Genomic DNA, 57,671 nt, shown 5'->3' on the forward strand with positions numbered 1-57,671 from the left:
ACTTACTTTACCATCGGTTATCCCTTCCTGATTACCCATGATTAGCAGTCAGTTACCACGAACTATACTGATCTTACGTACAGTTATCGAGGTGCGAGATCATGGCCAAAAGCAAAATCCAATTCCAGAAAGGCTACAGCCTGTTTGAGTTTCTCAAGGACTATGGCACTGAGGCTCAGTGCGAAAACGCGCTGTTCACTTGGCGTTTTCCTAACGGCTTTGTCTGCCCTGAATGTGCCAACAAGACCTGTTGTCGCCTGAGAAGGCGGCCACGTGTGTGGCAATGCAATCACTGCCGTCACCAGATGTCATTGACTGGAAACACGATTTTCGCAAACACCAAGCTCCCACTGACCAAGTGGTTTCTGGCAATGCACCTGTTGTCACAAACCAAAACAGGCTTGTCAGCGATGGAGCTAAAGCGCCAGTTGGGCGTCAAATATGACACCGCCTGGATGCTCAAGCACAAGCTGCTGCAAGCCATGAAAGAGTCCGATGACAAGCAGCCCATCAGCGGCATCATTCAGCTCGATGATGTCTACTGGGGTGGCGAGCGCCGTGGTGGCAAACGGGGTCGGGGCGCGGCAGGCAAGACGCCGTTTGTGGCAGCAGTGGCCCTGAACAAGGAAGGACATCCAATCAAGATGCGGATGACGGTGGTCGATGGTTTCAAAACCAAGTCCGTTGCTGATTGGGCAAAACGGCATATTGCCAGTGGTAGCGCGGTGATATCCGATGGATTGGCCTGTTTCAAAGCGGTCAAGGAGGCCAATTGTGAGCACCTGGGAGTTGTCACCGGGGGCAACCTGGACTGGCTGGATCATCCGGCATTCAACTGGGTAAACACGATGATAGGAAATGTGAAAAACTCGCTGCGGGGCAGTTGCCATACGCTCGGAGCGAAGCATTTACCAAGGCATCTTGCGGAATACTGCTTCCGGTTTAATCATCGTTTTGACCTCAATAGCATGTTGGTAGAATTGGGGCATGCAGTCGTGGCAAGCCCTCCGATGCCATATCGGCTCTTGAAGCTGGCTGAGGGTCATGGGTAATCAGGTAGCTAATTGATTAAATTCACGATCTTTTTCTGGGATCATGAAGGGGCAAAAATCGCTTTACGGGTCTGATGGCGCTTGCTGCTGAATTTACTGTCGGCGAAGATGATTTGATGACCCATTATGTCACGCTGCGATAGAGATCTAGATGGAGATCACGATCTCAAGGTATTATTCGCATCATCGATTAAACAGACGTTATGCTACAAAAAGTCAACGCAGTACCGATAAGGACAAGATATGAACGATGTAACACTATCAGTTCAACGGTTAGCTTCATACAGAGAAGCCATAAAAAAAATTAAACAAGGCAAATGTTCCTTATCTTTCCCGAAGGATACCAACATAGAATCCATTCTCGATTTTGAATCTGATCTTGTTCAGTTGGCTGCCTGGCTTGATGCCCGACTTGATGGGTTTAATAAAATTCAAGAAATATCCACTGAAATCAGTAAAGGCATTGTTCTTGATGAGGTTTTAAATCGCATATATGACACATTTCATGAAATAATACCTTACGATAGGATCGGCTGCGCATTAATATCTGATGATTATGAGCGGGTTTTCGCTCATTGGACAAAAAGCAATTACCCAGAAAAAGTAATGATCAAAAATGGATATACTGCTTTTTTAAGTGGTAGTAGTTTAGAGGGGATACTAACCTCGCAACAACCCCGCATTCTTAACGACCTGCAACTATATTTAGCTGAAAACCCTAACTCATTATCAACTAAATTAATAGTTGCTGAAGGCATTCAATCAAGTTTAACCTGCCCGCTCATTGCAGATGGTAAGCCTATCGGTTTCATTTTCTTCTCTAGCAAAGAAAAAAACACATACATTGATGCCCACCAAAAAATATTTATTAACCTTGCAAGGCAAATATCATTTTTAGTCGAAAAAAGCCGTCTTTATCAACGCATCTATGACATAAACAATCAGTTGGTAAATGCATTGGCGCAACTCAAAGAGCAGTCTTCTCGGGATGCACTTACTGGTGTTTTTCATCGGGGCGCTATAATGGAATTCCTAAAAAACACCATCGAAAAAGACACAAGAAAAAAACAGCCTACTACTGTAATACTTGCTGATATAGATCATTTCAAACATGTCAACGACACATATGGTCATGTTGCTGGTGATACAGCGCTGAAGGAGGTCAGTAAAAGTTTAACTAACCACTTAAGGAGTCATGATTGTGTTGGGCGTTATGGTGGTGAGGAGTTTTTAATTATACTGGGTGAAACCAATGCCACAGATGCTCTGTTAATTATAGAGCGTATCCGTCAAGCAATTTCTGATCTAAAGTTTGAAAGGAATGAAGGCAATTTTTCTGTCACCATGAGCTTTGGTATTGCCTGTTCAGATAATACCTCACATATAAAGACTGAAGAAACATTACTACTAGAAGCGGATAGTGCTTTATATCATGCAAAAAACGAAGGTAGAAATCGTGTATGTATCGCATAAAAAGATTTAATTTGGCTTGAATAGTGAGAATCGCGGTTGCCATACGCTCGGAGCGAAGCATTTACCAAGGCATCTTGCTGAATACTGCTTCCGGTTTAATCATCGTTTTGACCTCAATAGCATGTTGGTAGAATTGGGGCATGCAGTCGTGGCAAGCCCTCCGATGCCATATCGACTCTTGAAGCTGGCTGAGGGTCATGGGTAATCAGGAAACTTTTTGCGTCTCCGACGGAGGCGATCAAGGCACTCGCGGTGAGCGGGCCGATCCCCGGGATCTGCGCCAGCTTCTTGCTGGCGACGTTCTCACGATGCCAGCTCTGGAGTTGGACCTCTAGTTCCTGAACCTGCCGGTCGAGCGCCTTGAGATGCTCCCCCAGGCGCTCGAGCAATTGCCGAAACGTCCCTGGCAACCCGTTCTCGTACTCCTCTAGGATCTCGGGCAGATGCTTGCCAATGTGGGCAATGCCTTTAGGGATGATGATCCCGTGTTCTGCCAGCAGACCACGTAGCTGGTTGGCCTGTGCGGTCCTCGCCTTAACAAAGCCTTGTCGGGCGCGGTGCAGCGCTAGGACGGCTAACTGCTCACTACTCTTCATTGGCACAAACCGCATGTTCGGCCGGCTCACCGCTTCGCAGATCGCCTCAGCATCCGCCGCATCGTTCTTGTTGGTCTTCACGTAGGGTTTAACAAACTGCGGGGCCATCAGTTTAACGGTATGTCCTAGCCCTTGCAGTTTTCTGGCCCAATAGTGGGCGCTGCTACAGGCTTCCATGCCAACCAGACAGGGTGGCAGATTGGCAAAAAAGCTGATCATTTGTGCCCGCTTGAGCTGCTTGTTAAACAGGCACTTACCGTGTTCGTTCACACCGTGTATCTGGAAAATCGCTTTCGCCAAATCGATCCCGATAGTTTTAACGTTCATGTTGATCGCTCCGCTCACATTGATGAATGTATCGTCCCACACGTTGGCACAGGTGCTGCCAGTTTAGGAGGGGCGACCATCCCATTAGCTGTATCAGCAAGCGCGCCAAGACGGTCGAAATCAAGTACCGCCTATCGAGCCATGGCCCAGTGGCTCACCTGGTCATCGATGCCACCGGACTCAAGGTCTATGGCGAAGGCGAATGGAAAATTCGCAAGCACGGCAAGGAGAAACGCCGCGTCTGGCGCAAGCTTCACCTGGCCGTAGATGCGGCGACCCATGCCATCGTTGCAGCCGAAGTCAGCCTGGAAACGGTGGGCGATAACGAGGTGTTGCCCACGCTGCTCAACCCCTTGCGCCGCAAGATAGAACAAGTCAGCGCCGATGGTGCCTATGACACCAGAGCCTGCTATACCCTACTGCAAAAGAAGGGCATCAAGGCCACCATACCGCCGAGAAAGAATGCGGCATTCTGGAAGAAAGGCTATCCACGCAACGAGGCGGTTGCCGCGCTCAAGGCAGGAGAGCTGGAGCAATGGAAAAAGGACTCTGGCTATCATCAGCGCTCGATAGCTGAGACCGCCATGTATCGCTTCAAGCAGCTCATCGGTCCGAAACTGAGTCTGCGGAGCTACAACGCCCAGGTGGGTGAGATCCTGGCTGGGGTAAAAGTCATGAACAAGGTCATAGGGCTTGGTATGCCCATTCGGCAGGCCGTCAACTAAGCCCGCCCGGCGGGTTGGGGAGCGAGTATCCGACTTTGGATTTGATCAACAAGGCCCCATCAGACGAGGGACCTGGTTCGCAGGGGGAGCCATATGCACCAACTGCTCGCCTCGATAGATACCTACACCACCGCTACGCCAGTGACCCGCATCATCACAGAGTCCACGCATCAGGAGTATGTGAGCACCGAGTAGATCATCAGCGGAAGCCGGATCCCAATCAGGCATTGCTTCATAGGCCGCAAACGCATTACCGACTTCTTGGATTTCCCGTGGAAGCCCAAGCACCGTCTTTCCCTCAATCACTGCCGTCACCTGTTCAACACTCAGTGTGTTGTGCTCAATCGCCAAGGAGGCTTGGATAGTGCGGATCCGGTTCTCTCGACGCAGCATCGGCACCTGGGAGCTCTGAGCAAACCGCCACTGCCCCACCAACTCGGCGATCTCCGCCACCCGACTCAACATGGCGTGGGTCAGGGTGAAGGGAGGGGAATAGGCTGCCATGGGTTACTCCAACTGATGCGATAACAAATGAGGGATTAGCTTAACAGATCCGGGAGCAGAAACTCCCGAATTGAATTTGAATGGCCGAGCGTCCCCGCTAGGGCCAGTGAATTAAGTGTAACATTACCTTATCAGTTGACTACGCCCGTAATTACGTTCACCTCGTACTTTCGTGCGTAACTTAAATAAATACGCGGTCCTCTCCAAGAATTTATAAAATTTCTCATTATGCAGGTCAGCATCTCGGCGATCAAATCGATACTCTGCATCGTCAGGGAAATGCACCAAAGACGCATAATCAGGGTATGCGAGCCTCAATGCACTACACCAAGCTTTACGGATACGCGTAGCCATGTTATCTCCATCGAAATTAGAGTAATCCCCAAGATGACCGTAATCATCTCTGTTAAATAGTAGCACCACGTGATAATGAGGGTACTGGCTTGTTACTTGCTCCTTCACCCAGATAAATCCAAAGAAGAATGGTTTACCCGTCTTACCCTTACGGTGACGTGCCGCCTGTATTTGGCTTTTTAGTGAAGCTATAAAGCGCTTAATAACCTTTTCCTCCTCTACCTCCGGTGGGAAGCTTGTCGGCATATCCGGATCATCCATGATGGATATCAGGGGGAAGCGTAGGTCAACGCGCACTGCAAACACTCGTGGGTGTTTATTCAAGAAGTTAGCGATTACCTCCACGGATGTTTTCAACTGCTCAAAGGATATTGAACCATACTTGGCCTCAGCCACACCTCGTAAGTTTTCTAGCTCGTCGGCTATTAAATGATACCCGACTTTTGATTTCATATAAGTTCCTATAGCTCGCATGGAATACCTATACCCGTTGGTTAGATACTCAGGTGACTTCACTTATCATCATTAATGAGGATTGCTACGTAAAACTTTACGGACAACTGATACTGTTCTCTCTTATCAAACCACTAGGTTGATATACCAATCTGCATTTAGCACTCTGTGCATTACATATACTTTGCTATGCAGATCTATACAGCTAATGGCTTGTATCTGATGTACAAGCCTGATGTGCATCTGATTGGTATACACGAAGTGTATATATCACATGTTCTCGTTCACATACCCTGTGATACACTCTGATGGTGTATCACTCTCACCCTCGATATATCTCCTGCCCCCTCTGCCTTGTTATACACTTTGTGTGTATATGTAATACTATTACCGAACTAAGTAGCCGACTAAATCACCGAAAAGAATCGTAGGTATTTTCGATAAGGTCTCGATAATACCGAGCATTAGAATAAAAAACTTACTCTGAACTTAGCCTCAACGATCAAGCAATTATTCTATGCCATAAACTTAATCTGCACAGCAGATTGACAGCCTTCATTTACTGGCTCCAAATAGACCATAATGAAACCATTAAACTTAAAAAACAGCTCCCAAAAAAGGGAGCCAAGATATTATTAGTTATGATTTTTTCGCTCCATTACCAATTTGCGAATCCAGTCTTCTACTTCTGATTTTTCCCATGCTACCGTCTTTGGCGATGTTTGGAGTTGTGAAGGGAACTTCCCTGCCTTGATTAGCCGATAGATTGTTGGGCGAGATAGCTTAGTCATCGCGATCAATTCATTTATTTTAATGAGACCCATTTTACTCTCCTTAAGTTTTTTCATACCTAAGGTGCTCTGTGTTCATTTTTACATATCCCAGACTCCATCATCACAGCAGCTTCATTGCCCCACCATTTATACTCAATAATCCACAGCCAATACCAAATCACCAACGACTCATCGATGCTACTACAGGTCTTCACATACAAGCTCTCTGTAAAAAACAATGATGAACAGACTCACACCAATCACGAGCCCCCAGTGGCAGGGGAGTTGTCGCCTGATTTTTTCACTGGGGGACGAGAGGCTACACACAACACTCTCTAACTCATAAAAAATGCATACATATCAATGAAAATCGACAAAAAACTGGGCTGGGAGCCCATAAAAAACACTATTTACATACTAGAAAAACCCTATAATGACACTTGACTGACACTAGAAAAACACTAGTATCAAACCTAAACAATATTTAACGCGAGTGGATTTATATGAAATTACCAAGCCATGGGCTACCAATAAAAAATGACTCTAAATACCCATGGGGCGATCGCTTCAATAGACTGAAAGCTACGGAGGAAATGAGAAGATTTGCAGAATATATTCTGTATCAACTACATTTTGACACCATCAACACTGATTCTGACTCAATTTTATTAATTTTTAATGACTATTTCAAAACCAAACAAGATTATGTTATCGCAAACTACATTCGGAAAATAGATAACGCCATCCAGTTAGAGAACACTGACGCAATCGCAGAATTTCTATTCAAACAGTTCAGTAGAAACTGTCTAGAAATGGAGCACTTTTGCTGGATACAGGTAACGAACCCAAGAGTGTGTAATTTTGCATTCGCTATAACCAATAATTGGAGTTATTTTTTTGATAAAGATAGTGACCTTTACAAAAAAAACCTCCCAAATCTTAGTCAACCAGGGCCAGCTTATTTTAGAAGCAATTCTTTTGAAGATGTAATATCATTAAGTCACATGCGTTTTACCAATAGCCACCCAAGAGCCAAAACCTCTCGTCAAAAAAAAGAAAGGGTGATTGAGTATTTTGATCGCTTAGACGATGGCATCGCTATAAAGTCCAAACACCTTCAGTTTATTGAATTGCTTTGGAGTAAAATAATTAAAAAACAAAAACCTAAAAGCTGGTTGAACTTTAAAGGATTAGATAATGAAGATTTGTTATGGATAAAAGACCAGATAGATCAAGATGACATTTTTTTAAAAATAATTGACGGCAATAGCAATGATGATATTTCTGAAGCCATTACAACTTACTTTGATTTACTCTTCATATTTAAAGAAAGTGACTGTATAGTTAAATTTGATAGACTTAAAAAATCCCTAACCCAAAAAAAATACAGAAAGAACAATCCAGACAGCAAACAATATAATTTCATCATGAGTGTAGACATTGAAAGAAAATTAAAAGAAATTACAAAGGCAAAGGGAATAAAAAGAAATGCAGTCATAGAAAAACTAATTAACGATGCGTACTGCAGCATCAATCCTGATGGGTAGTTGCATCAATGTTTCAGCTAGCTATAAAAATTGCATGTTACATGGGGGCACTTACGCCCCCACGGAAAACTATATTTAATCGAGGAAAATCATCTATATCGCAGTTAATCTGTCTAAATGATCCGCCCACTTTTGCAACCACTCTTTGCACTCATCATTGTATCTGTGGAGGTTGTATGTTCCTTCTATGCCCTTTGGGGCATGACCTAATATTGCTTCTGCAATATCACTTGGACATTTCAGCTTTGCAAGCCCTGTTCTAACGGTACGCCGAAGGTCATGTGGTGTCCACGAAGGTATATCAATCATTACATTGTCTTTGCGCAGTCGCCACGCAGTTTCAGTTAACAATTTTTGAGGTATCGGCTTTTTAGTCAAAAGCGATGGAAATAAACAATCACCTGTAATTAATTTCAGTGAATGAAGAAAGTCGATAGCTTGTCTTGGAAGCTGAACATATCGCTCGGTATCAGTTTTCGTTTCTTTTAAATGGAATGTGCCATTACTTAGATCAATATCTCGCCAATAAGCACCACAGATTTCTCCGGTACGACATCCTGTCCATAACGTCATTCTGAGCACGTTTTTCTGTGGAATAGTAAAACCAGAACTTGGTAACCAGAGAAGAAATTTTTTTAGCTCTTCATCACTAAGAATTCGAGTTCCTTTTTGACATGTTAAACGCACTTTCGCTAATTTTAATCTTTTCTTTGCGTTCGTAACTGGGTTTACAAAGTGCTCATCCAGTTTGCCCGTTCCAATTGCATAATCGAAAGCAGCTGACAGCTCACGCAGAACACTACCAGCTTGCACATTCGCTCCCCGCGCAACAATCTCCATGACCAAAGCCACGATATCGTTAGCTGGCACCTCTGTGGCTAACCTCTCTCCGAATGCACGCACAGGATCGTTATAGAGAGTCCTTCGTGTTTCTGCTTGCCCTTTGGGTTTACGGGCTCCAAGTAAAATTCCTCCTTCCTTGGCATGCCGATCTTCGATGTGCTCAGTCAGGTAAAGCTCGATCATGTCAGTGATGGTAAACGGTGCAACGACTTCAGATTCTTGGTCGCGCTTGACTTTAACTGCGCTCAGCTCTGTAGCCGGACAGACACCTTGATGCCTCATGAGCTTCAATTCCTTGAACTTGGTCCTGGCCTCCTCCAAGGACATGGCAGGAAAGACACCTAAGGTGACTTGCTTTTGCTTACGCGGATTCAAAGGGTCGTTGTAGCGATAGTAAAAGCTTTTCTTTCCCGTTTTTCCACACGCGACTCGCAATCCTCGGTAATCACCGACGTCGACTTTATCTTTGTCTCCTGGCTTCATCGACTCAATTGCCTTGTAAGAAAGCGGTTTGCTATTCTGGGGCGCGGCCATCACTTACATCCTTTCATATCGTTTTTTATGAGAGCAAAAGCGTAGGTTTTCATTTCAACCACGTTCATCATCACATAAACCTACGCTTTAACCTACGCTTTAAAGCAAGATTTAGTGAGCTTTGATGAGACAAACTGAACCATGCTGAGCCTTAACAATGAAAAAGATAAGTGCAATAACAGCAACTTAATGGCGAACAGACATTGATAACAATAGAAAATTTACACCAGCACACACCTATGATGCAGCAGTATCTGACTCTCAAGGCCGAGAACCCGGAGATCCTGCTGTTCTACCGGATGGGCGACTTCTACGAGTTGTTCTATGACGATGCCCGCAAGGCCTCCCAGCTGCTCGATATCTCCCTGACCAAGCGCGGCCAGTCGGCCGGCAGCCCCATCCCGATGGCAGGCGTGCCCTATCACGCCATCGAGGGTTATCTGGCCAAGCTGGTGCAGCTCGGCGAATCTGCCGCCATCTGCGAACAGGTGGGGGATCCCGCCACCAGCAAGGGGCCGGTGGAGCGCAAGGTCATTCGCATCATCACCCCGGGCACCGTCTCCGACGAGGCGCTGCTCAGCGAGCGGCAGGACAACCTGATCGCCGCCGTCTATCACGATGGCCGCCGCTTCGGCTATGGCACCATGGACATCGGCTCCGGCCGCTTCTTCATCAACCAGTTCGAGAAAGAAGAGACCCTGCTGGCGGAGCTGCAGCGCACCAATCCGGCGGAGCTGCTCTACCCCGAATCCTTCGCCTTCCTGCACCACGTCGAGGGGCGCCGCGGCCTGCGCCGACGCCCGGAGTGGGAGTTCGAGCTCGGCACCGCCCGCAAGCTGCTCTGCCAACAATTCGGTACCCAGGATCTGGTGGGCTTTGGCGTCGAACAGAGCGAGACCGCCCTGTGCGCCGCCGGCTGCCTGATGCAGTACGTCAAGGACACCCAGCGCACCGCCCTGCCCCACATTCGCAGCGTGCGCCTCGAACAGCCCGATCACGCGGTCATCATGGATGCCGCCACCCGCCGCAATCTGGAGCTGACCCAGAATCTGGCCGGCGGTCAAGACAACACCCTCTCCGCCGTGCTGGACTGCACCGCCACGCCGATGGGCAGCCGGCTGCTCAAGCGCTGGATCCACCAGCCGATCCGCGATCGGGTGATCCTGAAAGGTCGCCAGAGCACCATCAAGGAGCTGATCGAGCAGAACCTCTATGACGAGTTGGGCGGATTGCTGCGTCAGGTCGGCGATGTGGAGCGGGTGCTGGCGCGTCTGGCACTGCGCTCGGCCCGTCCGCGCGATCTCACCCGGCTGCGGCAGGCTTTTGCCCAGCTGCCCGAACTGCAGCGCCTGCTGGCGGAGAGCGAGCACGAAGCGGTGCAGCAGTTGCGCGAGCGGGCCAGCACCTTCCCCGAGCTGCTGGACCTGCTGGAGCGCGCCGTGATGGAGGTGCCGCCGGTGCTGATCCGCGATGGTGGCGTGATCCGTGAAGGGTTCAACGCCGAGCTGGACGAGCTGCGGGATCTGGCCAACGGCGCCACCGCCAGCCTCGCCCGCATCGAGGAGCGGGAGAAGCTGCTGACCGGCATCAACACCCTCAAGGTGGGTTACAACAAGGTGCACGGCTTCTATATCGAGGTAAGCCGCGCCAACAGCCATCTGGTGCCGGCCCACTACATCCGCCGCCAGACCCTCAAGAACAACGAACGCTACATCATCGACGAGCTGAAAAAGTACGAGGATCGGGTGCTCACCGCCCAGGCGCAGGCGCTGGCGCTGGAGAAACGCCTCTACGAGGAGCTGCTCGATGCTCTGCTGCCGCACCTTGGCGATCTGCAGGAGTCTGCTGCCGCGCTGGCGGAGCTGGACGTGCTGGCCAACCTGGCCGAGCGGGCCGAGACCCTCGACTACCGCTGCCCCACCCTCATCGACGAAGATCAGATCATCATCGAGGCGGGCCGCCATCCGGTGGTGGAGCAGGTGATGACCGACCCCTTTATCGCCAACCCCATCCGGCTGGAGCGGGAGCGGCGGATGCTGATCATCACCGGCCCCAACATGGGCGGTAAATCGACCTACATGCGCCAGACCGCGCTGATCGTGTTGCTGGCCCATATCGGCGCCTTCGTGCCGGCCGACAGCGCCCGCATCGGCCCCATCGACCGCATCTTCACCCGCATCGGGGCATCGGATGATCTGGCATCGGGACGCTCCACCTTCATGGTGGAGATGACCGAGACCGCCAATATCCTCAACAACGCCACCGCCCGCAGTCTGGTGCTGATGGACGAGATTGGCCGCGGCACCAGCACCTACGACGGCCTCTCGCTGGCGTGGGCCTGCGCCGAGCAGCTGGCGAGCAAGATCGGCGCCTACACCCTGTTTGCCACCCACTACTTCGAGCTGACCCGCTTGCCGGAGCTGATGAGCGGGCTGGCCAACGTCCACCTGGATGCGGTGGAGCACGGCGACACCATCGCCTTTATGCACGCGGTGCAGGAGGGGGCGGCCAGCCGCTCCTACGGCCTGCAAGTTGCCGCACTGGCCGGAGTGCCGAAATCGGTGATCCAGCAGGCCCGTCACAAACTGTACGAGCTGGAGAGCGCCACCCCGGTGGCCGCCGGTGAAACCCGCCCTGCCCCGGTGGCCATGGCGCCCCAGAGCCATCCGGTAGTCGATGAGCTGGAAGCGGTGCGCCCGGACGAACTCACCCCGCGGCAGGCGCTGGATCTGCTCTATCGCCTCAAGCAGATGCTGTAACCAGCGCCTGCCGATCAGAAAGATAAAAGGGGAACCGCGAGGTTCCCCTTTTCATTCGCACCAGCGCCCCGCGCCCTAACGGGGCACACGGATCCCGCCGGTTACCCCTTTGGGGCTGAACAGCACCTGCCAGAGCTGAATATCCCGCGCCCGGAATGCCCCGGCACAAGCGTTCAGGTAATAGGTGAACATTCGATAGAATCGCTCGTTGTAATGCACCTTCAATTTCGGCCAGGCCGCATTGAAACGAGTCAGCCAAGCCATCAGGGTGCGATCATAATCAGCACCGAAATTGTGCCAATCTTCCATGACAAATTGTTTTTCACTATTCTGGGCTATTTGCAATATCGAGGGGAGGCAACCATTCGGAAAAATATATTTATCAATCCACTTGTCCACATTCAAATCAGTTTTATTTGAGCCAATGGAATGCAATAGAAAAAGTCCATCTTCTACCAGATTATTGGCGACCACCTCAAAATAGGTCGCATAGTTTTTCGGCCCGACGTGTTCAAACATCCCGACCGATACAATCCGGTCAAATTGCTCGTTGAGGTCGCGATAATCCTGCAGGCGGATCTCGACCGGCAATCCGGAACAGTTCTCCTGTGCCAGCGCCTGCTGCTCCGCCGAGATGGTCACACCGACCACCGACACCCCATAATGCTCGGCAGCAAAACGGGCCAGTCCACCCCAGCCACATCCGATATCCAGCAGCCGCATCCCCTTTTGCAGCCGCAGCTTCTCGCAAATCAGGTGCAGTTTATCGCTCTGCGCCTGCTCCAGATTATCGGCACTGGCCCAGTAACCACAGGAGTACTGCATATAGGGGTCCAGCATCAGCTCAAACAGATCGTTGCCAAGATCATAATGCTCCCGTCCGACCTGCCAGGCACGTCTGCGACTCTGCCTGTTCACCAGTCGGCTGGTGAGTACATAGGCAATGTCGGAGAGGTGACGCGGAACACGCTCTTCAACTCCGGCCACCAGCAGGCGATGGAACAGCATGTCAAGCCGCGGGCAATCCCACCAGCCATCCATGTAGCTCTCACCCAGTCCCAACGACCCCTCTTTGATAACCCGGGAGAAAAAGAGGTGATTATTTATTTTGATATCATATGGCTGGGGGCCATTAATCGTCACACCGGCATATTCAAGCAGCTCTGCGACAATATTGTAATAGTGGCTTTCAGCTACGCACAATTCCAACTCTTGGGTTGCCATAACAATATTCCTTTTCAATTTTCAGACAATCCTCCTCGGCATATAAATAGCGACCAAAAACAACATAGGTGAAAATAAGGGAAAAGGATGCCCCGTCATCAACCATCAAATAATGGGATGAATCTATATGTCACCTGGTTGCTGCCGGCTAGCAAGTCATGCCGATGGCGGATCAACAGCTACAACGCAAATAGAGGAATGAACCGACCTTTGATATAGCCAGACTCATCCAATCAATGTTTGGCCCTCAGGCGACTGCCATCACCTCGCCAGCCGCCCGCAGCAGACTCTGGCGCCCTTGCCAGTAACCCTGCAGATAGCCGGACTCCAGCTTGAGCTGATCGCGGGTAAATCGGGAGACCGGAAAACCGGCCGGTGGCGCGATCACCTCGATCTCGCAATCGGCGGGCGGCGTTTCGATAAAGTCGAGGGCGCGGTTGTAGGCCACATCCCGTGCCAGCATCGCCTGTGCCAGTGCAGGCTGGGTCTTGAGCAGCGCCTTCACCATCCAGCAGAAGCGGGCCGGCTTCTTGCGATAACCGCGCGGCTCGGAGAGCACCACCGTCATCCGCCGTGCCCCGCGTCGATAGGCCTCGATCACCGGGATGGAGTCGCTGATGCCGCCATCCGCCATGGGACGGCCATCGACAGAGGGAGTCTCGTGCTGCACCACCGGCAGGGCGCAGGTGGCGGTCAGCACCTCGTCCATGTTGTCGGGGCGCACCGGCAGGTAGACGGCTTCACCGGTCGCCACATCGGTGGTCACCGCATAGAAGGGAATGCGGCAGGCGGAGAAGGTGTCGAGATCGAGGGGAAAACGGTAACGACTGGTCCGCCAGAGCCAGCTGATATCCACCAGATCGCCCCCCTTGACGAAGCGCAGCGGGTCGAGAAAGTCGCTGCTGCAGGCCAGCTCGGTGATGATGTGATGGCTGCGGCGTGGCTGCTCGCTCAGGTAAGAGACCAGATTGGTCGCCCCGGCCGAGACGCCCATGACGAAATCGAACGGGTAGTGGTGGCTTTCCACGAAGGCATCGAGCACGCCACTGGCGAAGATGCCGCGCATGGCGCCCCCTTCGACAATGAGCGCGTTGGTAGCAGAAGAGAACATGTGAAGGCTCCGTCAGCGGTAACAAATCCGGGGCATGCCCCGATCGGTGATGGACGCCTTCATGTCGGACACCAAGACGCCTGAGCTAGACGGTTCGGACAGTGTCGCTGCGCCGATACCGTGAAGCAAAGCCAGTATATGCAGCAGAAAATCATTCTAAAAATGAATTTAAATAATAAACATCATGCCACTTTGGAATGATTTGCACCGCAAAAAGGCCAGCCGCAGGGCTGGCCGTGTTCTCACCTCAATCAGGGCAAGCCGGGGCCAAAACGCCCGGTCACCGGATCGTAGTGGTAGGCGTCGTAATCAAAGTCGCTCCCCTTGAGCAAGGGGTTGGGCAGCTCGAACAGCTGACGCTGGTGGAGCCTGGCCTGATCGAGGGAGGGTTTGAAGTGGTGCAGCCAGAGCCGCTGTAGCGAGCCATCCTGCCACGCCAGCTTGAGCCCGGCCTGAAGGCGCCGGATCCCCGCCTGATTCCCCTTGAAGGTGTAAAAGAGATGGAGGAAGGGGTAGTGCAGGGCGATATGCTGCTCCACGGTGAGGCCGGGCAGATCCCGGTGCTGCTCCAGCTCGGTGAAGAGCTCGTTGGCGCCACGGCAAAAGAGGTCGGCCCGCCCGCGGGCCACTAGCTTGAACAGCCGCTCGTAGCTGTCCACCTCCTGCACCTGCAGACCGGCCGCTCGCAGAATGGCGGCATCCTGCCAGCCGCGCCCCTGCACGTTCTGGTACTGCTTGAGCTGCTCGAAGCGGGTCACCCCGGCAATCGCCTTTGCCTGCTGCGGGCTGACGAAGCAGATGCGGTAGCCGAGGATGCCGAGTTCCACCGGGAAGCGGACATAGTCGAGGGCCTCGCCGCTATCGGGCTGCGGCGTATCGACGGCAAAGAAGTTGGGATAGAAGTTGGTCTGCAGCACCTGCCGCAGCCGGATCCGGTTCATCGGTGGTGCAGCCCGCAGCTCGTAGTCGCCGAAGCTGTCGCGGGTCTTCTCCAGCGCCAGCTGCAGCAGCTCGCGAAAATAGATGGTGCGCTGATCCCGGTCGCTCTCCGGGCTGATATGGGTAAAGACGTCGCTCGCCCGCAGGGGGGCGGCAAGAAGTGAGAGGCTGCACAGCAGCAAGAAGGAAGCGAGGCGATGAAAGGTCATACTGCTCATCCCGGAAATACACGCTCACTAGAGTGTAGCGCCGGGACGAGCAGCCTTGTAAAAGGAAGCTCAGCCTACCAGAACATCCGGCCCAGCAGGGGCGCCAGCAGCACGGTCACCATGCCGGCAATCATCATCACCATGCTGGAGACCACCCCCTCTTCGTTACCCATCTGATAGGCCTTTGCGGTGCCGGCGCCGTGGGCCGAGGCGCCAAACCCCGCCCCCTTGCCGAGACGACTGCGAATGGCCAGCACGGTGAGCACGCTCTCCCCCACCGCCATGCCGATGACGCCGGTCAGCACCACAAACAGAGCCGTGAGATCGCTCTGACCGCCGATGGCGCGGGTCGCCTCCACCGCAAAAGGCGTGGTGATGGAGCGCATCGCCAGACTGCGCTGCAGCATGTCGGAGAGATCGAGCCAGCGGGCCAGCAGCACGGTACTCCCTACCGCCATGATGACCGATGCGACCACCCCCACCGACAGCGACAGCCAGTGGCGACGAATGAGCTGGCGGTTCTCGTAGACCGGCACCGCGAAGGCGACGGTCGCCGGGCCCAGCAGCCAGAGCAGCCAGTGGGATTCCGCCATGTAGTCCTGATAGGGGATGTGGAACAGCAGCACCACGGCCACCAGCAGGGTCGGCGCCAGCAGCAGCGGCATCAGCGGCAGGATCCGCTTTTTGCCGTAGAGCCATTTGCTGGCGTAGTAGAAGAGCAGGGTGAGGGCGAAACAGATCAGCCCGAGCAGGGTATCAGACATGACGGCGACTCCGGCGGGCCAGTTTCAGTTCGAGGCGGTAAACCCGATCCACCACCAGTGCCGTGGTGCCGAGTACCAGGGTGGTGCTCACCAGCAGCACCACCATGATGCGCCACCCCTCTTGCAGCAGCAGCTCCTGATAGTTGACCACCGCCACCACGGCGGGGACGAAGAAGAGCAGCATCTCCGCCAGCAGCCAGCGCGCACCGGCACTGAACCACTCGGCCTTGACTACCCCAAGCAGGATGCAGGCCAGCAGCAACAGCATGCCGGTGAGGTTGGCGGGCAGCGGCAGATGGAGGGTTCGAACCGCGGTATCGGCCAGCAGCCAGATGGCTGCCAGCAACACAATCTGGAAGGGAGTCTGTAACCAGCGCAGGGCAAGGGATTTCATGATTAAGGGTCTTTCTGTGAACTGGTTCACAGTATAGAGAGAGGCAAAACCTTCCAGAAATGAATTTAAATTATCAATTTCATGCCTGAAAGGAATGCATCATCCCTCCCGCAGTACGCGGCCAAGGTCGCGGCAGAGCTGGCGCAGGGTGCCGTTATCGAGGCCGGCATAACCGAGCAGCCACCCCTCCCGATCCGCCTCTCCCAGATAGAAGGGGCGCAAGGGTCGCAATCCCAACCCCTGCCGGTTGGCCAGGTTTGTCCAGCGCGCCTCGCCACCGGGAGGCAACAGCGCGCTGCACTGCAATCCGGCACCGGTGTGGATGGGGGTCAACTGCGGGCACTGTTCGGCCAGCTGAGCCAGCAGCAGATCCCGCCGACTGCGGTAGAGCAGCCGCATCTGGCGCAGATGGCTGGCAAAGTAGCCCCCCTGCAGAAACTCGGCGGTCACCGCCTGCAACAGCTGGTTGCTGTGGCCGTCGAACGCGGCGCGCGCGCGGGCGAAAGGCTCCAGCAGCGCCGGTGGCAGCACCAGATAGGCAAGGCGCAGCGAACCGAACAGCACCTTGCTGAAGGTACCCACATAGATGACCCGGCCGCTGCGATCCAGCCCCTGCAACGAGGGGAGCGGCCGCTGGTCGTACTGAAACTCGCCGTCGTAGTCATCCTCCAGGATCCAGGCCTGCTCCCGCTCGGCGCGGGCCAGCAACGCCATGCGCCGGGGCAGGCTCATCGCCATGCCGAGGGGATATTGATGGGAAGGAGTGGTGTAGATGAGGCGCGGCGCCGGATGATCGCCCGCCGGGTTGAGCCCCTCCTCATCCACCGGCACCGGATGGAGGTGCGCCCCGGCGGCCTGCATCGCATTGCGCGCGCCGAGGTAACCCGGCTCCTCCAGCCAGACCGTATCACCGGGGTCGAGCAGCAGCTGGGCGGCGAGCTGGATCCCCTGCTGGGAGCTGGTGAGCAGCAGCACCTGCTCCGGGTGGCAGACCAGTCCGCGCGACTGCACCAGATAGGCGGCGATGGCCTGACGCAGAGCGGGCAGACCGGCGGGATCACCATACTGCATCAGGCGCGGCCCGTGCCGGCGCCACTGCTGCTGCAACAACCTCCCCCACAGCTCGCGGGGAAAGGCGAGCGTGTCGCCCTGACCGCTGGCAAAACTGTGCGGGGTGCCTGTCTCCTCCTGACAGGCGCCGCTGGCGAGGATCGCCGCCCCGCGCCTGGACAGGGGGGCGCCACCGCATTGGCTGCTGCGCGGTGCGGGCACCACCGCCAGCGCTACGAAGCTGCCCACGCCGACCCGGCGGATCAGGTAGCCCTCCGCCTCCAGCCGGCCATAAGCCTGTTCGACCGTGCCGCGCGACAGGGAGAGATCCCGCGCCAGCACCCGGCTCGGCGGCAGGCGGCTGCCCTGCGGCAGGTGACCGGCGAGGATGGCATCGCGCACCGTGCGCACCAGCCGCTCCTGCACCGGCAGGCTGGCATCGTTCTCGGCAAACAGGGTCGGCAGGGCGCTCATTGGTCTACTCCATCCAGCAGAATTGGTACATCCGTGTGAACCATTATGCCGCTAGAGTGGAGCTCTGCCATCAGACAAGGAGTTAATCATGAGTCACGTTCGTTCCACCGGCCTGCTCTCGCCCGAGCAGGCCGCCCTCTTCTTCGAAGCGCAGCTTGCCTGCCGCACCGATGCCGCCGATCTGGCCGCAGACCTGATGGCGGCAACGGCCGGCATCGTCGTCATCGACACCCGCTCGCCAGCGCACTACGCCGCCGGCCACATTCCCGGGGCCATCTCCCTGCCGCACCGGGAGATGGTGCCCGAGCAGGTGGCCGGGCTCGATCGCGATGCCATCTACGTCTGCTACTGCGACGGCATCGGCTGCAACGGCTCGACTCAGGGAGCTTACAAGCTGGCGCGCCTCGGTTTTCGGGTCAAGGAGCTGATCGGTGGCCTCCACTGGTGGCAGCGGGATGGCTTTGCGGTCGCGCTCGGCGACGAGCCGGGCCAGCTGGCCAACGAGGAGGTGCGCTGTGGCTGCTGAGCTCAACGAATTTGGCCAACCGCTCGGGCCGCTGGTCGCCGGCTGGGATGGCGCCCGTTTCCCCGACGCGCAACTGCTTGAGGGATGGGGCTGTCGCTGCGAGCCGCTCGAACCGGCGCGCCACGAAGCGAGCCTCTGGCAAGCCTTCGGCGAGGATGACGGAAGCCTTTGGACCTACCTCACCAGCGGCCCCTTCCCGAGCCGCACCGAGTGGCAGGGATGGCTGGCACGCATGGCGGCAGGGCGGGATCCCCAGTTCTACGCCATTGTCGATGCCGCCAGCGGGCGCACCCTCGGGCTCGCCAGCTTTCTGCGCATCGACCCTCTCGCTGGCAGCATCGAGGTGGGCTGGCTCCACTTCGCCCCGGCGATGCGCCGCACCCGGCTCGCCACCGCCGCCATGGCGCTGATGATGGCGCGCGCCTTCGCCCTCGGCTATCGCCGTTACGAGTGGAAGTGCAACGCCCTCAACCTCCCCTCCCGGCAGGCGGCGCTGCGGCTCGGTTTCACCTTCGAGGGGATCTTCCGGCAAGCCAGGGTCGACAAGGAGCGCTCGCGCGATACCGCTTGGTTCTCGGTGATCGACAGCGAGTGGCCCGCCCTGCAGGCGACCCTTGCCCGCTGGCTGGACGATGCCAACTTCGACCAGAGCGGGCGCCAGCGCCTCTCCCTCTCGGCCCTCACCGCCGCCCTGCGCGGCAACTGAATACATACGGGCGGCCACCCTGGCCGCCCCACGCTTTTCCAGCCATCCGATCGGCCAGCCTGTTTATCCCCTGCCCGCTGCACGCCTCACCCCGTTGAGAGGCTCAGATCCTTCATGAAATGAATTAGAATGAGTCATTTCATGCCATATTGGCATGATTAGAGCCCTTGTTATCCCGGGAGAGCCCATGGATATTCGCGCCCTGCGCTACTTTGTCGAACTGGTTCGGGAGCAGAGCTTCACCCGCGCCTCGGAGAAGCTGTTCGTCACCCAGCCCACCATCAGCAAGATGATCCGCAATATCGAGGAGGAGCTGGGCCTGCCCCTGCTCAACCGGGAGGGGCGTCGCTTTACCCTGACCGACAGCGGGCAGGTGCTGTTCCAGCGGGCCCAGACCATTCTGGCCGAAATGCAGCAGCTGGAGGCGGAGCTGGCGGATCTGCAGAGCCTGCAGCATGGCCGCCTCACCCTCGGCATTCCCCCCATGGTGGGTCACCTCTACGCTGATCTCATTCGCGCCTACCGCACCAGCTACCCCAAGGTGGAGCTAACGCTGGTGGAGTATGGCGGCCGCCTGATCGAACAGGCGGTGCTGGAGGGGGAGCTGGATATCGCTATCACCATGCTGCCGACCAAGGAGGGAGGCGCCCTCAACGCGCTAGATCTGGATCAATACCCGATCCGGGTAGTACTGCCGGACCAGCCACGCTGGCACGGCGATGCACCACTGCGACTGGAATCCCTACAGGATGAGCCCTTCCTGCTCTATACCCAGACTCTGGCATTCACCCTGAGCGAACGGCTGGAGCAGGCGTGTCAGGAAGCTGGCTTTGTGCCGCAGGTGGCGGCACGCAGCAGTCAGTGGGATTTTCTCACCGCCATGGTGCGCAGCGGCATGGGGATCGCCTTTCTGCCGGAGCCGGTCTGCAATCGGCTCATACCAGACGGCCTGGTGTTGCGACCACTGGAGCTCGAGCTGAGCTGGCGACTCGGGGTGATCTGGCCGCGCGAGCGCTATCTGTCGCACACCGCCGAGGCCTGGCTGGAGCTGTGCCGCAAGTGGCGGGAGCCTCACTGATCGCCGAAGCGATCGGTGAGCGGATTGTAGAAATAGGGGCGGTAATCGAAGCTGATCCCCTTGAGAAAGGGGTTCTCCAGCTTGATCAGCCGCCGCTGTTGGGGGTGGGCAAAGGCGATGGCCGGACCGAAGCTCTTGCGCCACAGCGCCTGCAGCGAGCCATCCTGCCAGGCGATTTGCAGCCCCTGCTCGACCCGTTTGAGCGCCTCGCGGTTGTTGGCGTTGGTATAGAAAACCCGGGGCAGCGGGTAGTAGATCATCAGGGCATCGTCGACCTTGAGCCCCTCTACCTCGTCGTGGGTGAGCTGTTCGCTGCGCAGTTCGCTCACCCCGCGGCAGAAGAGATCGAAACGGCCGCGCGCCACCATCTTGAACAGCTTCTCGTAGCCATCCACCTCCATCACCTCCAGCCCGGCGTGACGCAGGATATCAACATCGAGCCACCCCTTGCCCTGACCGAAGGTGAAGCGGCGCAGGCCAGCAAGATCGGTCACCTGCCTGACTGCCGCCTGCTGCTGCGGGCTGACAAAACAGATGCGGTAGCTGACGATCCCAAGATGCACTGGGAAGCGGGCATAGGCCAGCCCCAGCCCCTCGCGAGTGCTGCTGTAACTGTCCATGGCAAAGAGATTGGGGAAGCTGTCGAGCTGCATGCTGACCCGCTCGCGCGCCTTGGTCATGGGAGGCGCGGCCTCCATCACATAGTCGCCAAACTGGTCGCGCGTCTTGTCGAGGGCGAGACGCAGCAGCTCCCGATCGTAGGTGGTGCGCGGATCCCGCTCGCTCTCGGGACTGATATAGGTAAAGCGGGTCACCGCCTCGACCGCCAGCGGGAGCAGTGCCAGCAGACTGGCCACCAGCAGTACCAGCCTCCGTCCTGCAAACCGCTCTGCCGTTCCATGGCTTATCGCTCTCATCCCTGATCCCCTACCCGATGGGTCTGTCTGAAAGTGGCCACATAGTGCTGATAGGCGGGCGAATTGCGCACCGCCTCGATGGCATCCCACACCTGCTGGCTCTCATGCGGATGGCTCTGGCGGAAGGCGTGGGAGAAGACCAGATAGTAGGGCTTCTCCACCAACACCGGAGCGAGCCGCTCGATCTGCCCTTGCAGGTCGGGATGGGCCGCCAGCAGGCTGTCGGCCACTTCGGTCTGCAAGGCGGTGGCGGCGGCCCGATCCATCACCAGCTTTTTCAATATGATGAGCGGATCCCGGCTGGAGTCATCCACCTCGACTCCCGCCCCCTGCAGGAACTCGACGATGGAGAAACCGGACTGGGCCGCCACTATCCCCTTGACCCTGAGGGTGGTGCCATCCCACTGGCTCTTGCCCCCCTTGAGCTGATAGAGGCTGTAGCTTTCGATGAGCAAGCGCTTGTCGGGGTCCGGCTTGTCACCGCGCATCGGGTAACTGCCTATCTTGCTCGCCCGCTCCGCGCTGTAGCTCATCTTGAAGGCGGCATCCATCTGGCCGCTGCTCACCAGCGAGAGGCAGCGCTTCCAGGGGAGTGGAGTCATCAGGATTTCGATGCCAAGGCGCTCTGCCACCAGCTTGAGGTGATACTGGACAATCCCCTCCCCCGACTGCAGCAGCCAGGGGTAGGAATCGCTGTTTTCGAAACAGGAGTGCAGGGTAAAGGCAGGGGTAGCACTACCCGTGGCGGGGAGAAGCAGCACAGCGCACAGCAGGGATCTGACAGATGCTCGCATGGGGCCATATCCTTGGCAGCCAGTCTCCTTCCACTATACCAGCCAGCCCGCTAGCGTGCCGTGGCGGCAGCGTCAGGCCGTGCGGGGCATCACTCTTCGTCGCTGACTCTTCACCGATTACTCTTCGCCGATGGGAGCGGCAATCCACTTCAGCAAAGTCAGCATATCCTGCGGTGCCACACCGACCGAGAGGCCGCGCTTGCCACCGCTCACCAGAATCTCGTCAAATTGCATGGCCGACTCGTCGAGCACGGTGGGCAGCAGCTTCTTCTGGGCCAGCGGGCTGATGCCGCCCACCTTGTAACCGGTCAGCTTCTCCGCCTCCGCCGGTTTCATCATCTCCACCTTCTTGAGGCCGGTCGCCTTGGCCAGCTGCTTCAGGCTGCACATGCCGGATGAGGGCACTATGGCCACCACCGCCTGTTTGTCGTGGTGGGCGATCAGGGTCTTGAATACCTGTGCCTCCGGCAGCCCGAGCTGGGTCGCGGCATGCTTGCCGAAATCGTCGTGGGCTTCGCACTCGTAGGGGTAGAGCTTGTGGGGGATCTTGAGCTTCTTCAGCAGGTTGATGGCAGGAGTCATGATGGTTGCCTTGAATCGAATCGCATAAAAACAAGGCCAAACAGTCTGCGCCTCACGATAGGGTGATGCAAGTCGCAAGGGCAATTTGGGGCGAGCCGCTCTGCCGGACAGTGCCTTTCCAACAGCGCCCCATGCTATCCTCACCCCCGATTTCACCGATATTCGCCCCCATTTCCCATGCAGATCGAGCTTGTTCCCCTTACCCCCGAAGAGACCCTGAGCCCCGGCGGGCTGGCCCTGCAGCAGCGGGTCATCAACTCGCAACCCGCCTTCAATCTGGCGCTGGGCGGCCCTGCGGCGCTTTCCCTCAGCGCCATCCGGCAGGATACCGAAGCCGTGCTGGCCGCCGGCGGCCGCTATCTGGTCATTCGCAGGCAGCAAGAGGTTGTCGGTATCGCCCATCTGCTGGCCAACAACCCCTTCGATAAGCATCCCTGGATTGGTCTGCTGGTGATCAATAGTGAAATGGCGGGTAAAGGGGTGGGGCGCAGTGCTGCCAGTCAGCTTTGCCACCATCTGGCACAACTCAACCCGGCGCCGGTTCGTCTCTGCGTTCAGCTGAGCAACCCTGCCGCCCTCGCCTTCTGGCAGCGCTGCGGCTTCGAGCAGCTCGAGGAGAATCTCGACGAGGAAAATCGCCCCATCGCCATTTTGCAGGCCATCCCGCATAACGGCGCGAACCCGCGCTGAGCTGGGTTACAATGGCGCCCATCGTATCGGTTACGCCCGACACCCGGGCGCCACCCACCATAGGCAACGAGGTTATATGACCCGATCACGCTGGCTACCGACGGGAATGTCCCTGCTCGTCCTCCCTCTGCTCCTCACCGGCTGCGCTCACCAGCCCGATACAGAGGAGTACCAGAGCAAAGTGGATACCCTGATCAGACTCTGCACGGAAGAGACACTCCCCAACTCTCAGGCAAGGCCCGAGGGGTTCGACCTTGAGCAGTATCTGGCCGAGCTCAGGGCCGAGCGACTGCAGCTCACCCGCCAGCTGGCCACCCCGGCAGGGCACGCCGCGCTCACCGCTCGCCTGAAAACCAGCGAAGACGATCTCGATATCCTCTGTCTGAAACAGGCACTGCAGCAGACCCAGAGCCAGTAATCGAGCCGACCAAGAGAACACCAGAAACAGAAAGGGCGCCTGATGGGCGCCCTTTGTCTCTGTGATTTTAGTGGTCAGCGATCAACCGGTGTTACGCATGCCTGCCGCGATACCGGCGATGGTGACCATCAGCGCCTTGTCCAGCTCGGGGTGCAGAGTCTCCGGGTGGTTGCGGGAGCGATTGAGCAGCTCGGCCTGCAGCACGTTGAGCGGGTCAGTGTAGGGATTGCGCAGCTTGATGGACTCCTTGATCCATGGCTGATCCTCCAACAGATCCCCGCGCGGGCTCAGCTTCAGCACCACCTCGATGGATTCGGCGAGCTCCTGACGCAGCTGTTTGCCCAAGCCCCACAGCTCCTGCGGCACCAGACGGGTGTCGTAGTACTCGGCGAGCCAGACGTCCGCCTTGAGGAACACCATCTCCAGCATCTCGAGGCGGGTGCGGAAGAAGGGCCACTGGGCGCTCATCTCCTCCAGCACGGCCAGCTTGCCGTCATCGATCGCCTGTTGCAGCGCCTTGTGGGCACCGAGCCAGGCCGGCAGCATCAGGCGGTTCTGGGTCCAGGCGAAGATCCACGGAATGGCGCGCAGACTCTCGACGCCGCCGTTGGGCTTGCGCTTGGAGGGACGCGAGCCGAGCGGCAGTTTGCCAAGCTCCATCTCCGGGGTGGCGGCACGGAAGTAGGGGACGAAGTCCGGGTGGCCGCGCACGATGCTGCGGTAGTGATCGCAGGAGACGGTCGCCAACTGCTCCACCACTTCACGCCAGCACGCTTTCGGCTTGGGCGGCGGCAGCAGGTTCCCTTCCAGCACGGCGCTGGTGTAGAGCTCCAGACTCTTGATCGCCACTTTCGGTAGGCCGAACTTGAAGCGGATCATCTCGCCCTGTTCGGTGACGCGCAGGCCACCGCGCAGGGATCCCGGCGGTTGCGACAGAATGGCTTGCTGGGCCGGCGCACCGCCACGACCGACGGTACCGCCGCGACCATGGAACAGGGTGAGGCGCAGATTGTTGGCCTCGGCCAGCGCTACCAGCGACTCCATGGCGGCGTACTGAGCCCAGCCGGCGGCCATCATGCCCGCATCCTTGGCGGAGTCGGAGTAGCCGATCATCACGTACTGACGGCCCTGAATGTAGCCGCGATACCAGTCCACCGACAGCAGGCGTTCCATCACGGCGGTGCCCGCCATAAGGTCTTCCTGAGTCTCGAAAAGCGGGGCGACCGGCATGCGGAACTTGCAGCCCGCCTCTTTCAGCAGCAGTTGCACCGCCAACACGTCGGACGGGGCACCAGCCATGGAGATGATGTAGATACCGAACGCGTCGGGATCGTGCTGGGCAATCACCCGGCAGGTTTCGATGGTTTCGCGGGTCTCGTCGCTCGGCTCCCAGTCGTTGGGGATAAGCGGGCGGCGGGAGTTGAGTTCGTTGAGCAGGAAGGCCTGCTTGTCATCCTCACTCCACTCGGCGTAATCCCCCAGCCCCAGATAGCGGGTCAGCTCGGAGAAGACCTGGCCGTGGCGCTCACCATCCTGACGGATATCGAGCTTGACCAGATGGATGCCGAAGCAGGCGATCTTGCGCAGCACATCCAGCAGCATGCCATCGGCGATGTTGCCCATGCCGCAGGCGTGCAGGGAGTGGTAGCAGAGCTCCAGCGGTTCGCGCAGCTGGGCGGTGGTCTTGACCAGATCCCGGCTCTCGCTCGCCTGTCCCTGCACCTTGGCGGTCAGGTACTCTTGAGTTTCGCGCAGCTGTTCGCGCAGCTCGCGCACCAGCGCACGGTAGGGCTCCGGGTGATCGCCAACCCGCTCGCGCACGGCGTCGGTGCAGTCGGACATGGAGAGCTCGGAGGTGAGCTCGCGGATGTCCTTGTAGAAGAGGCTCACCGCCATCCAGCGGCCCAGCTCCAGCACCTCGGCAGTCACCTTGGCGGTGACGAAGGGGTTACCGTCACGGTCACCGCCCATCCAGGAGGTGAACTTGACCGGCGCGGCATCCAGCGGCAGCCGCACACCCAGATGGTGTTGCAGACGCTCGTCCAGATTGCGCATGAATTCGGGGATGGCCGGCCACAGGCTGTTCTCCACCACAGCGAAGCCCCACTTGGCCTCATCCACCGGAGTCGGGCGCTGTTCGCGGATCTCGTTGGTGTGCCATGCCTGATTGATGAGCTGCTCGATGCGATTGAGGATCTTGTCCCGCTCGCGGGGCAGCAGGTCGGAGAGCTCCAGCGCCTCGAGGCAATCGTTGAGCTGCACATGCTTGTGGATCAGGGTGCGACGGGTCACCTCGGTCGGATGAGCGGTCAGTACCAGATCGATATCCAGCTCGCGCACGGCCTGAATGATGGCCTCTTGCGACAGGTTGGAGGCTTTCAGTTTGTCGAACATCTGCTCCAGCGGGTCCGGGGTGCAGACCTGCTCTTCGCAGCGACGGGAGATGGTGTGGAACTGTTCGGCCACGTTGGCCAGATTGAGGAACTGGCTGAAGGCGCGGGCCACCGGCAGCAGCTCGTCGTCGCTCAGGGTGCGCAGGGTATCAAGCAGACGTTCCCGGTCTGCCTCATTGCCTTTGCGGGAAGATTTGGCCAGTTGGCGAATGGTTTCGATCTTGTCGAGGAAGGCCTGACCCTGATGGTCCTTGATGGACTTGCCCAGCAGCTGACCCAGCATACCTACGTTGGCGCGTAGTGCGGCGTACTTTTCGTTCATTCCACATCCTTATCTTGTTGGTGCCTGACACCCATCCGGGGTGCGAGACGACCTCACTTATTGTTGTGCGATTACAACATATGCTCCGTCATCTTAGGGTGACAATCTACCCAGATTGTCTGCGCAAGGTCAAATAACAGGCCGATTCAGAAGATGTATTTCCCTCACCACTCCCGCACCGGCTTGTTATGTAACTTACTTACAGCTTTGACCCCCTTTGCTGCCCTTTTCAGAGGCAGAAGCGACGAACCAGATGCTGCAATACCGCAGTGGTGGGCTTGACGAAGGAGAGATCCAGATACTCGTCAGGCTGGTGCGCCTGGGTGATATGGCCGGGCCCCATCACTATGGTCTCGCAGCCAAGCTGCTGGATAAAAGGGGCCTCGGTGCAGTAGTTGACCGACTCGGCCGTGCGGCCGCTCGCCTTCTCCGCTTCGCGCACCAGCACAGAGTTGTCGGCGCAGGCGTAGGCGGGAATGGGCTCATGCAGGTGTTGCAGATGCAGGCAACCAGGCTGGTGAATCTCGATGGGAGAGAGCGCCTCTTTGAGCATCCCCATCAACTCGTCTGGCCCCACCTGCGGAGTGGGTCGCAGATCGATATGCAGCTCGCAGCAGCCGCAGATGCGGTTCGGGCTGTCACCACCCTGAATGTAACCGAGGTTCAGGGTCGGCTGCGGCACGGCAAAGCGGTGGTCGGCGTAGCGATCTTTCAGATCCTGCTGCAAGCGCAGCACCTGCCCCATCGCCTTGTGCATGATCTCCATGGCGTTGACGCCGTTGGCGGGATCCGAGCTGTGACCGCTCTTGCCGGTGATGCGGATCGCCTCCGACATATGCCCCTTGTGGGCCACTACAGGCACCAGCCCGGTCGGCTCGCCAATCACCGCGTAGTCGGGTTTCAGTTCGGCTGCCGCAGCGATGGCGCGGGCCCCCGCCATGGTGGTCTCTTCATCGGCAGTGGCGAGAATGCGCAGCGGCTTGGTCAGCTTGGTGAGGTCGATCTCTTTGAGCGCTTCCACTATGAAAGCGAAGAAGCCCTTCATATCGATGGTGCCGAGACCATAGAGGCGGTTGCCCTCTTCGGTCACCTTGAAGGGATCCTTGCTCCAGCCTCCCTCATCGAACGGCACCGTATCTGTGTGACCCGCCAGCAGCAGACCGCCCTCCCCCTGACCGATCGTCGCCACCAGATTGAACTTGCCCGGCAGCTCGGGGAGTGCCGTCACCTCACACTGAAAACCGAGCTGACCGAACCAGTCGGCCAGCAACCGGATCACCGCCTCGTTGCTCTGATCCCACTTGGGATCCGTGCTGCTGATAGAGGGGATCGCAATAATATTCTTGTAGAGTGAAAAAAAATCCAGATTGGCCATCAGCTCCTCCTTGCTTCCCCAAAACGTTTCTGTTAGAAAATACAAATGCAATGCGAATGCATTAATATTCTGTCTTTTTGCCAGGATAAGCAGCTCGCCAACAAAGGCTTCTAGTTGTAAGGGAAAGTTAATGTTCTGTCACCTGATCTATAACCGACGACACACACCCGCCTGAATTGCCCCTCCGCACTTGTGCACAGGGGCGATCGAACACCCTTGTGCACCGCAGCACCACGCTGTGAATCTCGAACTCTGATTTAGAATATTCAAACATGCTCAACACCGTTATCGTCGGTGCCAGTGGCTACGCGGGAGCCGAACTGGCCGCACTGGTACAGAACCATCCACAACTCAAACTGTTCGGCCTCTATGTCTCCGCCGGCAGTCAGGATGCCCACAAGCGCTTCTCTTCCCTGCATCCCCAGTGGGTCGGCGCCCTCGATCAGCCACTGCTGCCGCTGGACGACGACGGCATGACCCGGATCCTGACCCAGGCTGATCTGGTGCTGCTGGCCACCGCCCACGAGGTGAGCGCCGAGCTTGCCCCCAAGTTTCTCGCCAAGGGGCTGCCGGTGTTCGATCTCTCCGGCGCCTTCCGGGTCAAGGATCAGGGGTTTTACGACAGCTTCTACGGCTTCACCCACCAGAGCGAACAGTGGCTGGATCAGGCTGCCTACGGTCTGGCCGAGTGGAATGCCGATGCCATCGCCAGCGCCCAGCTGATCGCCGTGCCGGGTTGCTACCCGACCGCATCGCTGTGCGCCCTCAAGCCGCTGCAGCAGGATGGCCTGATTGCCAAGGGTTGGCAGCCCATCATCAACGCAGTCTCCGGGGTCTCCGGCGCCGGCCGCAAGGCGGCCATCAACACCAGCTTCTGCGAAGTGAGCCTTAACCCTTACGGCACCTTCAATCACAGACACCAGCCGGAGATCAGCCATCACCTCGGCAAGGAGGTGCTGTTCCAGCCCCACCTTGGCAACTATGTGCGCGGCATCCTGGCCACCATCTATGTGCAGCTGGCGGACGGCGTCACCCCCACCCAGGTGGATCAGGCCTTCCTCAAGGCTTACGAAGGCAAGCCGCTGGTGCGCCTCACCGGCCAGATGCCCTCTATTCGCGGTGTGGCAAACACCCCTTACTGCGATATTGCCTGGCAACAGCAGGGCAACATGCTGGTGGTGGTCTCTGCCATCGACAACCTGCTCAAGGGCGCAGCCTCGCAAGCCATGCAGTGCATAAATATCAAATTCGGATTTGAACCGGCCACCGGCCTGATTTAAGGACTTAGGAAGGATCTCGAACATGGACAAACAGACGTTGGTAATCAAGCTGGGCGGCGCCCTTATCGAGAACGACGAGGCGCTGACCGCCCTGTTCGCCACCCTCAAAACCTTTCTCGACGATCAGCACCGTCCGCTGGTGCTGGTGCACGGCGGTGGCTGTCTGGTGGATGACCTGCTCAAGGGGCTGGGTCTCACCTCTACCAAGAAGAACGGCCTGCGGGTGACCCCGTTCGAGCAGATCCCCTTCATTGCCGGTGCGCTGGCAGGGACCGCCAACAAGCAGATGATGGCCAAGGCGATCGCCACCGGCATTCCGGCGGTGGGGCTCTGTCTGGCAGATGGCGGCCTGTGTCAGGTGACCCAGCTCGACCCGGATCTCGGCGCAGTCGGCGAGTGCAAGCCGGGCAACCCGGCACTGGTGGCGGGCATCCTCGGTCAGGGCTTCCTGCCGGTGGTGAGCTCCATCGGCATCACAGCCGACGGGCAACTGATGAACGTCAACGCGGATCAGGCGGCCACCGCCATTGCCGAGGCGCTCGGTGCCGATCTGGTGATGCTCTCCGACGTGAGCGGCATCCTCGATGGCAAGGGCAAGCTGGTGCCACAGCTCGACAAGCTGACCGCGCTGGATCTGATGGAGAAAGGGGTGATCCGCGATGGCATGGCGGTCAAGGTAGAAGCGGCCCTGCACGCCGCCCAGACCCTCGGCAAGCCGGTCTGTGTCGCCAGCTGGCGTTACCCGGACCAGCTGCTCAAGCTGCTGGCTGGCGGCGCCGTCGGCACTCAAGTGGCCATTTGATCTCCACCGGAACAAGGAACATCCGATGCAACATCTTCTGAAAGACAGTGATCTGAACAAAGCCCAGATCGAAACGCTGATTGCGCTGGGCAAAGCAGTGAAAGCCGACCCGAAGAAGTACAGCCAGGCGCTGGCCGGCAAGAGCGTGGTCACCCTGTTCGAGAAGCCCTCCCTGCGCACCCGGGTCACCTTCGACATCGGCATCGCCAAACTGGGCGGCCACAGCGTCTATCTGGATCAGCAGAACGGCGCGCTGGGCAAGCGGGAGTCGGTGAAGGATTTCGCCGCCAACCTGTCGCGCTGGTGTGATGCCATCGTCGCCCGGGTGTTCGATCACCAGACCCTGGTCGAGCTGGCAGAGCACGGCACAGTGCCGGTGGTGAACAGCCTGTGCAACCTCTACCACCCCTGCCAGGGGCTGGCCGACTTTATGACCATTGCCGAGCACTACGACGATCTGTCAAAGGTGAAGCTTGCCTACCTCGGTGATGGCAACAACGTCAGCCACTCTCTGCTGCTGCTGGGGGCGACCCTCGGTACAGACGTCACCCTGATCTGCCCGAAAGGCCACGGCCCGGATACCCAGATTTTCCTGCAGGCGCAGGCTCTGGCGGCCAAGTCGGGGGCGACTATCCACATCAGCGATGACGTGGCGGATATCGAAGGGTTCGACGTGGCCTACACAGATACCTGGGTCTCCATGGGTGACAACACGCCGATGGAGCAGGTCAAAGACCTCTTTATGCCTTACCAGATCAACCAGGCCCTGCTCGACCGCACCGGCATTGCACATGTGCTGCACTGCCAACCGGCGCACCGGGAGCTGGAGATCACCTCGCAGGTGATGGATGGCCCCGCCTCCCTCATCATGGACGAGGCCGAAAACCGGATGCATATCCAGAACGCCGTGTTGCTGACCCTTCTCGGCAACAAGTAACGCGGCACTCAACCTGAATCACGACACCTTTATTGAATCATCATCGAATCATCATGGAGAGAAGTAAAATGAGCGGAATCAACAAGATCGTACTGGCTTACTCGGGTGGACTGGATACCTCGGCCATCATCCCCTGGCTGAAAGAGCACTATGACGCCGAAATCATCGCCTTCGTGGCCGACGTGGGTCAGGAGCGCGACGATCTGGAAGGGATCGAGCAGAAGGCCATCGCCTCCGGCGCCACCAAGTGCATCATCAAGGATCTGCGCGAAGAGTTCGTCAAAGAGTACGTCTACCCGACCCTGAAGACCGGCGCCGTCTATGAGGGCACCTATCTGCTGGGCACCTCCATGGCCCGTCCGGTGATCGCCAAGGCGATGGTCGAGGCCGCGCTGGCGGAAGGGGCCGATGCCATCTCCCACGGTTGCACCGGCAAGGGTAACGATCAGGTGCGTTTCGAAGGTGCGGTCGCCGCGCTGGCGCCCCAGCTGAAAGTGATCGCCCCGTGGCGGATCTGGGACATGCGCTCCCGGGAAGATCTGCTCTCCTATCTGGAGACCCGCAACATCCCCTGCAAGGCGACCCTGAAGAAGATCTACAGCCGCGACGCCAACGCCTGGCACATCTCCACCGAGGGTGGCGAGCTGGAGAGCACCTGGAACGAGCCCTCCGAAGCGGTCTGGCAGTGGACCGTACCGGCCGAACAGGCACCGGATCAGCCGGAGTACGTCAAGCTGACCGTGGCGCAGGGTGAAGTGGTGGCCGTTGACGACCAGCCACTCAGCCCGCACCAGATCCTGATGACCCTGAACGAGCGTGCCGGCAAGCACGGCGTGGGCCGCATCGACATCACCGAAAACCGGATGGTGGGCATGAAGTCCCGCGGCTGCTACGAAACCCCGGGCGGTACCGTGATGGTCGCTGCGCTGCGCGCCGTGGAAGAGCTGGTACTGGATCGCCCGACCCGCGCCTGGCGGGAGAAGCTGGGTGCCGAGTTCTCCCATCTGGTCTATGACGGTCGCTGGTTCACCCCGCTGTGCAAGGCGATCCTCGCCTCTGCCAACGCCATCGCCGAAGATCTGGACGGTGAAGTGGTGCTGAAGATGTACAAGGGTCAGGTCACCGCGGTGCAGAAGAAGTCGCCGAACAGCCTCTACTCCGAAGACTTCGCCACTTTCGGGGCCGATGAAGTGTATGACCAGAGCCATGCCGAAGGCTTTATCCGTCTCTACACCCTGGCCAGCCGGATCCGTGCCATGAAGGAGCAACATCAGGCTATCGGTGGTGATCACACCCACGGCTAATCCGTGAATAGAGGGGGGAGGAGAAATCCCCCCTAATTTTTTAATGCGGGGGGTACTAGATGATCGAAGAGAAACTCAAGACTGTTAGTGATTATCTGCAAGAGAGTTTTCCTGGAGCGGGTGGGCCAGCCTGTGATCAGGCTTTCACGACTGACGACTATTTGTTCGGAATCAAGCTAGGAGAGAAAAATCTTCTATTAGAGATTTCCGTGTGTTGGTTAGAAGACCATCTAGCACACAACATACGGGAACTTCTCGTATCCAACAAAATCGCAGATATGATGCTTGAGCATCTCGACAAAATTGTTGTGATTAGGACTACAGGGATCACGACTAGAGACAAGCAAGAAGCAAGCTGTATGTAAACAGCCGCAGTAATTCAAGGAGAGCAGTATGGCACTTTGGGGTGGACGCTTCAGTCAGGGAGCCGATAGCCGGTTCAAGCAGTTCAACGATTCGCTGCGGTTCGATTACCGGCTGGCGGAGCAGGATATTCAAGGCTCCATGGCCTGGGCCAAAGCGCTGGTGAAGGTGGGTGTCTTGACCGCCGATGAGCAGGCCAAGTTGCAGCAGGCGATGGAGGTGCTGCTCGCCTCGGTGCAGCAGGATCCCCGGCAGATCCTGAGCTCGGACGCCGAAGATATCCACTCCTGGGTCGAGAGCCAGCTCATCGCCGCCGTCGGCGATTTGGGCAAGAAACTGCACACCGGCCGCTCGCGCAACGATCAGGTCGCCACCGACCTGAAACTCTGGTGCAAGGCGCAGGGCGAGCTGCTGCTCGGCTCCATCACCGCCCTGCAACAGGGGCTGGTGGCCTCCGCCCGCGCCAATCAGGCCGCCGTGCTGCCGGGTTACACCCACCTGCAGCGGGCCCAACCGGTCACCTTCGCTCACTGGGCGCTGGCCTATGTGGAGATGCTGGAGCGGGACTACTCCCGCCTGCAGGATGCCCTCAAGCGCCTCGACACCAGCCCCCTCGGCTGCGGCGCGCTGGCGGGCACCGCCTATGCCATCGACCGTGAAGCGCTGGCGCTCGACATGGGCTTTAGTGGCGCCACCCGCAACAGTCTGGATTCGGTCTCCGATCGGGATCACGTGGTGGAGCTGATGCACGTGGCGTCCCTCTCCATGACCCACCTGTCGCGCTTTGCCGAAGATCTCATCTTCTACAACACCGGCGAGGCGGGCTTTGTCGAGCTCTCCGATGCGGTCACTTCCGGCTCGTCGCTGATGCCGCAGAAGAAGAACCCGGATGCGCTGGAGCTGATCCGCGGCAAGACCGGCCGGGTGGTCGGCGCCCAGATGGGCATGCTGATGAGCCTCAAGGCTCTGCCGCTGGCCTACAACAAGGACATGCAGGAAGACAAAGAGGGGCTGTTCGATGCCCTCGACACCTGGCACGACTGCCTCGACATGGCGGCGCTGGTGCTGATCGATCTGAAGGTCAACGGCGAGCGCACCATGGCGGCGGCGCAGGGCGGCTACGCCAACGCCACCGAGCTGGCGGACTATCTGGTGGCCAAGGGGATTCCATTCCGTGAGGCGCACCATATCGTCGGCGAAACCGTGGTCTTTGCCATCAGCGTGGGCCGCCCGCTGGAGGAGCTCTCCATCGGCGAGTTCCAGCGCTTCAGCCCGGTGATCGAGTTCGACGTCTACCCCAATCTGGAGCTGGAAGCGACCCTGGCCAAGCGGGTTGCCAAAGGCGGCGTTGCCCGCGCGCAGGTTGAGGCAGCCCTGACTGCCGCCGAAGCTTGGCTGGCCAAACGGGTGGGTTAAGCCACGATGATCGTTACCTGACATTGAACAAAAATGGCAACCAATGGTTGCCATTTTTATGGTAAATAACGAATTCAATTCAGGATAAGTAATGGAGAAATTAGATTGAACAACAGATTTCGCTGATGCTTTTCAGTTTCACCAAACTAGCCTGTTGGTAATAATTTTTTCCGCATCAATGCATTTTGCAATGTCACACCACGACGAACAGGATATCTCCGCTCTTCCACCTGAAAACCATGATATGAAAAAAAAGGCTCAGCGGTTTTGCTTACATCAGCCGTTAATTCGAAAATACCTTGCTCCTTGGCGCTTTCATGAATACGCGTCATCAACTTGGTTCCCACCCCCTGTCTAGCGTAATGTCCAGCCACAAAGAAATGATCAATATAACCATTTGGCTGAATATCTGCATACCCGACAATGTCACCATCAATTTCGGCTACAAAAGGCTTCAAATCTCTTATGTGGTCAGCCCACAGTTCTGGAGATATATCATCAGGAGCCCACGCTTGAATCTGTTCAGCGGTATAGTCGCATGAGGCTATATCGTGCACTGCCGACAAGAAAACGCTAAATAATCGAGTTTCATCACCAGCTTTATATTTCCTTATCTCTACACAGCTTCGGTTAACAGTCATATCAGCGCACCTGCTCAGCATTACTACATTTGGTTTGATAACTAAAACTCCCACTGGAATTATCGCATTCTTTATAGCTGTTTTTAACTCACGCACTGGCATTGAGCAGTTTGCCCACCCCCTCCCCCTTGCCATTGGGCAGGGTCTGTTTAAAGGCACCGAGCAGCTGGTCGAGGTTGAGATGGCTGGCACCGAGGGAATCCTTGAGGGTATCGAGCTCGCTCTGCAGCGCGTCGAGGCGGGTGCTCTGGGTGCCGCTCGCCAGCTGGTTGCGGGCGCTGTCGATGGCGGCAGGAAGGGATTGGCCGCCATTCTCCTGCCCCAGAGTCTGCATCAGCTCACCCATAAAGTGGTTGATGGCAGCGCGGTTCTGCTCGCTGTCGGCATACTTGACACCCAGCCGCTGGAACAAGCTCTGGACGGTCGGGGCAAGGCGATCCTCCTGCACGGTTTGCTGCACAGGCTCGGGTTTGGCACTGCTGCCAAGCAGCTGACTGCCCAGCTTGAGGGCGATTGAGGCAAGGGGAAGCAGACTGCTGATCATGATAACTCTCCGCGACAACGACCCTTGATGGTGTTGCCAAGAGATGTGCATAAGCGGGGCCAGAATGCAGTGAACAGCGCAGGGCAAAACCAACCCATTGAGCCACCGAGTGATTTGAATCGCCGCCTTGTGTTCGGGCATTGCAACTGAGGTCATCACAAGAGAGCCGGGCGGCCAGCGGCTGCCGCTGCAGATCGAGGCGGCAAAGGAGCATTGCCGCAGCAAACCGGAGGCGACAGGGCTCCTCTTCGCTATATGCCGGTACATGCCTGCTATCCCCTCGATCACGTCATTTTTCATTCATGAAACTTATGGCTATTAAGATCATGTAAATTTTCTTATCTAATATGTTCGCGCAAGATGGCTCTCAAACCGGATTCGCCGTCACCGCTATGCTGGCCGGCAGCCGCCTTATCCCTGCCTTTTTCGTTTATGGAGTCGTTATGTCCCTGATCACCCCCCATATCTCCCCCGAAGTCAGCCAGTTGGCTCCCGGCTTTCGCGCTCTGAGCATCACGGTGCAGGCCGCCGCCGTGGTCGACCCGAACGTGGGGGCGCGTGCGCTCGATGAGGCCTGCACCGCCATGCTGACCGCCGATGTGCCGTGGGCAGAGGCGCATCTCGCCGCCTGGGGCGATCTGTTCAGAAAGTTCGGCGCCAAGCCACAGCGGACTCCCTGTTCCGCCGAGGCCCTGAGAAAACGGGTCGCCCGCGATGGCAACCTGCCCGCCATCGACCCCGTGGTCGATCTCTACAACGCCATCAGCATCCGCTACGCCATTCCGGTGGGGGGCGAAAACCTGCTCGCCTATGAAGGGCTGCCGCAACTGGTGGTGGCCGATGGCAGCGAGCTGTTCGATACCATGAAGGGGGGCGAACCCGCCCACGAATCTCCGGAACCCGGCGAGGTGGTCTGGCGGGATGACAAGGGGGTCACCTGTCGGCGCTGGAACTGGCGGCAGGGTGTGCGCACCAGATTGAGTATCGATTCGGGCCAGATGTGGTTCATTCTGGAGAGCCTGCCCGAGATGCCGCTGGCTGCACTGCATGAGGCGGGGGAAAAACTGATCGCCGGGCTGCGGGAGATGATGCCGGAGGCGGTGATCGCGCAGAGCCTGATCGGCCATAACAAATAGGCGATTTTCGTCAGCAGGATACAGAGAGGGGCGCCGCAGCGCCCCTCTCTCTTTTCTCCCTGCTCAGCCCAGCAGCATATAAAGCTGGTGCGCTGCCACCCCGGCGCACAAGCCGCCGATGGTGTGGGCGACAATGGCGCGGGAGGTGAGATGGCGATAGCCGAGAGCATCGAGCATGGCGGTGTGGGTGCTCAAAAAGCCGCTCCAGCACATCCCCATGGCGGTAAACACTGCCACCTCGTTGCCGGTGATCCATCCCTTGGCAATAAAGGGGGGCACCAGCGACATGGCGGCACCGACTGCACCGAGCGAGGTAGCCGGGAAGGCGACCAGCTCCGGCTGCTGGAAGCCAAACAGCAGGTCAAACAGCCAGCCCGCCTTGGCGGCCAGCACCGGCAGCAGGGCAACCCCCTGAAACGCTTCGCCGGTATAGCCCTTCTCCCCCGGGCCGAAGGTGAGCAGCATGACGAAGGTGCTGATGATGAGCACACCCGGGATCACCGCCATTCCCAGCTCCACACCGGATTTGCCGCCATCGAGCAATGAGTTGAGGATCCGCAGCCAGCCCGGCGCCACCTCTTTGCTGACCCCGACCTTGTGCCCCTTGGCATCAGTCGGCTCATCGTCCAGCACCTCACCCACCAGCGGGCGGATCATCCGCTGCATCAGTCGGGTAGAGACCACCGAGCCCACCAGAGCGCCGAGCAGCCCGATCAGAGCGGCGCTGGCGGTAGACTCCCCGCCCGGCAGCTGCAGAGTGGCCATAAAGGTCACCACGATCAGGCCCATGCCGAAGGCGGTACCGAAGTTGGTCAGAGACACCAGTTGCCATGGAGTGAAGCCCTTGCGAAAGCGGCTGTCCTTGGCGAGGCTGATCACCGCCGGGTTATCGGAGAAGAAGGTCATCAGCGCCGCCAGCGCAGTGCGCCCCGGCAAGCGGAACACCGGCTTCATCAGGGGGGCCAGCAGCACCTCCAGCAGGCGGATCACCCCGAATTCGCTCAGCAGCTGGCTGAGAGCGCCGGAAAGCACGGTGATCCCCATGATGAAGAGCACGGTATTGAGCAGCAGCTGGTGGGCGGTATTGAACAGGGTGTTGACCATGGCGGAGAGGCCCATCTGGCTGCCGAGATAGCCAAACAGGCTGCCCAGGATCAGCAGCACCAGCACGGGCTCAAGCCACTCGCGGATGGTGGCCAGTCGCCCCTTTGAGTCTATAACTACTTGATTTTCCATATCTATCCTGCCGTCATTCTGTGCGTGTGTGATTGTTGTTATGGTAAAAACTCGGTATTGAACCAAAGAAAAAAAGCCCTTGTCTTGCGACAAGGGCTTTTCGGTTTGGCTCCTCCTGCTGGGCTCGAACCAGCGACCTGCGGATTAACAGTCCGTCGCTCTACCGACTGAGCTAAGGAGGAATTATTAGTGGTGCCCAGAGACGGAATCGAACCGCCGACACGGGGATTTTCAATCCCCTGCTCTACCGACTGAGCTATCTGGGCAAATGGTGCCGGCTACCGGAATCGAACTGGTGACCTACTGATTACAAGTCAGTTGCTCTACCTACTGAGCTAAGCCGGCACACTTTAAACCATTGTGCATGAACAAATTTTTTATTTCATAGCACCAAAATTTGGTGCCCAGAGACGGAATCGAACCGCCGACACGGGGATTTTCAATCCCCTGCTCTACCGACTGAGCTATCTGGGCGTGGGCGCTATTAAACGGATTTTAAGGCGGATGGTCAACGGGAAATTTTACTTTTTGTCTCGTTCGTCTCTTTTTTGCTCAACATCACCCGTTTTTCCCACTTCCTCGCCACAGGCACACCCTTTTCGCCGCCAGACTCTGGGTTCTTCCCCCTTGAGCAGGCGGGAGATGTTCTCGTGATGGCGGATCAGGATAAGACAGGAGAGCAGCGAGACAGGGAGGGTGTATTCGGGTTTGAGCAGGTAGGTAAAGAGTGGCGTGAGCAGCACGGTAATGATGGAGGCCAGCGAAGAGTAGCCACTTGCCAGCAACACCAGCAGCCAGGTGACGATGACAGCGCCCCCCATGGTGAAGCCGAGCGGCATCATGGTGCCCAGCGCCGTCGCCACCCCCTTGCCACCGCGAAAATGAAAGAAGATGGGGTACATGTGGCCAAGACAGGCGGCCACCCCGATAAAGCCGAGGTAGACCGGCTTTATCTGCAGATACCAGGCGAGATAGACAGGCGCCGTTCCCTTGAGCACATCGAGCAGCAGCACCACCAGCGCCGCCAGCCGGCCACCGAGGCGCAGCACATTGGTTGCCCCCGGATTGTGGGAGCCATGATCCCGCGGGTCGGGCAGACCACTGCAGCGGGAGACCAGCACAGCACTGGATAGTGAACCACCCAGGTAGGCCAGAATAATCATCAAAATCGTCAGGGCCGTCATCTTGGTCGTTTTTACCACGATATGAATGGGGTATGATGCGGGCCACAACGCTGGCATGGGCCCATGCCCACCCAGAGCGCCTCGGCAAGCCTGTTGCCCGGCCAGCATCCCTGCGCTGTCATCACAGCCCATCAAGAGTAAAGAAGAAGTACAGTCATGGACAAGGTGTTTATTCGCGGACTCGAGGTTTTGACCACCATAGGTGTATATGAGTGGGAGAAAGGCATTCGCCAGAAGCTCCGTTTTGACCTCGAGATGGGGTTCGACAACCGCCCCGCCGCTGCAACCGACGACATCAATCTGGCACTGGATTATGCCGACCTCTCCAACAAGATCTGCGAGCATGTCAGCGGCAAGGTAGTCGAGCTGGTCGAGACCATGGCCGAGCAGGTCGCCATGCTGGTGCTCGCCGACGAGCGGGTACAGTGGGTCAAAGTCACCCTCACCAAGCCGGGCGCCGTACCCAATGCCGCCGGTGTCGGCGTCGAGATCCTGCGCCACCGCACCCCGGCGGCGAGCAGCAACTGATGACCACTATCTATATCAGCCTTGGTTCCAACATCGAGCGAGAGCGCCATATCCGTGCCGGGCTCGATGCGTTGCACGCTGCCTTCGGCGAGCTGCGGGTCTCCCGGGTGTTCGAGAGTGAGGCGGTGGGCTTCAATGGCCGTCCTTTCTACAACCTTGTTGCCGCTGCCGAGACCGACCTGCCGCTGGTTACCGTCTGCCAGCTGCTGCGCGAGATGGAGTTCGCCCACGGCCGCGAGCCGGATGCCAAGAAGTTCGCCCCGCGCACGCTGGATCTCGACCTGCTGCTCTATGGCGATCTGGTCTGCGAGACGCAGCTGGTGCTGCCGCGCGGCGAGATCCTCACCAACGCCTTCGTGCTCTGGCCGCTGGCCGAGCTGGCACCCGGACTGCGCCACCCCATCGATGGCCGCACCATGGGCGAGCTGTGGGAGAGCTACGACAAGGCCTCCCAGCAACTGTGCCCCATTCCCTTTCACTGGGAAGCGCGGGAGCTGCAGCACCACTGATCGACAAGGGCACCTCGCGGTGCCCTTTTCGTTGATGTGACGTCTTATCCTGTTCTTTCTTATCCTCTGGCCTGAGCCGAAGTCGTGCCCCCGTCTCGCGCCAGTTGGGCGAAGATCAGCGCCGCCAGCATGGAGAGCAGGCCGACACAGAGGTAGGTAAGGTGGAACCCTGCCAGCCACTGGCCGTTGGCCGCTGAGGTACCCGCCGAGAAGAGCCCCAGCAAGCTGGCGGCAATCGCGACCCCCAAACTCATGGAGAGCTGCATCACCACCGAGAGCAGGCCGTTGCCGCTACTGGCCAGGGTCGGGCTGAGATCTTGCAGCGTGAGAGTGTTCATGGCGGAGAACTGTAGCGAGTTGATGGCGCCGAAGATAGCCAGCCAGCCCAGCAGCACGCCATAGGGGAGCTGATTGTCGATAAAGTAGAAGCTGGCGATCATGGCGCCGAGCAACAGGGTGTTGCCAATCAGGATGCGGCGATAGCCCACTCTGGGGATGAGTTTGTTCACCAGCGTCTTGGTCAGCATGGCGCCAAGCACCGTCGGGATCATGGTCATCCCCGCCTTGCTCGGGGAGAAGCCGAGCCCCAGTTGCAGAAAGAGCGGGGTGAGGAACGGCATGGCACCGCTGCCGAGGCGGGCAAACAGGTTGCCCCAGACCCCGATGGCGAAGGTGGCGGTCTTGAACAGATTCAGGCTGAAGAGCGGCTGCTCCGCACTGGCGGCATAAAGCCAGTAGCTCGCCATCGCCGCCAGCCCGAAGATCAACGCAAACAGCGCCCAGCCGGTGGAGATACTGTGCTCCCCCAGCCCCTGCAAACCGACCGATACCAGCACCATGCCGAGGCTGAACAGCACGAAGCCCTGCCAGTCAAAACGGGCGGTCGCCTGACGCAGATCGGGCATGAAATACCAGCTCGCCATAAAGCCGATCACTCCCACCGGCAGGTTAATCAGAAAGACCCAGTGCCAGCTCGCCACCTCGACCAGCCAGCCACCGAGCGCTGGCCCCATCAGCGGGCCAAGCAGCCCCGGAATGGTGACGAACGACATCACCCGCAGCAGCTCCCGCTTGTCATAGACCCGCAGCACCGCCAGTCGTCCCACCGGCATCAGCAAAGCCCCGCCAATCCCCTGCAGCACCCGGGCAGCCACCAGCATGGAGAGCGAACCGGAGGCGGCACAAGCCAGCGAACCGAGGGTGAACAGCGAGATCGCCGCCAGATAGATGCGACGGGTACCGAACCTGTCCGCCAGCCAGCCGGAGGCAGGGATGAGCAGTGCCACCGTCAGCATGTAGGCGATCACCACCGACTGCATCTGCAGCGGGCTCTCCCCCAGCGTCTCGGCCATGCTGGGCAGAGCGGTATTGAGAATGGTGCCATCCAGCGACTGCATGAAAAAGCCGACAGCCGCCAGCATGGGCAGCCACTTGCGCTGGGCCGGGGTCACCCCGAGTGAAACTTCCGCCATAACAGACCACCTCCACTTCAGGAATAAAAAGACCCGCTCTCGTTGTTACGGGCGGGTCATGTCAGACATCAGGCATCCGGCTGGCCAAGCATGGCCTTGAGCTGCTCTTCGAGACTGGGCTCGGGAGCCTTGAGCGTATCAAGGAACAGCCGTTCTATCCCCGCCTTGTCCTGAGTTTTCACGATAAACACCAGTCGGGACTGGGCCTTGCCCTCCGGCCACTCCCCCAGAGCCTGCAGCGGATAGAGCTGGCCGTGAACGCCGTGGATCACCACCGGTTGGCTCTCCCCTTCCAGCTGCAAGATCCCCTTGAGGCGCAACAGAGCATCGCCGTATTGGGCCTGCACCGCATCGATCGCAGCCAGCAGACGAGAGGGCTTGAGCGGCTCGCCGATGCGCAAAGAGAAACTTTCGATGTTGCCGTGCTCGAAGTGGGTGGGCGCAGCTGTGCCCACCTTGGCGGCGAACGGTTGCATCTTCGGCTGCATCGGTGACGCCAGCCCCTGCTTGGGGGATTCGGTGCGCAGCCATGCCAGCAGCTGGCGCACATCGCGCCCGGCCGCTTCGTTGTAGGCGCCCAGCTTATCCAGCAACTTGGGCGAGAGCTCGCCATTGGTCACCAGCTGGATCGGCGCCGCCGGATTGAGGGCCGCCAGCTGGGTTTCGACCCGCGCCAGCTGCTCGCCATCCACCAGATCGCCCTTGCTCACCACCAGCAGATCCGCCAACGCCACCTGTTTCACCGCCTCATACTGGGCCGCCAACTGCTGCTCGATATGACCGGCATCCACCACGGTGACGGTGCCATCGAAGCGGTAGCGCTGGGCGATAAAGCCCTCCTCCCTCAACGTGAAGAGCACGGGGGCCGGATCGGCGAGGCCAGTGGTCTCGATAATCAGCCGCTTGAACGGTTTGATCTTGCGCTGGATGGCCTTCATAAACAGCCCCTGCAACGCCTCAACCAGAGAGCCCTGCACCGAGCAGCAGATGCAGCCGGAGTCGAGCAGCATCACCTGCTCATCGACCTGCTGCACCAGATGGTGATCCAGCCCTACCGAGCCGAACTCGTTGATCAACACAGCACACTCGCCGAGCTCCGGCTGTTTGACCCAGTGGTTGAGCAAGGTGGTCTTGCCGCTGCCGAGAAAGCCGGTCAGCAGGGTCACTGGGATACGGGTATCTTGCATATCGGTCATGTCAGATCCTTACCGGTTGGCAAACAGGTCGCTGAGCCAGCGGTTTTCAAAGCGGCCGTGGGGGTCGAGCTCGCGCTGCAAGGCCACGAAGTCGTTCCAGCGCGGCAGCAGGGCCGGGAAGTCGTAGAGATCCATAGCCAGATGCTTGCCGAAGTGGGGAATGCCGCCGAGCGGCACCAGCAGTTGCTGCAGCTCGCGCATCTGCTCCATGGAGCCGTTGACGAAGGTGCCGTCCGCAGCCAGATAGACCAGAAAACCGATCCAGCAGACCGGCTGGCCGTAAGCGGCACTGAGCCACGCCTCGGAAGAGCCGGTGCAGCGCAGGATAAAGGGGTAGTGCAACACGCCCGGATTGGCCTGCTGCCACGCTTGCAGAGTCTCCAGCGCCTCGTTCATACGATGGAGCGGTACCGCCACTTCACAGTTGATCTGGGGGGCCGGGATCCCCTTGCAGAGAATTTGGTAGACGTTGCCCACCAGATCGGAGGCATCCTTGAAGCGGCGCACCGTCTCGAAGTGCTCACCGGCCAGCGCCTCATCCTTGGTATCTTTCGCCATCTTCTGCAGGGTGGCATCTATGGTGGCGTTCATGCGGGCGTCGATATCGCCATCCAGCAGCAGCGGCTCGCTGCCACCGGCGCGGTAGCGGGCAACCTCCTCATCGGAGGCGGGATCCACCAGCCAGATGTGGCTCTCGCCGGTCCAGGCAAACCACCAGCTCTTCACAAAGCCGTGCTCGCGGTTGAGCCGCTCGTTGTGCTCCAACAGGAAGGGGTAATCGGTGGTGAACTTGGTGCAGCGCATGATTCGGTTCGGGACAGTGCGCAGGGTGACGTCGAGCAGGATGCCGAGCATCCCCATCCCCATCACGAAGGCGCCGAAACGCGGGTCGAAGCGATCCACCCGGATGATGTCGCCATTGGCCAGCATCACCGTCATCGCCTCTACCGCATCGCAGAGGGCAGACTGATGCAGCCCCTGACCGTGGGTGCCAGTGCTGAGCGCGCCGCCCAGAGTCTGGATGCCGATAACCCCGGGGGAAGCCGGCAGCATCCGCTCCATAGCGATAAGATCGCCGTAAACGATGTCGAGGGGCGTCCCCGCCTGATAAGTCACGGTATCAGCGGTTTTGGCCAGCTGGCCGCGCAGGTGGTGCAAGTCCACCAGCAGCGCCTGACTGCCCTCGGCATAGACGCTGTGAATGGGCTCAAAAGAGAGGCCGGAACCGATAAGGCGCAGCTTGCGCTCGGGGTGTTCCCGCAGCAGCGCCTGCAGCTCGTCGCGGGTTTTCGGGCGCCACACCTGATCCAGCGCCCCGAGGGGATTGGTTCTCGACCAGTTGAACAGCACCTCCCGATTACCAATCGCCTTGATGCTGTGAAATGCCTGGAACTGAACCGTCATACCGCGCCTCATCTCTTGCTGACGTCAAAATGAGCGACGATTCTACCGAAAAGCGGGCGCCAAGGCATGGAAAACAAGACCCTGCCAATCTGGTGGAATTGGCCTCCGTCATGCTATCACCACATTGTCAGAATCATTTGGTACTGGTCGGCGAGTCTCTCAGACCGTACCCGGGATATCGCCCGCCAGCGCGGTGGCCGACTCTTCCTGCTCCTTTGGCAACAGCTCGTCACAGAACTGGCGCAGCGGCATGGGACGGGCAAACAGGAAGCCCTGCAGATAATCGACCCCCTTGCTTCTGAGGTAGTCAGCCTGCCTGCTGGTTTCTACCCCTTCCGCCACCAGCGCCAACCCGAGGCGAGTCGCCAGATCGATCACGTTGTCCACGATATGCTCCGAGAGCGACTCGGTGCCGATACGGGCGATAAAGGACTGGTCGATCTTGAGGTAGTCGACATGGAACTGCTGCAGATAGATCAGGCTGGAGTGGCCAGTCCCGAAATCGTCGATGGCCAGCTTGACCCCCATCTCGTCCAGCTGACGGAACAGGGAGAGGGTCTTGGGATCCGCCACCAGCAGCTCACGCTCGGTCAGCTCCAGCACCAGTACCACCTTGCCGGGGGCAAAGTGATCGAGGAACAGCCGACACTCCTGCAGCAGGGCAAAGTCGTGACAGTGAGCGGCGCTGATATTGAAACTGATATGAAAACCATCGGGCAAAGAGCGTTGCACCCAGCTCAGCTGAGCTGCCACGTTGCGCATCATCTGGCTGGTCATGGGGACGATCAGCCCCGACTCCTCCGCCTGAGGAATAAAGAGATCGGGGCGGATCACCCCTTCGGTGGCATGGTTCCAGCGCATCAGCACCTCGGCCCCCATCATCCGCCGGGTGTCGCTGGCCACCAGCGGCTGCAGATAGGGGACGAACTCTTTCGCCCGCAGTGCCCGACGCAGCTCATCCGTCGGCGACCCCGGCCGCCCCAGCACCCACCACACCAGCAGGGAGAGCAACAGGGATGCGCCAACCAGCGACAACAGCGCCGTCTGGCGAGCTTCCCACAGCGAACGCCAGTAGAGTGGCATGGTATAACCGGCATAGATGGTGAAGGGGTAACGCTGGGAGGAGAGTTCAAGGCTGGTGCTGTGGTGCAATCTGGGCAGGCGTTCGAGATAGCGGCCCGACTCGCTGAGCCAGGCCGAACCGACCTGCAAGAACAGCTCGCTCGGCTTGCCACTCAGGGAGAGCATGAAGCTGAGCTGGGTACTGTCGATGGCACTCAGGGCCGCATCAGAACCCTGTTCGAGACGCACAACCAGCAGCGGGTGATTCTTGCGTACCCGGTTGCCGCTCATCAAAAGCAGCTTGCGCCCGGTGTAGATAGTGCTGTCATCAGCATCATTGGCCTCGCCAAACAGGGAGGTACAGTTGATCACCCCGTCGCGCACCAGATTGACCGACCGCAGAAACGGTTCGAGCGCAACCGTCTTTCTCAGGATCAGCAGGTTCTTGGCACAGGGAGCATTGACCAATGGCAACACCTCCCGGTTGGCCTCCTCGGCCCTGTCCAGCATCTCCTCCAGCAGCAGCTTCGCCTTGTGCGCCGAATCGCGAGAGTCAGACCTCAGATCCTGAACATAGATACTGTGAATGATCCAGCTACCCACCAGCAGCGGCAGGGAAAATACCAACAGAGCACTGCCAACACGCAGCCTGGTTCGGGAGAGATCGATCCGGAATAGAAACATAGAGAGCCACGCCACAGTTGGTCAGAGCCGCCCGCAGGCAGACATCCATATCATACCGACCAACGCAGGGATCTCCCGACTGGTCATAACCAAACAACATAACGCAAAGCACTTATAAAACGAACAGCGAAAACTGTGGTTGGATCACAGCCCGCAGCAACAAGCCTCGAAAGAGACTCAAGAATAGAAAGCCGCAAAATAGAGATGCCGCGTATTACGCGGCATCTCTCGTTACAGCTGTGCAGTGAGGCGTTAGACCGCCTGCTGCAGGATCACCGCATCGGCCTTCTTGGTGTAGGAGGCGATCTCGTTGAAGTTGAGGTAGCGGTAGGTGTCAGCCGCTGTGGCATCGAGCGCCTTGGCGTATTGCAGGTACTCTGCCACGGTCGGGATCTTGCCGAGAATGGCGGCAACGGCAGCCAGCTCCGCAGAAGCCAGATAGACGTTGGCACCTTTACCCAGACGGTTCGGGAAGTTACGGGTGGAGGTGGAGACCACCGAGGCACCTTCCGCTACCCGCGCCTGGTTGCCCATGCACAGGGAGCAGCCCGGGATCTCGATGCGTGCACCTACGCGACCAAAGATGCCGTAGTAGCCCTCTTCGGTCAGTTGATCCTTGTCCATCTTGGTGGGCGGTGCGATCCACATGCGGGTCGGCAGCTCGCCCTGATACTTCTCGAGCAGTTTACCGGCGGCACGGAAGTGACCGATGTTGGTCATGCAGGAACCGATGAACACCTCGTCGATCTTGTCGCCAGCCACGTCGCTCAGCAGACGGGCATCGTCCGGATCGTTCGGTGCGCACAGGATCGGCTCCTTGATGGTGGCCAGATCGATCTCGATGATTTCGGCGTACTCGGCATCCTTGTCCGCTTCCATCAGGGTCGGGTTGGCCAGCCACTCTTCCATCCCCTTGATGCGACGGGTGATGGTGCGCGGGTCGCCGTAGCCTTCGGAGAGCATCCACTTGAGCATCACGATGTTGGACTTCAGATACTCGATGATCGGCTCTTTATCCAGCTTGATAGTGCAACCGGCAGCGGAACGCTCGGCGCTGGCATCAGCCAGTTCGAACGCCTGCTCCACCTTCAGAGTCGGCAGACCTTCGATCTCGAGGATACGGCCGGAGAAGATGTTCTTCTTGCCCGCTTTCTCGACGGTCAGCAGCCCTTTCTGGATGGCGGCGTAGGGAATGGCATGGACCAGATCACGCAGGGTGATGCCCGGTTGCAGCTCGCCCTTGAAGCGCACCAGCACAGATTCCGGCATGTCCAGTGGCATCACGCCGGTGGCGGCGGCGAAAGCCACCAGACCGGAGCCCGCCGGGAAGGAGATGCCGATGGGGAAACGGGTGTGGGAGTCACCACCGGTACCCACGGTATCCGGCAGCAGCATGCGGTTCAGCCAGGAGTGGATGACGCCGTCACCCGGACGCAAGCTCACACCGCCGCGGTTCATGATGAAGTCCGGCAGGGTGTGGTGGGTCTGTACGTCGATGGGCTTCGGATAGGCGGCAGTGTGGCAGAAGGACTGCATGGTCAGATCGGCGGAGAAGCCGAGACAGGCCAGATCTTTGAGCTCGTCGCGGGTCATCGGGCCCGTGGTGTCCTGGGAGCCGACCGTGGTCATCTTGGGCTCGCAGTAAGTGCCCGGGCGGATGCCTTTCACGCCACACGCCTTGCCCACCATCTTCTGGGCCAGGGTGAAACCTTTGCCGGTATCGGCCACCGGCTGCGGGCGACGGAATACGGTGGAGAACGGCAGACCCAGCGCTTCGCGAGCCTTGTCGGTCAGGCCGCGGCCGATGATCAGCGGAATACGGCCACCGGCGCGCACTTCGTCGATCAGCACGTCGGTTTTCAGTTCAAACTGCGCCAGCACCTGTTCGGTGCCGTGCTTGCAGATCTTGCCGGCAAACGGGTAGATGTCGATGACGTCACCCATTTCCAGCTTGGAAACGTCCACCTCGATGGGCAGGGCGCCGGCATCTTCCATGGTGTTGAAGAAGATCGGGGCAATCTTGCCACCCAGCACTACGCCACCGGCGCGCTTGTTCGGCACGAACGGAATATCGTCGCCCATAAACCAGAGCACCGAGTTGGTGGCAGATTTACGGGAAGAGCCGGTACCGACCACATCGCCGACATAGGCCAGCGGGAAACCCTTCTCTTTCAGGGCATCGATGGTCTTGATGGGGCCGACGGCGCCATCCTTGTCCGGGGTGATGCCGGGACGGGCGTTTTTCAGCATCGCCAGCGCGTGCAGCGGAATATCGGGGCGGGACCAGGCGTCCGGCGCAGGAGAGAGGTCGTCAGTGTTGGTTTCGCCGGTCACCTTGAACACGGTGACGGTGATCTTCTCGGCCAGCTCCGGGCGGGAGAGGAACCACTCGGCATCGGCCCAGGATTGCATCACCTGCTTGGCGTGGGCATTGCCCGCCTTGGCCTTCTCCTCCACGTCGTGGAAGGAGTCGAACATCAGCAGGGTGTGGGAGAGGCCCTTGGCGGCAAGAGGAGCCAGGGTCGCATCGTCCAGCAGGTCGATCAGCGGCTGAATGTTGTAACCACCCTGCATGGTACCCAGCAGTTCAACGGCTTCGGCGGCAGTCAGGATGGGAGAGTGGGCTTCGCCCTTGGCGACGGCGGTGAGGAAACCGGCTTTGACATAGGCCGCTTCATCAACACCGGGGGGAATTCGGGAGGACAACAGCTCTTTCAGAAAGTCTTGTTCGCCGGCGGGCGGGTTCTTGAGCAGCTCGACCAGGGCGGCGACCTGCTCTGCGTCCAGAGGTTTGGCAACCACGCCCTCGGCAGCACGTTCTGCGACGTGTTTACGGTATGTTTCAAGCACGACTAATTCCTCTTTGGTCTTTTTTTGGGGTTCGCCCACGCTCGCGGCGATCGTCCTTGCGGGACACCCCGTAGGGTGCTCCCCACTATATAAGTTTTAACGACCAATTAAAATCCAAACCCCGTTAACCAATTCAACACAAAACCGTAACCAATTAAACAGGCTGGTATTTTTTGAAAATTAAATACCAGCCCAGATGCAGAGTTAACAAATACGCATCATTTATCCATTATTGGAACGTAGTGCCCAATTGCAGATAGAAGACGCCATTCCCCTCCTCCGCCATGCCGTAGCCGAGGAACACCGGGCCAAGGAAGCTCTCGACCCCCACATAGACGGAGCCGGCGGTGAAGGAGCTGTCAAAGCTGATATCTTCACCCTTGTCCCACACCCCGCCCTGCTCGAGGGAGCCGCCCAGATAGAGCGGCATCTTGAGGGCACCGAAGTCGTTGTCCGCCACCCGGTAGATGTAGCGCAACCCGCCAAACAGGCTGTAGCGACCACTCAGCTGATAGCGCTGGAAGCCGGAGAGACGGAACAGCCCCCCCAGATCCTGGATATAGAGCGGCAGCGCCTCCTGACTGCTGGAACCACCGCCCTCCAGCATCAGGTTGAGGCTGTGACGCCCCCATGACCAGGGCTTGATCATGGAAAAGTTGTAGTTCCACCCCTCGTCGCGGCTGCTCTGATCCTGCTCTCCGCCGGAGAGATTGACGTGGGAATAACCCAGCTTCATATCCCACTTCTCGCCCGAGTAGGGGAAATAGAGGCTATCCAGGGTATCGTGCTCAAAACGGATGAAGGGCCCCCATGCGGTGGCATCCACACTGGTATTCTTGAGGTTTTTCAGATCGATATTGCCCACCCGCCCCTCAAGCCCCGTGTAGATACGGCTCCATGGCTGGCTGTTCCAGCCAACGGCCAGATCGGAGCTAAAGAAGGAGTAGTCGCTGTCGAGGTAGTTGAATGTATCCGGCTCGGAGCTGAAGATGCGGCGCTGGGTCTTGTCATAGGCCAAGCTTGCCTCGCCAAAGAAGGTCTGGGAGGGCTCCAGCGGGGTATAGAAGTCGGTCTTGATATGTTTGGCCGTGCCAAGCGACGCTTCGGTCAGCCACTCCCCGCCCCAGTTGTTGACGTTGGTGAGGGTGTAGGACATGCCGACGTTGTAGTTGGAAGTGTTCTCGAAATCATCGGAGAAGCCAAACTGGAAGTTGAGGTAACCCGGCCCCCAGTTCTTCTCGCTGGCATCGACCACCAGCACGTTCTCGCCATCGCGCTCATCCACCTCGTAAGTAATGCGATCGAACGACTCCAGCGCATAGAGGCGGCGAATGCCCGCCTCCAGACTCTCGTTGGTCTGGATCTTGTCCGGTCGCACATCCAGCATGGCGCGCACCGTCTCGTCGGATAGACGCGACTTGTTGATGATCTCCACCTTGTCGATGTAGTAGGCGGGCAGGCCGCTGCGTTCGGCACGGCGACTCAGCTTGCGGTTGCGGTACTCGTTGTAACGCTCCTTGCTCAGGGATAGCTTGTCGAGTTCCAGCGACACCTTCTCGGCCGCTGCCTCGCCTATCTTGATCCCCTCCGGCATCCGGGCGAAATCAGCGATCCCCATGTCGCCAAACTCGGGAGTGAGCAGGATATCCTTGGGCCCCAGCAGCGCCTTCTGCTTGTCGGTGCCGACCTGGGTCATGTAGGTAGTGAGCTGGTCGATCATGGCAAGGCCCGATTTGAGAGACTCGCGGGTGCGCAGCTTGGCACTGATATCCACCGCGATCACAACATCGGCTCCCATCGCCTTGGCCACGTCCACCGGCATGTTGTTGACCGCACCGCCATCGGCCAGAATCCGGCCATCCCACTCCACCGGCTTGAGCGCCCCCGGAATGGACATGGAAGCCTGCATCGCCTTGGCCAGACTGCCGTGATCGAGCACGTAAGGGGTGACCGTCTCCATATCGGTTGCCATGGCACGATAAGGAATCGGCAGATCATCGAAGCTCTTCAGCGCCGGCAGGTTGGAGGTGGCCGTCCGCAGCAGGCTGGCCATGGATTGGCCCTGGAAGAAACCATCCGGCAGCTGAATGGTGTCGCCATTGACGCCGATATCGGTGCGTAGCTGATACTTCTCGGTCTGCTGCTTCTTGCGCAGGGAGAGCTCATCACGGCCCACCTTGTCCTGATAACCCTTGTTCCAGTCGATGGCCAGCGTCGTACGCTCCACCTCCTCGGCGCTAAGCCCCATGGCGTACATGCCCGCCACATAGGAGCCCATGCTGGTGCCCACTATGATGTCGACCGGGATGCGCTTCTGCTCCAGAACCTTGAGGATACCGATATGGGCCGAGCCCTTGGCACCGCCGCCACTGAGCACCAGTGCCACCTTGGGGCGGCCACCATCTGCCGCCTGCACCAGCAGCGGCATGGCCGCCAACATAATCAAAAGCAGTCGGGTCCATCCCGCACGAACGCTGCGCATCATATTTTCCATCTTGTTCAGGAAGCCGGTCACCAGAGATGGCCTCTACTATAAGGGGCCGGAGCACAAGCGCAACCGGCATTCCGGCCAATTCAGCCTCTCCCGGATCTATTCGTCCGCCAGACCCTTGTGAGCGCAAACGCAATCCATAAATAAAGGGTCGAAAGGCTCATGGGCGCCCCCTCTCTGCCGCTAATATGAGAGTCGTCAATCTCTATCTTTCGGGCACTTATATGCTGGCAACCCTGACCCTCAAACAGAAAATTCTGGCCACCGTCACCCTGGCCGTCGTTATCTCCTGCCTGCTGGTGGGCTACTTCAGCCAGCGCGCAGCTCAGCAACTGATCGAAAAGCGCATGTTCGAACAGGAGCTACCCAACCTGACCCAGCGCATCAGCAAGGAGATCGAACAGGATCTCAACGGTATCGCCCGTGCGGCACAGCAGCTGGCCACCGACCGCTTTATTCTCGACTGGGTGGATCGGGGCATGCCCAAGGAGCAGGAGCCACTGCTCATCAATCAGCTCAAGGATGTAGCCAACCAGTACGGGCTGGTCACCGCCTCCTTTGCCGATCGCCAGACCGCGGCCTACTACAACCAGGATGGCTTTCTGCGCAACCTCACTCCGGCTCAGGATGCCTGGTTCTATGACTACACCAAGAGCCAGAAGGAGATGACTCTCAGCATCTTCCGCGAGAGCACCGGCGAGATGAAGCTGTTCGTCAACTTCCAGCAGCTCAATGGTCGCGGACTGGCCGGCTTTGCCAAATCCCTCGACTCAATGGTTGCCATGGTGTCCAACTTCCGGCTGGAAGATAGCGGTATCGTCTTTATGGTCGATGGCAGCGGCAAGGTGAAATTGCACCCCGATGCCAGCCGGATAGAGCGTGACAACCTGAGCCAGCTGGCAGGCAGCGACAGTGGCAGCCTGCTGGCCAAGCACCCCTTTGCCGTAATCAGCGCCGAAGTGAATGGCGAGCCCATGGTGCTGGCCAGCAGCTATATCCCGCTGCTCGACTGGTATCTGGTCGTCCAGGTGCCGGAAGCTGAGATCTACGCCGAGCTGGATCAGAACCGCAACCAGATCCTGATGATCTCGCTGGTCATCGCACTCGCCATGGGGGCCATGGGTATGCTGCTGGCGGGATCTGTCAGCCGCCCGCTCAACGAACTGGCACGTCTGTTCAAGGAGCTGGGCAGCGGTGATGGCGATCTGACCCAGCGCCTCAAGGTGGAGGGCCGTGACGAGCTGAGCCAGGTTGCGACCGGCTTCAACAACTTCGTCGCCAAGATCCACGGCTCCATCGAGCAGGTGGCCAGCAACTCCCGTCAGCTGGCCACGACGGCCAACGAGGTGGCCAGCAAAGCCCAGCTGACCCAGCACAACTGTACCGCCCAGCGTGACCGCACCGTACAGGTGGCTACCGCCATCCACGAGATGGGAGCCACCGTGGGCGAGATTGCCGGCAACGCCTCGCTGGCGGCGGATGTCGCCAAGCAGGCCAATGATCAGGCGGATGCCGGTGCCCACATCGTGGCACAGGCCCGCCACGGCATCGTCGGCCTCTCCGGGGAGATCGAGCAGGTCGCCGGAGTGATCGAGTCGCTGGCCAGCCAGACCGACTCTATCGGCAGCATCCTCGAGACCATCCGCAGTATCTCGGAGCAGACCAACCTGCTGGCGCTCAACGCAGCCATCGAAGCGGCTCGTGCTGGCGAACAGGGCCGCGGCTTCGCCGTGGTGGCCGACGAGGTGCGCAACCTCGCAAACCGCTCCGCCGCTTCTACCGCCGAGATCCAGGAGATGATCAACCGGCTGCAGGATCAGAGCGCCCGCGCCGTCAGCGCCATGGCTCAGGGCCGCAACCAGAGTCTGGAAGTGGTGGCACAGGCCGATGAAGCCAACGCCGCGCTCGGCCATATCACCGCCCATATCACCCAGATCAACGACATGAACATCCAGGTCGCCACCGCTACCGAGGAGCAGTCGAGCGTGGTCGGCGAGATCAACCGCAACGTGGAAGATATCAACCAGCTCACCATGGAGACGGCCGATATCGCCCACCAGCTCACCGAATCGAGCCGCAGCCTGCAGCAGCTCTCTGCCCAGCTGGATAAACTGGTTGGCAACTTCCGGCTATAAACGGGGCCATCAGGCACGATAAAAAGGGCGCTACGGCGCCCTTTCTCATGTGCAAACTCAAGCAGGAAAAAACAGGACAGGGATATCTTTGATATCTAATGACCAAAAACAAAAAGCCGCTCGATTGAGCGGCTTTTTCATGAAGCGGACAGAAGATTACTTTTTCTTCTTGGCCTTGGCGTTCGGTAGGTCAGTGATGGAGCCTTCGAACACTTCGGCTGCCAGACCCACTGACTCGTGCAGAGTCGGGTGAGCGTGGATGGTCAGTGCGATGTCTTCGGCGTCGGCACCCATCTCGATGGCCAAGCCGATTTCACCCAGCAGTTCACCACCATTGGTACCGACGATGGCACCACCGATGACGCGGCCGCTCTCCTTGTCGAAGATCAGCTTGGTCATGCCGTCGGAGCAGTCGGACGCAATGGCGCGACCGGAAGCAGCCCACGGGAAGGTGGCCACTTCGAAGTTCAGGCCCTGTTGCTTGGCTTCCTTCTCGGTCAGACCAACCCATGCCATCTCTGGCTCGGTGTAGGCGATGGACGGGATCACTTTCGGGTCGAAGTAGTGCTTCTTGCCGGCGATGACTTCGGCGGCAACGTGACCTTCGTGCACACCTTTGTGCGCCAGCATCGGCTGACCAACGATGTCACCGATGGCGTGGATGTGCGCCACGTTGGTACGCAGCTGCTTGTCCACCTCGATGAAACCGCGCTCGTTAACGGCAACGCCTGCCTTCTCGGCATCCAGCATCTTGCCGTTCGGCACACGGCCTACGGCAACCAGCACGTTGTCGTAGCGAACCGGCTCGGCCGGAGCGTGCTTGCCTTCGTAGGAGACGTACAGGCCGTCTTCACGGGCTTCAACTGCGGTGACCTTGGTCTCCAGCATGATGTTGAACTTCTTGGCAACGCGCTTGGTGTAGATCTTGACGATATCTTTGTCGGCAGCCGGAACCAGCTGGTCAGCAAATTCCACCACGTCGATCTCGGAACCCAGAGAGGAGTACACGGTACCCATCTCCAGACCGATGATGCCGCCACCGATAACCAGCAGTTTGCCAGGAACGGTTTTCAGCTCCAGCGCATCGGTAGAGTCCCATACGCGGGGATCGTCGTGCGGAATGAACGGCAGCTTCACCGGACGGGAACCGGCCGCGATGATGGCGTTGTCGAAGGTCACGGTGGTCTTGCCATCAGCGCCTTCAACTTCGATGGTGTTCGGGCCGGTGAACTTGCCGAAGCCGTTCACAACCTGAACTTTACGCATCTTGGCCATGCCAGCCAGACCGCCGGTCAGCTGGTTGATAACCTTCTCTTTCCACAGACGGATCTTGTCGATGTCGGTCTGCGGTGCACCAAAGACGATGCCGTGCTCGGCCAGCGCCTTGGCTTCTTCAATCACTTTGGCTACGTGCAGCAGGGCCTTGGAGGGAATGCAACCCACGTTCAGGCAGACGCCACCCAGGGTGGAGTAACGCTCGACGATAATGGTATCCAGACCCAAATCGGCCGCACGGAAAGCAGCGGAATAACCGGCAGGGCCAGCACCCAGTACTACGACCTGGGTTTTGATTTCTTTACTCATCATGACCTCTTTGTCGTTCTTGTATCCCCGGACAGCGCAGTCTTATGCCTTCTTTTCCTTGCAAAACAAGAGGCCGCTGCAGCCGTGAAAAAAACGGGGCAAGTTTACGATCATGTTAATGAAATGAGAAGTAAAAAGGGCAGGCTCTGGGCCCGCCCTCTCACTTACAGGACCAGTCGACGAATGTCGGACAGCACGCCATTCATGGTGGTGATGAAGCGAGCTCCATCGGCACCATCGATCACGCGGTGGTCGTAGCTCAGAGCCAGCGGCAGCATCAGGCGCGGAGCGAACTCTTTGCCGTTCCACTTCGGCTTCATCTCGGACTTGGATACACCGAGGATGGCCACTTCCGGCGCGTTGACGATCGGGGTAAAGCTGGTACCGCCGATGCCACCCAGGCTGGAGATGGTGAAGCAACCGCCCTGCATGTCGGAAGCGGTCAGCTTGCCGGCACGGGCCTTCTTGGAGATCTCGGCCAGATCGCGAGACAGCTCCATGATGCCCTTCTTGTTAACATCGCGCACCACAGGCACAACCAGACCGTTGGGGGTATCAACCGCCACACCGATGTGGATGTACTTCTTCATGATCAGCTTGCTGCCATCTTCGGACAGAGAGCTGCAGAAGCGCGGGTGGGCTTCCAGCGCCTTGGCGGCGGCTTTCAGGATGAACACCAGCGGGGTGATCTTCACGTCTGCCTTCTGCTTCTCGAGCATCGCGTTCTGCTCTTTGCGGAACGCTTCCAGCTCGGTGGTATCGGCTTCGTCGAACTGGGTGACATGAGGGATCATGACCCAGTTGCGGTGCAGGTTCGGACCGGAGATCTTCTGGATGCGGGTCAGCTCGACCTCTTCCACATCACCGAACTTGCTGAAGTCTACTTTCGGCCACGGCAGTACGCCCAGACCGTTGCCACCGGCTACGCCAGCAGAGGCAGGAGCGGACTCAGCACGCTTGATGGCATCCTTCACGTAGGCTTGTACGTCTTCTTTGACGATACGGCCCTTGCGACCGGAGGCTTTCACCTTAGCCAGGTTGACACCGAACTCGCGCGCCAGACGGCGTACCGCCGGAGAGGCGTGTACGTAAGCGTCGTTGGCAACGAAATCGGAAGAGGCAGCAGCCTGAGCAACCGGAGCCGGAGCAGAAGCAACGGGTGCAGCAGCGACCGGAGCGGCAGCTTGAGCAACCGGCGCGGCGACAGGCGCAGCGCCAGCCACTTCGAATACCATGATCAGGGAACCGGTGGAGACCTTGTCACCCGCCTTCACCTTGATCTCTTTGACCACACCGGCGAACGGCGCAGGCACTTCCATGGAGGCCTTGTCACCTTCCACGGCGATCAGGGACTGGTCGGCTTCAACCTTGTCACCAACAGCAACCATGATCTCGGTGACTTCGACTTCGTCGCCACCGATATCCGGTACGTTGACGTCTTTCGCGCCAGCAGCAACCGGGGCGGCGGCAGGAGCTGCAGCCTGAGCCGGTGCAGCAGCAACGGCAGGAGCCGCGCCAGCCACTTCAAATACCATTACCAGAGAGCCGGTAGAAACCTTGGCGCCAGCGGCAACCTTGATCTCGACCACGCGACCAGCGAACGGCGCAGGCACTTCCATGGAGGCCTTGTCACCTTCCACGGCGATAATGGATTGGTCGGCTTCAACCATGTCGCCCACGGCAACCATGATTTCGGTGACTTCTACTTCGTCACCACCGATGTCCGGTACATTGACATCTTTGCGAGCGGCAGCGACCGGTGCGGCGGCCGGAGCTGCAGCAACAGGAGCGGCCACTTCTGCAGGAGCAGCAGCGCCTTCGGCTTCGAAGACCATGATCTGGGAACCGGTGGCGACCTTGTCGCCCACCTTGATCAGGATCTCTTTGACGATACCGGCAGACGGGGCCGGTACTTCCATGGAGGCCTTGTCGCCTTCTACCGCGATGATGGACTGGTCCAGCTCGACCTTGTCACCCACGGCCACCATGATCTCGGTGACTTCAACTTCATCGGCGCCGATATCCGGCACCATAATCTGTTTGGACATTGTGCTTTATCCTCTTGCGTCGATCCGCGTGACTGGCTGATGCCGCCACGCACATCTCGCGTTAACCGTTTTAAACCCTGGCAGGGTAGTGCCGCATGACGGCGCGACCCTTGATCCACTTACGCGTACAGCGGGTTGATCTTGTCGGCATCGATGCCGTACTTGGCGATGGCATCGGCCACAACCTGCTTGTCGATCTCGCCGCGCTTGGCCAGCTCGGTCAGGGCAGCAACCACCACGTAGAACTCGTTCACTTCGAAGTGACGACGCAGGTTGGCGCGGCTGTCGGAACGGCCGTAACCGTCGGTACCCAGCACGCGGTAGTTCTCGGTCGGAACGAAGGCGCGGACCTGATCGGCGAAGGACTTCATGTAGTCGGTCGCAGCGATGGTGGCTTCGGAACCCAGCACCTGAGCGATGTACGGTACGCGAGCGTCTGCTGTCGGGTGCAGCATGTTCCAGCGATCCGCGTCCTGACCGTCACGAGCCAGCTCGTTGAAGGAGGTGACGCTGAACACGTCGGAGCCCACGCCATATTCGCTTGCCAGGATCTGGGCAGCAGTGCGCACGTGACCCAGGATGGAACCACAACCCAGCAGTTGCACTTTCGCCTTGGCACCGGCGACGGATTCCAGCTTGTAGATACCCTTGCGAATGCCTTCCTCGGCACCTTCCGGCATGGCCGGCATGGCGTAGTTCTCGTTCAGGGTGGTGATGTAGTAGAACACGTTCTCCGGGTTCTCACCGTACATGCGGCGCAGGCCGTCCTGTACGATCACTGCCACTTCATAGGCGTAGGACGGGTCGTAGGAGATGCAGTTCGGGATGGTGCCGGCCAGGATGTGGCTGTGACCATCTTCGTGCTGCAGACCTTCGCCGTTCAGGGTAGTACGACCGGAGGTTGCACCCAGCAGGAAGCCACGGGCTTGCTGGTCACCGGCTGCCCACGCCATGTCGCC

General features: G+C 58.5%; 47 protein-coding genes, 4 tRNA genes and 3 pseudogenes (1 of these 54 running past the window's edge). 21 read left to right on the plus strand and 33 right to left on the minus strand.

The window, feature by feature from the left end:
• The first annotated feature begins 101 nt into the window (after positions 1-101).
• The 3 genes and pseudogenes from AACR93_RS17910 to AACR93_RS17920 form a co-directional block, all read left to right on the plus strand.
• Positions 102-1,052: an IS1595-like element ISKpn3 family transposase gene (locus AACR93_RS17910; RefSeq protein ID WP_043851557.1), complete on the plus strand. Its 951-nt coding sequence runs from the start codon at positions 102-104 to the stop codon at positions 1,050-1,052.
• Positions 1,053-1,295: 243 nt separating this feature from the next.
• Positions 1,296-2,525, plus strand: coding sequence for a sensor domain-containing diguanylate cyclase (locus AACR93_RS17915; RefSeq protein ID WP_043851558.1), 1,230 nt, complete (start codon positions 1,296-1,298; stop codon positions 2,523-2,525).
• A gap of 37 nt (positions 2,526-2,562) precedes the next feature.
• Positions 2,563-2,730 (plus strand): annotated as a pseudogene (locus tag AACR93_RS17920) (IS1595 family transposase); the annotation flags it as partial.
• A 4-nt stretch (positions 2,731-2,734) separates the two neighbouring features.
• On the opposite strand, the pseudogene AACR93_RS17925 reads toward AACR93_RS17920, so the two are convergent.
• Positions 2,735-3,448 (minus strand): annotated as a pseudogene (locus tag AACR93_RS17925) (IS110 family transposase); the annotation flags it as partial.
• 86 nt (positions 3,449-3,534) lie between these two features.
• Between AACR93_RS17925 and AACR93_RS17930 the strand changes: the two are divergent.
• Positions 3,535-4,173 (plus strand): annotated as a pseudogene (locus AACR93_RS17930) (IS5 family transposase); the annotation flags it as partial.
• A gap of 45 nt (positions 4,174-4,218) precedes the next feature.
• On the opposite strand, the gene AACR93_RS17935 reads toward AACR93_RS17930, so the two are convergent.
• From AACR93_RS17935 to AACR93_RS17945, 3 genes are all read right to left on the minus strand, one after another.
• Positions 4,219-4,677, minus strand: coding sequence for a Fic family protein (locus tag AACR93_RS17935; protein ID WP_231556974.1), 459 nt, complete (start codon positions 4,675-4,677; stop codon positions 4,219-4,221).
• Positions 4,678-4,800: 123 nt separating this feature from the next.
• A complete protein-coding gene (locus AACR93_RS17940) occupies positions 4,801-5,484 on the minus strand; it encodes an inovirus Gp2 family protein (RefSeq protein ID WP_043851559.1) in 684 nt (227 codons plus the stop codon).
• A 635-nt stretch (positions 5,485-6,119) separates the two neighbouring features.
• Positions 6,120-6,308 (minus strand): helix-turn-helix transcriptional regulator, encoded by a 189-nt coding sequence (locus tag AACR93_RS17945; protein ID WP_042081333.1) that lies wholly within the window; start codon positions 6,306-6,308, stop codon positions 6,120-6,122.
• A gap of 452 nt (positions 6,309-6,760) precedes the next feature.
• Here AACR93_RS17945 and AACR93_RS17950 point away from each other — a divergent pair, with 452 nt between their 5' ends.
• Positions 6,761-7,804 (plus strand): hypothetical protein, encoded by a 1,044-nt coding sequence (locus AACR93_RS17950; protein ID WP_133295844.1) that lies wholly within the window; start codon positions 6,761-6,763, stop codon positions 7,802-7,804.
• A gap of 93 nt (positions 7,805-7,897) precedes the next feature.
• Here the strand turns inward: AACR93_RS17950 and AACR93_RS17955 are convergent, their stop codons facing one another.
• The gene (locus AACR93_RS17955) at positions 7,898-9,181 is read right to left on the minus strand and encodes a tyrosine-type recombinase/integrase (RefSeq protein WP_042081336.1); all 1,284 of its coding nucleotides are present in this window, start codon (positions 9,179-9,181) and stop codon (positions 7,898-7,900) included.
• A 203-nt stretch (positions 9,182-9,384) separates the two neighbouring features.
• Here AACR93_RS17955 and mutS point away from each other — a divergent pair, with 203 nt between their 5' ends.
• Positions 9,385-11,940, plus strand: a complete 2,556-nt coding sequence (mutS, locus tag AACR93_RS17960; RefSeq protein ID WP_043851561.1) for a DNA mismatch repair protein MutS — start codon at positions 9,385-9,387, stop codon at positions 11,938-11,940.
• 75 nt (positions 11,941-12,015) lie between these two features.
• Here mutS and cfa read toward each other — a convergent pair whose 3' ends face one another.
• The 6 genes from cfa to pdxR form a co-directional block, all read right to left on the minus strand.
• Positions 12,016-13,164: a cyclopropane fatty acyl phospholipid synthase gene (cfa, locus tag AACR93_RS17965; RefSeq protein ID WP_043851562.1), complete on the minus strand. Its 1,149-nt coding sequence runs from the start codon at positions 13,162-13,164 to the stop codon at positions 12,016-12,018.
• Positions 13,165-13,411: 247 nt separating this feature from the next.
• The gene (locus AACR93_RS17970; RefSeq protein ID WP_041210815.1) at positions 13,412-14,275 is read right to left on the minus strand and encodes a patatin-like phospholipase family protein; all 864 of its coding nucleotides are present in this window, start codon (positions 14,273-14,275) and stop codon (positions 13,412-13,414) included.
• Between the two features lie 251 nt (positions 14,276-14,526).
• The gene (locus AACR93_RS17975) at positions 14,527-15,423 is read right to left on the minus strand and encodes a hypothetical protein (protein WP_043851563.1); all 897 of its coding nucleotides are present in this window, start codon (positions 15,421-15,423) and stop codon (positions 14,527-14,529) included.
• Between the two features lie 74 nt (positions 15,424-15,497).
• Complete coding sequence (locus AACR93_RS17980) at positions 15,498-16,187, minus strand: LrgB family protein (protein ID WP_041210813.1); 690 nt, start codon at positions 16,185-16,187, stop codon at positions 15,498-15,500.
• Positions 16,180-16,581, minus strand: coding sequence for a CidA/LrgA family protein (locus AACR93_RS17985; protein WP_041210812.1), 402 nt, complete (start codon positions 16,579-16,581; stop codon positions 16,180-16,182). The genes AACR93_RS17980 and AACR93_RS17985 overlap by 8 nt, the downstream gene beginning before the upstream one ends.
• 99 nt (positions 16,582-16,680) lie before the next feature.
• On the minus strand, positions 16,681-18,105 hold the full coding sequence (gene pdxR, locus AACR93_RS17990) for a MocR-like pyridoxine biosynthesis transcription factor PdxR (protein WP_043851564.1): 1,425 nt from the start codon (positions 18,103-18,105) through the stop codon (positions 16,681-16,683).
• A gap of 88 nt (positions 18,106-18,193) precedes the next feature.
• Here pdxR and AACR93_RS17995 point away from each other — a divergent pair, with 88 nt between their 5' ends.
• From AACR93_RS17995 to AACR93_RS18005, 3 genes are all read left to right on the plus strand, one after another.
• A complete protein-coding gene (locus AACR93_RS17995) occupies positions 18,194-18,631 on the plus strand; it encodes a rhodanese-like domain-containing protein (RefSeq protein WP_043851565.1) in 438 nt (145 codons plus the stop codon).
• Entirely contained in the window at positions 18,561-19,337 is a 777-nt protein-coding gene (locus AACR93_RS18000; protein ID WP_082044151.1) for a GNAT family N-acetyltransferase, read from the plus strand. The genes AACR93_RS17995 and AACR93_RS18000 overlap by 71 nt, the downstream gene beginning before the upstream one ends.
• Before the next feature lie 187 nt (positions 19,338-19,524).
• A complete protein-coding gene (locus AACR93_RS18005; RefSeq protein ID WP_043851567.1) occupies positions 19,525-20,415 on the plus strand; it encodes a LysR family transcriptional regulator in 891 nt (296 codons plus the stop codon).
• Here the strand turns inward: AACR93_RS18005 and AACR93_RS18010 are convergent.
• The 3 genes from AACR93_RS18010 to ybaK all read right to left on the minus strand — a co-directional run bounded on the left by AACR93_RS18010 (position 20,409) and on the right by ybaK (position 22,708).
• Positions 20,409-21,332 (minus strand): hypothetical protein, encoded by a 924-nt coding sequence (locus tag AACR93_RS18010; RefSeq protein ID WP_043851568.1) that lies wholly within the window; start codon positions 21,330-21,332, stop codon positions 20,409-20,411. The genes AACR93_RS18005 and AACR93_RS18010 overlap by 7 nt on opposite strands.
• Positions 21,329-22,126 carry a substrate-binding periplasmic protein gene (locus AACR93_RS18015; protein WP_043851569.1) on the minus strand — a complete coding sequence of 266 codons (798 nt, stop codon included), beginning with the start codon at positions 22,124-22,126 and terminating at the stop codon, positions 21,329-21,331. Before AACR93_RS18015 ends, AACR93_RS18010 begins: the two co-directional genes overlap by 4 nt.
• A 117-nt stretch (positions 22,127-22,243) precedes the next feature.
• A complete protein-coding gene (ybaK, locus tag AACR93_RS18020) occupies positions 22,244-22,708 on the minus strand; it encodes a Cys-tRNA(Pro) deacylase (protein WP_042033253.1) in 465 nt (154 codons plus the stop codon).
• A gap of 177 nt (positions 22,709-22,885) precedes the next feature.
• On the opposite strand from ybaK, the gene AACR93_RS18025 reads away from it, so the two are divergent.
• Together AACR93_RS18025 and AACR93_RS18030 are read left to right on the plus strand one after the other, a co-directional pair.
• Positions 22,886-23,398 (plus strand): GNAT family N-acetyltransferase, encoded by a 513-nt coding sequence (locus tag AACR93_RS18025; protein ID WP_043851570.1) that lies wholly within the window; start codon positions 22,886-22,888, stop codon positions 23,396-23,398.
• A 76-nt stretch (positions 23,399-23,474) separates the two neighbouring features.
• The gene (locus tag AACR93_RS18030; RefSeq protein ID WP_156153005.1) at positions 23,475-23,816 is read left to right on the plus strand and encodes a hypothetical protein; all 342 of its coding nucleotides are present in this window, start codon (positions 23,475-23,477) and stop codon (positions 23,814-23,816) included.
• Positions 23,817-23,897: 81 nt separating this feature from the next.
• On the opposite strand, the gene ppc is transcribed toward AACR93_RS18030, so the two are convergent.
• Together ppc and argE are read right to left on the minus strand one after the other, a co-directional pair.
• On the minus strand, positions 23,898-26,531 hold the full coding sequence (ppc, locus tag AACR93_RS18035) for a phosphoenolpyruvate carboxylase (RefSeq protein WP_043851572.1): 2,634 nt from the start codon (positions 26,529-26,531) through the stop codon (positions 23,898-23,900).
• Between the two features lie 229 nt (positions 26,532-26,760).
• Entirely contained in the window at positions 26,761-27,906 is a 1,146-nt protein-coding gene (gene argE / locus AACR93_RS18040; protein WP_043851573.1) for an acetylornithine deacetylase, read from the minus strand.
• Positions 27,907-28,178: 272 nt separating this feature from the next.
• On the opposite strand from argE, the gene argC reads away from it, so the two are divergent.
• The 6 genes from argC (at position 28,179) to argH (ending at position 34,008) form a co-directional block, all read left to right on the plus strand.
• A complete protein-coding gene (argC, locus tag AACR93_RS18045; protein ID WP_043851574.1) occupies positions 28,179-29,186 on the plus strand; it encodes an N-acetyl-gamma-glutamyl-phosphate reductase in 1,008 nt (335 codons plus the stop codon).
• 22 nt (positions 29,187-29,208) lie between these two features.
• Positions 29,209-29,988 carry an acetylglutamate kinase gene (gene argB / locus AACR93_RS18050; RefSeq protein WP_043851575.1) on the plus strand — a complete coding sequence of 260 codons (780 nt, stop codon included), beginning with the start codon at positions 29,209-29,211 and terminating at the stop codon, positions 29,986-29,988.
• A gap of 25 nt (positions 29,989-30,013) precedes the next feature.
• Positions 30,014-30,925: an ornithine carbamoyltransferase gene (locus tag AACR93_RS18055; protein WP_043851576.1), complete on the plus strand. Its 912-nt coding sequence runs from the start codon at positions 30,014-30,016 to the stop codon at positions 30,923-30,925.
• Between the two features lie 68 nt (positions 30,926-30,993).
• Entirely contained in the window at positions 30,994-32,229 is a 1,236-nt protein-coding gene (locus tag AACR93_RS18060) for an argininosuccinate synthase (protein WP_033115910.1), read from the plus strand.
• Between the two features lie 59 nt (positions 32,230-32,288).
• Positions 32,289-32,594 (plus strand): hypothetical protein, encoded by a 306-nt coding sequence (locus AACR93_RS18065; protein WP_043851577.1) that lies wholly within the window; start codon positions 32,289-32,291, stop codon positions 32,592-32,594.
• Between the two features lie 28 nt (positions 32,595-32,622).
• Entirely contained in the window at positions 32,623-34,008 is a 1,386-nt protein-coding gene (gene argH / locus AACR93_RS18070) for an argininosuccinate lyase (protein WP_043851578.1), read from the plus strand.
• A gap of 146 nt (positions 34,009-34,154) precedes the next feature.
• Here argH and AACR93_RS18075 read toward each other — a convergent pair whose 3' ends face one another.
• Entirely contained in the window at positions 34,155-34,649 is a 495-nt protein-coding gene (locus tag AACR93_RS18075) for a GNAT family N-acetyltransferase (RefSeq protein ID WP_043851579.1), read from the minus strand.
• An 88-nt stretch (positions 34,650-34,737) separates the two neighbouring features.
• A complete protein-coding gene (locus AACR93_RS18080; protein WP_043851580.1) occupies positions 34,738-35,193 on the minus strand; it encodes a hypothetical protein in 456 nt (151 codons plus the stop codon).
• A gap of 443 nt (positions 35,194-35,636) precedes the next feature.
• Between AACR93_RS18080 and AACR93_RS18085 the strand changes: the two genes are divergently transcribed.
• Positions 35,637-36,329, plus strand: coding sequence for a B3/B4 domain-containing protein (locus AACR93_RS18085; protein ID WP_043851581.1), 693 nt, complete (start codon positions 35,637-35,639; stop codon positions 36,327-36,329).
• Positions 36,330-36,392: 63 nt separating this feature from the next.
• Here AACR93_RS18085 and AACR93_RS18090 read toward each other — a convergent pair whose 3' ends face one another.
• The 6 genes from AACR93_RS18090 to plsY form a co-directional block, all read right to left on the minus strand.
• Complete coding sequence (locus AACR93_RS18090) at positions 36,393-37,565, minus strand: CD0519/CD1768 family membrane protein (RefSeq protein WP_043851582.1); 1,173 nt, start codon at positions 37,563-37,565, stop codon at positions 36,393-36,395.
• A gap of 106 nt (positions 37,566-37,671) precedes the next feature.
• Positions 37,672-37,747 (minus strand) — tRNA-Asn (locus AACR93_RS18095).
• A gap of 8 nt (positions 37,748-37,755) precedes the next feature.
• A tRNA-Phe gene (locus AACR93_RS18100) sits at positions 37,756-37,831 on the minus strand.
• Positions 37,832-37,834: 3 nt separating this feature from the next.
• Positions 37,835-37,910: transfer RNA gene (locus AACR93_RS18105), tRNA-Thr, on the minus strand.
• 53 nt (positions 37,911-37,963) lie between these two features.
• Positions 37,964-38,039, minus strand: a tRNA-Phe gene (locus AACR93_RS18110).
• Between the two features lie 47 nt (positions 38,040-38,086).
• Positions 38,087-38,749: a glycerol-3-phosphate 1-O-acyltransferase PlsY gene (plsY, locus tag AACR93_RS18115; protein ID WP_043851583.1), complete on the minus strand. Its 663-nt coding sequence runs from the start codon at positions 38,747-38,749 to the stop codon at positions 38,087-38,089.
• 156 nt (positions 38,750-38,905) lie between these two features.
• Here plsY and folB point away from each other — a divergent pair, with 156 nt between their 5' ends.
• Together folB and folK are read left to right on the plus strand one after the other, a co-directional pair.
• On the plus strand, positions 38,906-39,277 hold the full coding sequence (gene folB, locus AACR93_RS18120; RefSeq protein ID WP_005355064.1) for a dihydroneopterin aldolase: 372 nt from the start codon (positions 38,906-38,908) through the stop codon (positions 39,275-39,277).
• Complete coding sequence (folK, locus tag AACR93_RS18125; RefSeq protein ID WP_043851584.1) at positions 39,277-39,786, plus strand: 2-amino-4-hydroxy-6-hydroxymethyldihydropteridine diphosphokinase; 510 nt, start codon at positions 39,277-39,279, stop codon at positions 39,784-39,786. The genes folB and folK overlap by 1 nt, the downstream gene beginning before the upstream one ends.
• Before the next feature lie 59 nt (positions 39,787-39,845).
• Here the strand turns inward: folK and mdtD are convergent, their stop codons facing one another.
• The 6 genes from mdtD to AACR93_RS18155 form a co-directional block, all read right to left on the minus strand.
• Positions 39,846-41,258 carry a multidrug transporter subunit MdtD gene (gene mdtD / locus AACR93_RS18130; protein WP_043851585.1) on the minus strand — a complete coding sequence of 471 codons (1,413 nt, stop codon included), beginning with the start codon at positions 41,256-41,258 and terminating at the stop codon, positions 39,846-39,848.
• Positions 41,259-41,326: 68 nt separating this feature from the next.
• Entirely contained in the window at positions 41,327-42,454 is a 1,128-nt protein-coding gene (locus AACR93_RS18135) for a CobW family GTP-binding protein (protein ID WP_043851586.1), read from the minus strand.
• 9 nt (positions 42,455-42,463) lie between these two features.
• Positions 42,464-43,858: a D-arabinono-1,4-lactone oxidase gene (locus AACR93_RS18140; RefSeq protein ID WP_043851587.1), complete on the minus strand. Its 1,395-nt coding sequence runs from the start codon at positions 43,856-43,858 to the stop codon at positions 42,464-42,466.
• A 159-nt stretch (positions 43,859-44,017) separates the two neighbouring features.
• Entirely contained in the window at positions 44,018-45,604 is a 1,587-nt protein-coding gene (locus AACR93_RS18145; protein ID WP_043851588.1) for an EAL domain-containing protein, read from the minus strand.
• Positions 45,605-45,856: 252 nt separating this feature from the next.
• Positions 45,857-48,454, minus strand: a complete 2,598-nt coding sequence (gene acnB, locus AACR93_RS18150; RefSeq protein ID WP_043851589.1) for a bifunctional aconitate hydratase 2/2-methylisocitrate dehydratase — start codon at positions 48,452-48,454, stop codon at positions 45,857-45,859.
• A gap of 229 nt (positions 48,455-48,683) precedes the next feature.
• The gene (locus AACR93_RS18155) at positions 48,684-50,936 is read right to left on the minus strand and encodes a patatin-like phospholipase family protein (protein ID WP_043851616.1); all 2,253 of its coding nucleotides are present in this window, start codon (positions 50,934-50,936) and stop codon (positions 48,684-48,686) included.
• Positions 50,937-51,169: 233 nt separating this feature from the next.
• On the opposite strand from AACR93_RS18155, the gene AACR93_RS18160 reads away from it, so the two are divergent.
• Complete coding sequence (locus AACR93_RS18160; RefSeq protein WP_043851590.1) at positions 51,170-53,080, plus strand: methyl-accepting chemotaxis protein; 1,911 nt, start codon at positions 51,170-51,172, stop codon at positions 53,078-53,080.
• Positions 53,081-53,236: 156 nt separating this feature from the next.
• Here AACR93_RS18160 and lpdA read toward each other — a convergent pair whose 3' ends face one another.
• From lpdA to aceE, 3 genes are all read right to left on the minus strand, one after another.
• Positions 53,237-54,664: a dihydrolipoyl dehydrogenase gene (lpdA, locus tag AACR93_RS18165; RefSeq protein WP_033115370.1), complete on the minus strand. Its 1,428-nt coding sequence runs from the start codon at positions 54,662-54,664 to the stop codon at positions 53,237-53,239.
• A 164-nt stretch (positions 54,665-54,828) separates the two neighbouring features.
• On the minus strand, positions 54,829-56,712 hold the full coding sequence (aceF, locus tag AACR93_RS18170; protein WP_043851591.1) for a pyruvate dehydrogenase complex dihydrolipoyllysine-residue acetyltransferase: 1,884 nt from the start codon (positions 56,710-56,712) through the stop codon (positions 54,829-54,831).
• A gap of 119 nt (positions 56,713-56,831) precedes the next feature.
• A protein-coding gene (aceE, locus tag AACR93_RS18175; RefSeq protein ID WP_043851592.1) for a pyruvate dehydrogenase (acetyl-transferring), homodimeric type crosses the window boundary here: on the minus strand, positions 56,832-57,671 show its end. It continues 1,821 nt past the right edge of the window; the window shows 840 of its 2,661 coding nt (coding positions 1,822-2,661); its start codon lies beyond the right edge, outside the window; it ends in the stop codon at positions 56,832-56,834.

The organism is Aeromonas sp. L_1B5_3 (assembly GCF_963866575.1).
GTDB classification, from domain to species: domain Bacteria; phylum Pseudomonadota; class Gammaproteobacteria; order Enterobacterales; family Aeromonadaceae; genus Aeromonas; species Aeromonas jandaei.

What these genes read in the sequence shown, in the direction of transcription:
- AACR93_RS17955 (WP_042081336.1), bottom strand. Translation starts at nt 9,181, where the DNA reads ATGGCCGCGCCCCAGAATAGCAAACCGCTTTCTTACAAGGCAATTGAG.
- lpdA (WP_033115370.1), bottom strand. Translation starts at nt 54,664, where the DNA reads ATGAGTAAAGAAATCAAAACCCAGGTCGTAGTACTGGGTGCTGGCCCT.
- AACR93_RS17915 (WP_043851558.1), top strand. Translation starts at nt 1,296, where the DNA reads ATGAACGATGTAACACTATCAGTTCAACGGTTAGCTTCATACAGAGAA.
- plsY (WP_043851583.1), bottom strand. Translation starts at nt 38,749, where the DNA reads ATGACGGCCCTGACGATTTTGATGATTATTCTGGCCTACCTGGGTGGT.
- AACR93_RS18030 (WP_156153005.1), top strand. Translation starts at nt 23,475, where the DNA reads ATGACCCGATCACGCTGGCTACCGACGGGAATGTCCCTGCTCGTCCTC.
- AACR93_RS18145 (WP_043851588.1), bottom strand. Translation starts at nt 45,604, where the DNA reads ATGTTTCTATTCCGGATCGATCTCTCCCGAACCAGGCTGCGTGTTGGC.
- argC (WP_043851574.1), top strand. Translation starts at nt 28,179, where the DNA reads ATGCTCAACACCGTTATCGTCGGTGCCAGTGGCTACGCGGGAGCCGAA.
- AACR93_RS18090 (WP_043851582.1), bottom strand. Translation starts at nt 37,565, where the DNA reads ATGGAAAATCAAGTAGTTATAGACTCAAAGGGGCGACTGGCCACCATC.
- AACR93_RS18000 (WP_082044151.1), top strand. Translation starts at nt 18,561, where the DNA reads ATGGCTTTGCGGTCGCGCTCGGCGACGAGCCGGGCCAGCTGGCCAACG.
- pdxR (WP_043851564.1), bottom strand. Translation starts at nt 18,105, where the DNA reads ATGAGCGCCCTGCCGACCCTGTTTGCCGAGAACGATGCCAGCCTGCCG.
- argB (WP_043851575.1), top strand. Translation starts at nt 29,209, where the DNA reads ATGGACAAACAGACGTTGGTAATCAAGCTGGGCGGCGCCCTTATCGAG.
- AACR93_RS17975 (WP_043851563.1), bottom strand. Translation starts at nt 15,423, where the DNA reads ATGACCTTTCATCGCCTCGCTTCCTTCTTGCTGCTGTGCAGCCTCTCA.
- AACR93_RS17945 (WP_042081333.1), bottom strand. Translation starts at nt 6,308, where the DNA reads ATGGGTCTCATTAAAATAAATGAATTGATCGCGATGACTAAGCTATCT.
- AACR93_RS17910 (WP_043851557.1), top strand. Translation starts at nt 102, where the DNA reads ATGGCCAAAAGCAAAATCCAATTCCAGAAAGGCTACAGCCTGTTTGAG.
- AACR93_RS18010 (WP_043851568.1), bottom strand. Translation starts at nt 21,332, where the DNA reads ATGAGAGCGATAAGCCATGGAACGGCAGAGCGGTTTGCAGGACGGAGG.
- argH (WP_043851578.1), top strand. Translation starts at nt 32,623, where the DNA reads ATGGCACTTTGGGGTGGACGCTTCAGTCAGGGAGCCGATAGCCGGTTC.
- AACR93_RS18025 (WP_043851570.1), top strand. Translation starts at nt 22,886, where the DNA reads ATGCAGATCGAGCTTGTTCCCCTTACCCCCGAAGAGACCCTGAGCCCC.
- argE (WP_043851573.1), bottom strand. Translation starts at nt 27,906, where the DNA reads ATGGCCAATCTGGATTTTTTTTCACTCTACAAGAATATTATTGCGATC.
- AACR93_RS18135 (WP_043851586.1), bottom strand. Translation starts at nt 42,454, where the DNA reads ATGACCGATATGCAAGATACCCGTATCCCAGTGACCCTGCTGACCGGC.
- folK (WP_043851584.1), top strand. Translation starts at nt 39,277, where the DNA reads ATGACCACTATCTATATCAGCCTTGGTTCCAACATCGAGCGAGAGCGC.
- AACR93_RS18155 (WP_043851616.1), bottom strand. Translation starts at nt 50,936, where the DNA reads ATGCGCAGCGTTCGTGCGGGATGGACCCGACTGCTTTTGATTATGTTG.
- AACR93_RS17995 (WP_043851565.1), top strand. Translation starts at nt 18,194, where the DNA reads ATGAGTCACGTTCGTTCCACCGGCCTGCTCTCGCCCGAGCAGGCCGCC.
- AACR93_RS18015 (WP_043851569.1), bottom strand. Translation starts at nt 22,126, where the DNA reads ATGCGAGCATCTGTCAGATCCCTGCTGTGCGCTGTGCTGCTTCTCCCC.
- AACR93_RS17980 (WP_041210813.1), bottom strand. Translation starts at nt 16,187, where the DNA reads ATGTCTGATACCCTGCTCGGGCTGATCTGTTTCGCCCTCACCCTGCTC.
- AACR93_RS18065 (WP_043851577.1), top strand. Translation starts at nt 32,289, where the DNA reads ATGATCGAAGAGAAACTCAAGACTGTTAGTGATTATCTGCAAGAGAGT.
- AACR93_RS17970 (WP_041210815.1), bottom strand. Translation starts at nt 14,275, where the DNA reads ATGTTCTCTTCTGCTACCAACGCGCTCATTGTCGAAGGGGGCGCCATG.
- AACR93_RS18160 (WP_043851590.1), top strand. Translation starts at nt 51,170, where the DNA reads ATGCTGGCAACCCTGACCCTCAAACAGAAAATTCTGGCCACCGTCACC.
- AACR93_RS18080 (WP_043851580.1), bottom strand. Translation starts at nt 35,193, where the DNA reads ATGATCAGCAGTCTGCTTCCCCTTGCCTCAATCGCCCTCAAGCTGGGC.
- AACR93_RS17940 (WP_043851559.1), bottom strand. Translation starts at nt 5,484, where the DNA reads ATGAAATCAAAAGTCGGGTATCATTTAATAGCCGACGAGCTAGAAAAC.
- mdtD (WP_043851585.1), bottom strand. Translation starts at nt 41,258, where the DNA reads ATGGCGGAAGTTTCACTCGGGGTGACCCCGGCCCAGCGCAAGTGGCTG.
- AACR93_RS17985 (WP_041210812.1), bottom strand. Translation starts at nt 16,581, where the DNA reads ATGAAATCCCTTGCCCTGCGCTGGTTACAGACTCCCTTCCAGATTGTG.
- cfa (WP_043851562.1), bottom strand. Translation starts at nt 13,164, where the DNA reads ATGGCAACCCAAGAGTTGGAATTGTGCGTAGCTGAAAGCCACTATTAC.
- ybaK (WP_042033253.1), bottom strand. Translation starts at nt 22,708, where the DNA reads ATGACTCCTGCCATCAACCTGCTGAAGAAGCTCAAGATCCCCCACAAG.
- AACR93_RS17935 (WP_231556974.1), bottom strand. Translation starts at nt 4,677, where the DNA reads ATGGCAGCCTATTCCCCTCCCTTCACCCTGACCCACGCCATGTTGAGT.
- AACR93_RS18005 (WP_043851567.1), top strand. Translation starts at nt 19,525, where the DNA reads ATGGATATTCGCGCCCTGCGCTACTTTGTCGAACTGGTTCGGGAGCAG.
- AACR93_RS17950 (WP_133295844.1), top strand. Translation starts at nt 6,761, where the DNA reads ATGAAATTACCAAGCCATGGGCTACCAATAAAAAATGACTCTAAATAC.
- AACR93_RS18085 (WP_043851581.1), top strand. Translation starts at nt 35,637, where the DNA reads ATGTCCCTGATCACCCCCCATATCTCCCCCGAAGTCAGCCAGTTGGCT.
- folB (WP_005355064.1), top strand. Translation starts at nt 38,906, where the DNA reads ATGGACAAGGTGTTTATTCGCGGACTCGAGGTTTTGACCACCATAGGT.
- aceF (WP_043851591.1), bottom strand. Translation starts at nt 56,712, where the DNA reads ATGTCCAAACAGATTATGGTGCCGGATATCGGCGCCGATGAAGTTGAA.
- ppc (WP_043851572.1), bottom strand. Translation starts at nt 26,531, where the DNA reads ATGAACGAAAAGTACGCCGCACTACGCGCCAACGTAGGTATGCTGGGT.
- AACR93_RS18075 (WP_043851579.1), bottom strand. Translation starts at nt 34,649, where the DNA reads ATGACTGTTAACCGAAGCTGTGTAGAGATAAGGAAATATAAAGCTGGT.
- AACR93_RS18055 (WP_043851576.1), top strand. Translation starts at nt 30,014, where the DNA reads ATGCAACATCTTCTGAAAGACAGTGATCTGAACAAAGCCCAGATCGAA.
- AACR93_RS18140 (WP_043851587.1), bottom strand. Translation starts at nt 43,858, where the DNA reads ATGACGGTTCAGTTCCAGGCATTTCACAGCATCAAGGCGATTGGTAAT.
- AACR93_RS18060 (WP_033115910.1), top strand. Translation starts at nt 30,994, where the DNA reads ATGAGCGGAATCAACAAGATCGTACTGGCTTACTCGGGTGGACTGGAT.